The sequence below is a fragment of the Streptomyces sp. NPDC002602 genome, assembly GCF_042889445.1.
GTDB lineage: Bacteria > Actinomycetota > Actinomycetes > Streptomycetales > Streptomycetaceae > Streptomyces.
In genome coordinates this window covers 341,007-393,939 of the sequence record NZ_JBIAQX010000006.1, presented here as the reverse complement: position 1 = coordinate 393,939, position 52,933 = coordinate 341,007, and the positions used below count along the sequence as shown (strand labels likewise).

The window sequence follows — 52,933 nt, the reverse complement described above, 5'->3', positions numbered from 1 at the left end:
AAGGAACCTCATCCACCGAAATGGACGGGGTATCAACTTTTGGCGTTGATTTTTGGCACGCTGTTGAGTTCTCAAGGAACGGACGCTTCCTTTGTACTCACCCTCTCGGGCTTTCCTCCGGGCGCTTCCTTCGTTCTTGCGTTTCCGACTCTATCAGAGTCAGTCTCGCTTGTTTTCCGCCTTCCAGGTTCTTCGCTTTCGCGTTTTCCCTTTCCGGCGAGTCCGACTCTATCAGAACCTTTCGGGCCTGACTCCCAGTCAGCGGGGTTTGTCTTCCGGGCTGTTGGGCCCTTCCGACTCCCAGAACTCTAGTTGACGTCCCAGGCGATTCATAATCGGCCTTCGGAAATTCATTCGGGCATGCCGAATTCGTTCCCGGTGGGAGATCGTGCTGAGTTGGGTGCCGCAACGAGGCGGCGGGAGTTGTTGTCGCCAAAACCAGTTGACTCTGGGACAACTCGAAGAACCTTACGGATCCGCTGGGGGTGTGTCAACCCCTGGCTTGGAGGTCTTCGACCCGGTCCAGGAGGCGGGTCAGCATGTCGCCCAGCACGCCGCGCTCCGCGGTGGAGAGGTCCTGGAGAAGGTCCTCCTCGAAGACCGTGGCCGCGCGCATCGCGTCGAGCCACTTGCTGCGGCCCTCGTCCGTGAGCTCCACGATCACGCGGACCCGGTTGGACTCGTCGCGTTCACGGGTGACCAGGCCCTCCGACGTCATCCGGTCGATCCGGTGGGTCATCGCCGCCGGCGTGAGGCCCAACTGCTTGGCGAGCTCGCTCGGGCCCATGCGGTACGGGGACCCGGAGATGACGAGGGCCTTGAGGACCTCCCACTCCGCGTTGCTGATGCCCAGGGCCGCGGTCTGTCGTCCGTACGCGACGTTCATGCGGCGGTTCAGCCGGCTCAGCGCCGAGACCACCTTCTCGACCTGGGGATCGAGGTCCTGGAACTCGCGCTGATAGACGGCGATCTGCTCGTCGAGGCTCGGTTCGTGGACAGGCGTAGTGCCGTCGGTGTCACCCATGGCCCGAAGTATGGCACGAGCTCGTTGGCGTCTAACTCCTTCGATGTGTAGAGTTAAGGTTCGAACTTTAGGGATGAAGTCTTCAGGCTTCAGTTATCAAGGTGGTGAAAGTGACCAAGGTGATGGGCGCTGCGATGCGGCGGATCCAGGCCGGGAACGCGTTGACCGCGTTCGGCATCGGCTTCACGGTTCCGTTCCTCTACATCTACGTGGCGCAGGTGCGGAATCTGGGCTCCATGGCCGCCACGAGCGCGTTCGTGGCCTTCGCCTTGGGCGCTCTCGTCGCGCTGCCCTTCACCGGTCGGATCATCGACCGACGTGGTCCCGTCCCGGTCGTCATGGGTGCGGCGGTGGCCGCGTCCCTCGGGGCGCTGTCCCTGGGGCTGTCGACCGGTCTCGTGCCGATCCTGCTGTCGGCCCTGGCGCTGGGTGCCGGGCAGGCCGTGATGCAGCCGGCGCTGGCCACGATGATCGTGTGGTGCTCGACCCCGAGTACTCGTACGCGTGCCTTCGCGCTCCAGTTCTTCATGCAGAACCTCGGTCTCGGCATCGGTGGGCTCATCGGCGGTCAGATCGTGGACGTCGCGCACCCGGGCAGCTTCACCCTGCTGTTCGGCATCGAGGCCGTGATGTTCCTGGTGCTGGCGGGCGTGATCGTCACTGTTCGGATGCCGCACGCGCCGAGCATCAAGGACGCCGTGCCGAGGGACCCCTCGCAGGCGGGTGGCGGCTGGAAGCGGATGCTGCGGCACCAGGCCATGGTGAAGCTCCTCGTGCTGGGCTTCGTGGTCTTCTTCGCCTGCTACGGACAGTTCGAGTCGGGTCTGGCCGCCTTCGGTACCGAGGCCGCCGGGATCTCGCCTTCCACGCTCGGGTTCGCGCTCGCCGCCAACACCGGTGCGATCGTCGTGGCGCAGTTCGTCGTACTGAGGCTCGTCGAGAAGCGGCGGCGGTCGCGGGTGATCGCGCTGGTGGGTCTGATCTGGACCGGTGCCTGGCTCATCGCCGGGTTCTCGGGGCTGGGGCACGGGAGCGCCGTGATGGCCGCGGCCGCGTTCGTCACCACGTACGCGCTCTTCGGGATCGGCGAGGCGATGCTGTCGCCGACGCTCGCGCCGCTCGTCGCGGATCTGGCGCCGGAGGGTTCCGTGGGGCAGTACAACTCCGCGTTCGCGCTGGTCAAGCAGATGGCGTTGGCGCTGGGGCCGCTGGGCGTGCCGCTCGGTGCGGGCGTGCCGACGCTCTACATCGGGGTGTTCGTGGTCGTCTCGCTGGGGATCGCCTGGCTGGCGCTGCGGCTCGGCAGGCAGTTGACGCCGGCGCAGGACAACCCGTCGCTGCTGAAGGGCGCTCCGTCGGCGCCGGCGGCTCCGGTCGCCGTGGCGAAGACCGCGGAGCCCGCTTCCGTGTAGGTCACTTCATGACGATGCCCCCGGTCCGCGCTCGGACCGGGGGCATCGTCATGTCGTCCTACTGCTTGTCGGGCTGTTTGTCGGGGAGTGCGAACTCGCACCAGACGGCCTTGCCGCCGCCCGGGGTGCGGCGGGATCCCCAGTTGGAGGCGATGGTGGCGACGATGGAGATGCCGCGGCCGGTCTCGTCGGCCGGTTCGGCGCGGCGGCGGCGCGGGAGGTGGTCGTCCCCGTCGGTGACCTCGATGATCAGGCGGCGGTCGGTGCGGCGCAGCCGGAGGTGCATGGGTGGGGTGCCGTGCTGGAGGGAGTTCGCGACGAGTTCGCTGGCGGCCAGTACACCGAGGTCGCACAGCTCGACCGGGAAACGCCAGGAGGCGAGGACGCCTTGGGCGAAGGCGCGGGCGCGCGGTGCGGCCTCGATGCCTCCGAGGAGTTCCAGGGCGGCGTTGTGGAAGAGCTCGGCGTCCGCGCCGGTGCGGGCGGGCTGCTGGAGGACCATCACGGCGACGTCGTCGTCGTGATCGGCGTCCACGCCGAGTGCGCGCATCAGGCGGTCGCAGATGACGGACGGGGTGCCCTGGGCTCCGGCGAGGGCGCGTTCGAGGGCGGCGACGCCCTCGTCGATGTCCTCGCCGCGTCGTTCGACGAGGCCGTCGGTATAGAGGACGGCGGTGGAGCCGGGGCCCAGGGCGATGGTGCCGGAGGTGTGCAGCCAGCCGCCGGTGCCGAGCGGCGGGCCGGTGGGGTCGGCGGCGCGGCGTACGGTGCCGTGCTCGTCGCGGACCAGGATCGGGAGGTGGCCGGCGGAGGCGTACGCGAGCAGGCCCTCGTTGGGGTCGTGGACGGCGTAGACGCAGGTGGCGATCTGGCTGGCGTCGATCTCGGCGGCGAGGCCGTCGAGGAGTTGGAGGACCTCGTGGGGCGGGAGGTCGAGGCGGGCGTACGCGCGGACGGCGGTGCGCAACTGTCCCATGACGGCGGCGGCGCGGACGCCGCGGCCCATGACGTCGCCGATGACGAGGGCGGTGCGGCCGGCGCCGAGGGTGATGACGTCGTACCAGTCGCCGCCGACGGCCGCCTCGGTGCCGCCTGGCTGGTAGGTGGCGGCGACGCGGAGGTCGTCGGGCTGTTCCAGTTCCTGGGGCAGGAGGGAGCGCTGGAGGGTGACGGCCGCCTCGCGCTGGCGGCGCTCGCTGGCGCGCAGCCGCTCCGCGGCCTCGGCGTGGTCGGTGACGTCGGCGAGGTGGACCAGTACGCCGGTGTGGGGCTCCCGCGCGGACTCGGTGTCGGTCTTGGGGAACTCGACCGGGGTGCAGGTGACCGTGTACGAGTTGCCGCCGCCGGGCGCGGTGCGGTTCTTGGCGGTACGGGGCTTGCCGCTGCGCTGGACCTGGTCGAGGAGCGGGAGCAGGCCGAGGTCGCCGAGTTCGGGGAGGGCCTCGTGGGCGGGGGCGCCGGGGGTGCGGGGGCCGAAGCCGGCGACGTAGGCGTCGTTGACGTACGCGACGCGGTGGTCGGGGCCGTGGACGAAGGCGACGAGTGCCGGGAGCAGGCCGAGGACCTCCCGTACGGAGAGTTCGTCCAGGGTGGGCGCGGCCGGGAGGGGGCCCGTGCCCGTTCCGGAGACGGTGGGTTCCGCGGGGGTGCCGTCGCTCGGGGGCGCCGGGGCGTGGTTGGCGGCGCCGCGGGCTGCGGGGACCGAGCCTTCACCCCGTTTGGCCTGGGCGGCGGCGTGTTCGGTCCGGGCGGCGGCGCGGCGCTGCGTTCCGGGGAACCGGGCGCTCCAGCGGGTGAAGTTCACTGCGTTCAAGCCTCGTGGTGTCGCAAGTGGTCGCTGTGTCTCCCCCAGCTGCCGCTGGGCGGTGCCCCCCAGGAGTCGATCGCGGACGGTGTCACTCTGTGCAGGTGTGAGCCCACCTATGGTCACACGTCCAGTGTGGCCGACCGGACTGACAACGTCAGCTCTGGCCGTCCTTCGGCGGTTGGGGCGCGGGTGGGGGTGACGGGTGCTTGGGGCCGCCTCCTGCCGCGAGTTCGAATTCTGCCCTGGGGTGTTCGAGGGAGCCTAGGGAGACGATCTCCCGTTTGAACAGACCTGAGAGGGTCCATTCCGCAAGAACGCGCATCTTGCGGTTGAAGGTGGGGACGCGGCTGAGGTGGTAGGTGCGGTGCATCAGCCAGGCCGGGTAGCCCTTGAGCTTGCGGCCGTAGATGTACGCGACGCCCTTGTGGAGGCCGAGGGAGGCGACGGAACCGGCGTACTTGTGGGCGTACTCGGTGAGGACCTCGTCGCGCAGGGCGGCGAGGAGGTTGTCGGCGAGGGACCGGGCCTGGCGGACGGCGTGCTGCGCGTTGGGGGCGCATTCGCGGCCCGGTTCGGCGGCGGTGATGTCGGGGACGGCTGCCGCGTCTCCGGCCGCCCAGGCGTGTTCGACGCCCTCGACGGTGAGGAAGGCTGTGCAGGCGAGCCGGCCGCGTTCGTTCTTGGGCAGGTCGCAGGCGGCGAGGATCGGGTGGGGTTTGACGCCGGCGGTCCAGACGACGGTGCGGGTGGGGAAGCGGGCGCCGTCGCTGAGGACGGCGACGCGGTTCTCGCAGGATTCGAGGCGGGTTTCCAGGCGTACGTCGATGTTGCGTCGGCGCAGTTCACGCACGGTGTAGACGCCCATTTCGGGGCCGACTTCGGGGAGGATGCGGTCGCTGGCCTCGACCAGCACCCATTTCATGTCCTCGGGCTTGATGTTGTGGTAGTACCGGGCTGCGAATCGCGCCATGTCCTCCAGTTCGCCGAGGGCTTCGACTCCCGCGTATCCGCCGCCCACGAAGACGAAGGTGAGGGCGGCGTCGCGGATGGCGGGGTCGCGGGTGGAGGAGGCGATGTCCATCTGTTCGATGACGTGGTTGCGCAGGCCGATGGCCTCTTCGACCGTCTTGAATCCGATGCCGTAGTCGGCGAGCCCCGGGACGGGGAGGGTGCGCGAGACGGAGCCGGGCGCGAGGACGAGTTCGTCGTAGGCGATCTCGATGTCGCCGGCGCCTTCCTCGGCGGTGGCGAGGGTGGTGACGGTCGCGACGCGCTTGGCGTGGTCGATGCGCTGGGCCTGACCGATGACGATGCGGCACTTGGCCAGGACGCGGCGCAGGGGTACGACGACGTGGCGTGGGGAGATCAGTCCGGCGGCCGCCTCGGGGAGGAAGGGCTGGTACGTCATGTAGGGCTCGGGAGTGATCACCGTGACCTCGGCTTCGCCGGATCTCAGCTTTCGCTGGAGCCGGAGCGCCGTGTACATGCCGACGTATCCGCCGCCCACGATGAGGATGCGCGTTCGGGGCGGGGTACCGGGGGCCGTGCCCCGCGAGTTAGCAGCCTTCACCATCCCATGACGCAACGTGGCCGGGAGTTTGTCCACAGGCCCGGCAGATTGTGTGACCGGAGAGAGTGGTGGGGCGGGACTGCCAGGGGGTCTGAATCCGGGTGCAGGAGCGCAGGTCAGCAGGTGCGGAGGGAGTGATTCCGGAGGCTTGCGGCGGAAAAGTGGGGGTGAATGCTCCGATCGGGCGGTGCTCCGTCCGGGGCTGCCCCTTCTGAATTGACTCTGGCTCAACTATGTTCGTAACTCGTCGAGGAGTAGGACCAGGGCCCCGTGACCGTGGCCCCCCTCGGCGTGAAGGCGGGGAGTGTCTCCGGGGGGAGACAGATGATTACCGGGGGAAACATATGCACATTTCCGATTTTCATGGCTCTGCGACCGCTCTGTCTGCTGACAGCGGCCGCGTGATGACAGGTGCCACCACGCACGGAATGGGTCGCTCCACGCCGCTGCGTGTCGACGCCCAGCGCAACCTCGAACACGTCCTGCGCGCGGCCCGCGAGGTGTTCGGCGAGCTGGGCTACGGGGCTCCCATGGAGGACGTGGCGCGGCGCGCCCGCGTCGGTGTCGGCACGGTGTACCGGCGCTTCCCGAGCAAGGACGTACTGGTCCGGCGAATAGCCGAGGAAGAGACCGCCCGGCTGACCGACCAGGCCACGTCCGCTCTGGGCCAGGAGGAGGAGCCGTGGCAGGCGCTGTCGCGCTTCCTGCGCACCTCCGTGGCCTCCGGCGCCGGCCGGCTGCTCCCGCCGCAGGTGCTGCGGGTCGGCTCGGCCGCCGAGGACGGGATCGAGGAGGCCGAGGCCGCCAGGGTTCCGCACCAGCGTCAGGCCGGCGGGACCGGCGGGCCGGACCTTCGGGTCGTGGGCGCGCGGACGGCCGTCGAGGACGAACTCTCGGACGACTCCGGCGCGGGTGCCCTGCTGGAGGTGGTCGGCCGGCTGGTGGACCGCGCCCGGGAGGCGGGTGAGTTGCGTGCCGACGTCACCGTGGCCGATGTGCTGCTGGTGATAGCGACCGCCGCGCCCGCGCTTCCGGACCCGGCGCAGCAGGCCGCGGCTTCGGCCCGACTGCTGGAGATCCTGCTGGAGGGTCTGCGGTCGCGCACTGTCTGAGTCGTGGCGCGGAGACCCGGTGCTGCGGCGCGGAGACCCGGTGCTGCGGCGCGGAGACCCGGCGCGGCGCGGAGACCCGGCGCGGCGCGGGGACCCGGCGCGGTGACGGCGGCGGGTCGTGATCGGCTCGGCGCGGTGACGGCGGCGGGTCGTGATCGGCTCGGGTGCGGTGATCGGCGGGTCGTGATCGGCTCGGGTGCGGTGATCGGCTCGGCGTCGTGACCGGCGTGCGTTGACCGGCCTGCGCTGACCGGAGTGCTGTGGCCGGCTGGCGTGGTCATCGACGTGCGGTGGCCGGCTCGGTGCGGTGACCGGCGTGGGGTGGCCGGCTGGCGTGGTCATCGGCGTGCGGTGGGCGGCTCGGTGCGGTGATCGGCGTGGGGTGACCGGCTCGGTGCGGGCTGTCGGTGCGGGGCTCGGCGTGTGGCGGTGCCATGCGGTGGGAGCCGTGTCGGGCGCTTCGTATCGGGTGGCGTTCACGGAAGCGGTCAATCGGTTCCCTCGAACGGCCACTCGCTCGAACGGGTGAGGATCAGCACGGCGATTCGCCGGATGCTCCCCGGATGAGTGGATGGCGGTGAGAGGGGGCCGGCGCGGCCGCGCCGTGTGCCACGCTGAATCGGTGTACCGGTTGAGTGTGCCGTGCGGGGGCTTCCGCAATGAACGTTGACGGGCGAGACGAGTCACTCGGTGGCGCCGGCGGCGAGGTCGAGGCGGGCAGCCTGCCCGCCCGGCAGGTACCCGCGCAGCGCGAGCCGGGTGGCCGGCACCTCGGTTCGGGAGTCGACGACGGCGAACTGCCGCCATCCGACGCGGACTTGATTGCCCGGATGCGTGGGGGCGACGATGGATCGTACGAGGAGTTGTTCCGTCGGCACGCCGATTCCGTACGGCGCTACGCGCGCACCTGCTGCCGGGACGCGCACACCGCCGACGACCTGACCGGCGAGGTGTTCGCACGGACCCTCCAGGCGGTGCGGGGCGGGGCGGGGCCGGACCATTCGGTGCGGGCCTACCTGCTCACCACCGTGCGGCGGGTCGCGGCCTCGTGGGCGAAGACCGCCAAACGGGAGCAGTTGGTCGAGGACTTCGCGGTGTTCGCGGAGCAGGCGGCCACTGGTGCGGAGGGCGGCGCCGGGCTGGCCGGGCTCTCCGGGGACGACACCTTGCAGTGGGGCGCGGACGTTCGGGCGATGCACGAGGCCGAGCAGTCCCTGGCGATGCGCGCCTTCCGGAGCCTGCCCGAGCGGTGGCAGGCCGTGCTGTGGCACACGACCGTCGAGGAGGCTTCGCCGAGTGCGATCGCCCCGTTGTTCGGGCTGAGCCCCAACGCGACCGCGGTGCTGGCCAGTCGGGCCCGTGAAGGGCTCAAGCAGGCCTACTTGCAGGCGCACGTGAGCTCGGCGTTGGTCGAGGGCGGGGACTGCGCGCGGTACGCGGACCGGCTGGGCGCTTATGCGCGGGGCGGGTTGCGGGTGCGGGCGGAGCGGGGGCTGCGCAAGCACTTGGAGGAGTGCGTCAAGTGCAGGCTCGCCGCCGGGGAGCTCAAGGACGTCAACGCGGGGATTCCCGCGCTGTTGCCGGTGGCGGTCATCGGGTGGTTCGCCGCCGGGTACGCGTTGAAGGCGGCCGGGGTGGTGGCCGGTGGGGCCGTGGCCGCCGGTGGTGCGGGGGCTGCCGCCGCCGCGGTCGGTGGCTCCTCGGCGGGGGCGGGTGCCGGGGCGGGGGCCGCGGGTGCGGGTGCTGGTGCGGGTGGCGGTGCTTCGGCCGGGGCCGGGGGTGCGGTGGTTTCCGAGGGGCTGGGCTTGCCGGCCAAGGCCGCCATCGCCGCCGGGATCGCCGTCGCGGCGGCCGCCGGGGTGGTGTTCGCGCTGGCCGGGGACGATTCCGCGCCGCAGCCCCGGGCGAAGGCCGCGCCCGCGGTGGCGGCGCCGGAGCCGAGCCCACCGGAGACGAGGGCCCCGGTGGTGAAGGCGCCGGTGGCGCGGGTTGCCGTACCGCCTCGGCGCAGTGCCCCGCCGGCGGCGCCGAGTCGGGCGCCTTCGGCCAGGCCGTCGGCGTCGAAGGCGGCCGTCGTGCGCCCGGCGCCGAAGCCCTCGCCCACCCGGACGCCACCGAAGTCGCCGGCTCCGGCGGTGCCCGCGCCGGCGCAGGGGTTCGCGTTGGCGCGGCTCGGATACTCCGGGTACGGGAAGCACACCGGACCGGAGCTGCGGACCTGGGGCGGTAGCTGGGTGTGGCAGCGCTGGGGGCTGGAGGTCGGGGGGCGGCGGTTCTCGCAGGGCATCACCGTCGACGCCCGTTCCTCGGTGGAGATCAGCCTCAACCGGCAGTGCGCGAGCTTCTCCGCGCGGGCCGGGGTGGACGGTCTGGCGCTGCTGACGGACGCCGAGGTCCGGTTCTCGGTGTACGGCGACGGGCGGCGACTGTGGCGGTCCGGCGCCCTGGGGTACGGCGACGCGCCGGCCCGCGTCGAGGTGTCGCCGGCCGGGTACAAGTCGTTGCGTCTGGTGGTGGAGCGGGTCGGGCCTGGCCGTCTGCCGGCGTTGGCGAGCTGGGCCGACGCGGTGATCAGCTGCTCCTGAGCGTGGTGATCAGTTGCTTCGAGCGCGGTGATCAGCTGCTCTTGAGCGCGGTGATCAGTTGTTCCTGAGCGCGGTGATCAGCTGCTCTTGAGCAGGGCTGCGACCTCGGGCGGGGTCAGTGCGGCGCCCGCGGCTTCCTCCGCCGCGGAGCGGGCGGGGCCGAGAAGGGCGCGGGCCCGTTCGGGGAACCCGGCGAGGAACGCCTCCTCGGGGACCGAGCGGGGGTGCCCCGAGCGCCATGCGGTGGCCGCCCCGAGGACCCGCAGGGCTTCGCCGGGCCGGTCGGTGGCGGCCAGCAGCCCGGCCGCGGTCTCGGCGAGGGCTGCCAGGACCCGTTCCGCGCAGTGCGTGGAGATCGCGTCGGCGAAAGCGGGCACGGCGCCGGCGAGAGCGGCGCGCGGACCCTGGTCGTGTGCGACGAGGAGGGCTTCGATGTTGTCGAGCCCCGCGATGAACTGCGGGGGGACGCCGGCCCCCTTGGATTCGGCGCGGGCCACGACGTACTCGGCACGGGCCTTGGCGTGGTCGCCCCGGTAGAGGGCGATCATCGAGGCGAGCAGGCGTGCGAAGGCCCGTACGTCGTACACCCCTCCGTACTTGCGGGACTCGCGGTCCGACTCGGCGAGGAGACGTTCGGCGCCTTCCATGTCCCCGGAGCAGTAGGCGGTCTCCGCGATCCGGGCGATGGCGAAGGGCGCCTCGATGTGGGCGCCGACCTCGCGGGCGAGGCGCAGGCACTCCTCGTACTCGATGCGGGCCCAGTCGTACTGACCACGGGAGAGGGCCACCTCGCCGGCGGCGCTCGACACCTGCGCCCGCGTCCAGCGGTCGCCGACACGGGCGGCGATCTCGTGGAGTTCGACGAGGTCGGCGTCGACGGTGTGCAGCCCTCCGGTCATGTCGATGGCGACATGGGTGCGGAGCATGAGGACGATGCCGAGTTCCCAATCCCCGCCGTGCCGGCGGCAGTTCTCGACGGCTTCGTCGAGGTCGGTGTGGAAGTCGAGGAGATCGCCGGTGAGGAGGGCGGTCGTGGGCCACAGGATGCCGGGGAAGGCGCTGGTCTCCGGGGAGCCGTGGCGGAAGGTTTCCTTCATGCGGCGGGCGAGCGCCCGGTACTCGGGGGTGCGGAACTCCTCGGCCTCGCTGGATTCCGAACGCAGGAACATGCTGAGCACCTGGAGGCGCTGGTGAGCCAGGTACTCGGGTGAGTCCTCGGGCGGTTCGGTCGGGGTGAGGGCGAGGACCCGGGCGGTCCACTCGGCGCCCTCGATTCGGTAGTTGCGCAACCACCAGAACCAGCCCAGGGCGAAGACCAGGCGTTGGGCCGTGTCGGCGTCGCCGTCCCGCACGGCCAGGTCGAGGGCGGCCCGGAGGTTGTCCAACTCGATCTCGACGCGCCGGATCCAGGGCAGTTGGGCGGCCGTGCGCAGCAGGGGTTCGGCTTCCTCCGTGAGGGCGAGGAAGTGCGCGGCGTGGCGCAGGGCGGTCGTGCGGGCCTGCGCCGGCTCGTCGGCGGCGCGGGAGATGGCGTACTCGTGGATGGTTTCGAGCATCCGGTACCGCATGCCGTCGGAAGTGGGCTCGGCCAGGACGAGGGACTTGTCGACGAGGGAGCCGAGGACGTCGGCCACGTCGAGGGCGGGTTCCGCGCAGACGGCCTCGGCGGCGGTCAGGTCGCAGCCGCCGGTGAAGACGGCGAGGCGGCGCAGAACGACGCGTTCGGATTCGGTGAGGAGGTCCCAGGACCAGTCCACGACGGCCCGCAGGGTCTGTTGGCGGGGCAGGAGCGTGCGGGATCCGCCGGTCAGGAGCCGGAACCGGTCGTCGAGCCGGTCGGCGATCTGGCGCGGGGTGAGCAGCCGCAGCCGGGCGGCGGCGAGTTCGATGGCGAGCGGAAGGCCGTCGAGGCGGGCGCAGATCTCGGCGACGGCGGCCGGGTCGTCGTCCGGGGTGAACCCGGGCTGGGCGGCCGCCGCCCGGTCGGCGAACAGTCGGTGCGCGGGGTCGGGCGGCAGGGGTTCCACGGGGCGCAGCGCCTCGCCGGGGACGCCGAGGGGTTCGCGGCTGGTGGCGAGGACGCGGAGGCCGGGGCAGTGGGCGAGGAGCCGGTCGGCGAGGTCGGCGGCCGCGCCGATGACGTGCTCGCAGTTGTCGAGGACGAGCAGCAGGGCGCGGTGGGCGCAGTGGTCGATGAGCAGGGTGGTGGGGTCCTCGGCCGGTGTCTTCTCGCGGGCGACCAGGCCGTTCTCGCGCAGGCCGAGGGCGCTGAGCACGGCGCCGGGGACGGCCGCCGGGTGGTCGAGACGGGCGAGTTCGACGAGCCAGCCCGGTTCGGGGTGGGCGGCGGCCGCGTGCTCGGCGAGGCGGGTCTTCCCGGAGCCGCCGGGGCCGATGAGGGTGACGAGGCGGTGTCGGGCCAGGTCGCCGTGGAGGGCCTCCAGGTCGGGCTCGCGGCCCACGAAGGAGGTGAGGCGGGGGCGGAGGTTGCCACGCGGGGCCTCCGGCGGTTCGGGGGGTGCGGGGGGTTCCGGGCGTGCGGTGGGTGCGGGCGGTGCGGTGGGTGCGGGGGATGCGGTGGGTTCGGGGGGCGGGCGCAAGAGTTCCGCGTGGAAGGCGCGCAGGGCGGGGCCGGGGTCGGTGCCCAGGCTCTCGGCGAGGGTGCGACGGGTGCGCTCGTACGCGGCGAGGGCGTCGGCGGGGCGGCCGGCGGCGCGCAGGGCGCGGAGCTGGAGCACGTGGAGGGGTTCGTCGTACGGGTGCTCGTGGATCAGCGCGTCCAGCTCGGGCAGCAGGGACGCCGGGTCCGTGGCGCCGGCCCGGAGTTCGGCCTCGACCCGGCCGCGCCGCGCGGCCGTACGGAGGGCCTCCGGGACGGCGGCGAGCGCGGAGCGGGCCGGCTCGGGCAGGTCGGCGAGGGCGGGGCCGCGCCAGAGGGCGAGCGCGGAGCGGAGGGTCGCGGCGGCGGAGGCGGGGGGCGTCGCGGAGTCGTCGAGCAGGCGGGCGCCTTCGCGGGCGAGCCGGGTGAAGCGGTGGAGGTCCACGTCCTCGCGGGCCGCGGCGAGGCGGTAGCCGCCGGTCGGGTCGTGCAGGACGCGATCACGGTCGCCGAGGGCGCGGCGCAGCCGGGACACGAGCGCCTGGAGGGCGGCGGGCGCGTCCTTGGGCGGGGTGTCGCCCCACACCTCGTCGACCAGGTCCGCCACGGTGACGGCGAGCGGGGAGCCGGCGCGGAGCGCGAGGGAGGCGAGGAGGGCGCGGAGGCGGGCGCCGCCCATGGGGAGGGGGGCGTGGGAGTCGTCGCGGGCCTCGGTGGGACCGAGGATGAGGTACTGCACCGGGCAATTCTGCCCTTCCCCTGGCCGGGGTGGGTGGGGATTTGTGGCGGGGGCATGCCCTTCCCCTGGCCGGGGGTGGGGGGTCCCGGGCAGGGGTGGGGGTGTCCCGGGCCGGGGTCCGGGCCCCTGGGCGGGGTGGGTGTCCCGGGCCCGGGGCCCGAGCCCCTGGGTACGTGCCGTGGGTCGTGGGTCGTGGGTCGCTGTGTCGTGTGCCGCCGTGTCGCTGCCGCCGTGTCGCTGCCGGCCCGGCTGCGCCGGGCGCCTCAAACGCCGGCGAGGCTGGATTGGGCGCGGTGCGGGTGCGGCTCCAAGGCGCAGCGGGACTGGATTCGGGCACGGTCCCGGGACACCACGGATCGGCGGAACCGGATTCGGGCGGCGGTACCCGGGGGATCGGCGTTCGGGGAACGGTTGCCTGCCGCGTGCCCGTGCCGCCGTGTCGCTGCCGGCCCCGGCTGCGCCGGGCGCCTCAAACGCCGGCGAGGCTGGATTGGGCGCGGTGCGGGTGCGGCGCCAGGGCGCAGCGGAGCCGGATTCGGGCGCCGCCCCGGAACACCACGCATCGGCAGAACCGGATTCGGGCGGCGGTACCCGGGGGATCACCGATCGGCGGGGCCGGATGGGTGGTGGGAGCGGTCGTGGGGCGCCGGGGGGTGGCGGGGCTGGATTCGGGCGGCGGTAACCGGGGGATCGGCGGGGGTCAGGACAGGGCTGGGCGGCGGTGGGGGATGCCTGTGGGGACGGCGCGGCGGCGGGGGGCGGTGGTGCCCGTCCAGCAGGTGCCGCGGCGGGCGAGGAGGCGGTGCAGCCACAGTTCCATGGAGACGAGTTCGGCGAGTCCGTCCAGCGGGACCGGCCGGCCGTCGGCCGCGTCGAGCAGGGCCTGTCGCACGACGCGGGCCTCGATCAGGCCCGCGTCCGCCAGCAGGGGGGCGGCGAAGAGGGCGAGCAGGTCGGGGAGGGCGGCGCGCAGGCCGAGTCGGGTCGCGGTCTCGTTGGGGGTGTGGGCGGTGACGCCCCAGCCGGGCGGGAGTTCGCGTACTCCGGCGGAGGACAGGACGCTGCGCAGGATCGTCGCGCGGGCGCCGGGTTGGACGCGCAGGGACTCGGGGAGGGCGCGGGCGGCCCGTACGACCTGGTTGTCGAGGAAGGGGGCGTGCAGGCGTTGGCTGCGTACCTCGACGGCCTGCTCGAAGACCCGGTGGTCGGCGGCGTGTCGGGCGAGGACGGCGCGGGCGCGGGCCTCGCCGGGGCGCAGGGACAGGGGTGGGCGTCCCGCGGCGGCGGTGAGTCGGATCGCGACCTCGGCGAGGGCTTCACCGGTCAGCCAGCCCGCGGCGGGGCCGGGTCGGGACCAGGTCAGGGCGGCGAGGGAGGCGTCGACGGGGGTGAGCGCGCCGGCCGAGGGGGCTCCGTCGCGCAGTCGGGCGGCGGCGGCTTCCATGCCCGCGCGGTACGGGGTGCGGGCGAGGCGGCGGGCGGCGGAGTAGACGGTGAGCGGGACGAACAGGGACTCGCCGGCGGCGGAGCGGGCGAGGGCGGCGACGGGGCGCAGGAGGTGGCGTCTGCGGCGGTCCATCAGGAGGTCGGCGAGTCGGGCGGGATGGGCGTCGAGGACCTGGCGGGCTCCGTGGCCGGTGAAGTGGTCGGCGGAGCCGGCGGCGAGTCTGCGTCGTTCGCGGGCGGCGAAGACGAGGGAGGGGCCGGGTTCGTCGGTGAGCGGGCCGTCGAGTTCGGCGTACGGGAGGGCTTCCTCGGCGGCGGCCACGACGACGTGGTGGAGGCGGGGGTCGGCGGCGATGGCGTGGGCGCGTTCGAGTTCGCCCTCGCGGCCCTGGGGGGTGGCGAGGTCGTTGAAGGTGACGGCGAGGAGGCGTTCGCCGGATTGCCGCAGGACGGTGCCCGGGGAGCCGGGGAGGCCGGCGGCGAGGAGGGCCAGGGTCGCGGAGGCGCTGCCGCCGGAGAGGTCGGCGCCGACGCCCGGTGCGGGGGCTCCGCGGGCGGCGCGGCGGTCGGCGGGTCCCATTCCGGGCACGGGGCCGGGGTCGGGGAGCAGGGTGTCGGGGGCATGGCGGGGCGCCGTGAGCCGGGCGCGCACCGCGTCGACCAATGCTTCGCGCACGCCCTCCACGGCACGCTCGGGGTCGGCCTCGGGGGCGGCCACGGCGAGGGAGGCCACGGATTCGTAGCCGGTGATCTCGCGGGAGCCCTCGCGCAGGATCAGGGTGTGGCCGGGCGGGATGCGTCGAACGCCGACGTACGGTGTGCCGTCGCCCAGTGCCTCGGGGCTGTCGGGGCAGGCCAGGAGGGCGGCGAGGTGGCCGATGTCGAGCTGTGCCTCGATGAGGTCGGCGAGCGGGAGCGCGGCGGTGGCGTACGCGGTGCCGCCCGCCCAGGGCGTGTAGAAGACGGGGCGGGCGCCGGCGAGGTCGCCGAGGACGGTGATGCGGCGGCCGGCCTGGACGACGGCGGTGTAGCTGCCGGACCACTGTGTGAGGTGGCGCAGGGCGCCGCCGCGGGCGGCGTACAGGGCGCGGCGCAGTTCGGCGTCGGTGGCTCCGCAGCAGCCGAGGACGGCGAGCCGGGTGAACGGGTCGGCGGGGTCGGCGGTGACGGTGCGGATCTCGTCGGGGCGCCAGTCGCCGACGGCCCAGAGGGGGTCGGGGTCGCCCCACAGGAGTTGGGCGCCGACGGGTTGGACGGTGCGTTCGGCGTCCCGGGCGGCGGGATCGTCGGGGTGGGCGGCGTCGGCGATGCCTCCGTGCGGGGGGTCCGCGTAGGCGGTCGCGTACGAGGGGCCGTCGGCGCCGGGTCGGTGCGAGGACCCGTACGCGGAACCGGAAACGCCCTGGCCGGAGACGCGTCCGGCCGTGCCGAAGCTCGCGGCGATACTGCTCCACCCGACCAACCAGCGCACGCCGCCGCCTCCCCAGCCCGTGGGCACATGACCGGGGCACGTACAGCGTGGTCGGCGTGCGGGCGCGACCGTACGGGCCCCGGGTGGCTCGGGGTCCATGCTGCCACGAGACAGGCGTGCGAGAGGGGTTAAGGGGGGCGCACATGCAAACGAACACGCCCCCGCCACGCGGTATTTGGCGTTCCGTGCCCGGCGTCCCATAGGTCGGTTTCGGCCATTCTTCGGCCGTGCTGATTTCCCGCGCGGCCCGGCTTCCCGGGGCGCGGCCCGGGAGGCGGGATCCACCCCCCGAACCGTTCCGCCACCCGCGGGGATTGGGGCAGCGGCGTCCCCCGGCCCACCCGATCCACGCGGCGGGCCGACCCACGCACCGCACATCGAATCGTCGGGCCCGGGGGGCAACCAGAGCGCACGGCCGGGCGCACGGCCACACGGACGGAGCACGCGCTGACACGGGCGCCCCGGGTGTGGGCCCCACCCGACTGTGCGTACGGACAACAATCCCGCCATACGGAAGTGGAGGCCTTAACGCTTGGGAGGCGGGGAACTACGCTGGGTTTACGAAATGCCGGGCGCCTATGCCCCGGCGGCGTCTGCGTTCCGCGTGTGACGAGGGGTGGCGCATGTCCAGGGAGCTCCGCGAGCCCAATGAGAAGCTCGGCGCCGTCCTCGCCCTCGCGGGCATCAGCAACGCGGGGCTGGCCCGGCGGGTGAACGACCTCGGCGCACAGCGCGGCCTGACGCTTCGGTACGACAAGACGTCGGTGGCGCGTTGGGTGTCCAAGGGGATGGTGCCGCAGGGCGCCGCCCCGCATCTGATCGCCGCCGCGATCGGGGCGAAGCTGGGGCGGCCGGTGCCGCTGCACGAGATCGGGCTGGCGGACGCCGACCCCGCGCCGGAGGTCGGCCTGGCCTTCCCCCGCGACGTGGGGGCGGCGGTGCGGTCGGCCACGGACCTGTACCGGCTCGACCTCGCGGGCCGGCGGGGCGGTGGCGGGATCTGGCAGTCGTTGGCCGGCTCCTTCGCCGTGTCCGCGTACGCGACACCCGCTTCGCGCTGGCTGATATCCCCCGCCGACAGCTCCGTCGCGCGTGAGCCGGGGGCCGGTTCGGGCGAGTCGCCGGCGCGGGAACTCCCGACGGAAGCGCGGTCCACCGTGCCCCCGCTGTCCGTCCCGTCCCCGCTCTCCGCCCCGTCCGCGCCCTCCGACGTGATCCCGCGGATCCCGGAGACCCCGCGCGTCGCCTCCACCCCGCGTACCGCGCACGCCCCGCGCGAACCGGGTGGTGCGACGAAGGGTGCCTCGGCGCTGTCGGAGGCGCTCCCGCAGCGCGTGGGCCACAGCGACGTCACCAAACTGCGCGAGGCCGCCGAGGACGCGCGCCGCTGGGACTCCAAGTACGGCGGCGGGGACTGGCGTTCCTCGATGGTCCCGGAGTGCCTGCGGGTGGACGCGGCGCCCCTGCTGCTCGGCGCGTACACCGACGAGGTGGGGCGCGCGCTGTTCGGTGCCACCGCCGAACTGACTCGGCTGGCCGGGTGGATGGCCTTCGACACCGGTCAGCAGGAAGCGGCCCAGCGCTACTACATCCAGGCACTGAGGCTCGCCCGGGCCGCCGCGGACGTGCCGCTCGGCGGGTACGTGCTGGCCTCGATGTCCCTCCAGGCGACCTACCGCGACTTCCCGGACGAGGGCGTGGACCTGGCCCAGGCCGCCGTCGAGCGCAACCGCGGCCTCGCCACCGCCCGCACCATGAGCTTCTTCCGCCTCGTCGAGGCCCGGGCGCACGCGAAGGCCGGCGACCCGGTGGCCGCCGGGGCGGCGCTGCGGGCGTCCGAGGGCTGGCTCGAACGGGCCCGGGAGGGCGACGCGGATCCGACCTGGCTGGGTTTCTACTCGTACGACCGGTTCGCGGCTGATGCGGCGGAATGTTACCGAGACCTCAAACTCCCCCGGCAGGTACGCCGCTTCACCGAGCAGGCGCTGTCACGCCCGACCGAGGAGTACGTGCGCTCGCACGGCCTGCGCCTGGTGGTGAGCGCGGTCGCGGAACTGGAGTCGGGCAACCTCGACGCGGCGTGCGCGGCCGGTACCCGGGCAGTAGAGGTCGCGGGGCGGATCTCTTCCGCGCGGACGAACGAGTACGTACGGGACCTGCTGCACCGGCTGGAACCGTACGGGGACGAACCGCGTGTCGTGGAGCTGCGCGAACGGGCCCGGCCGCTGCTGGTCGCCCCCGCGTAGCCACGTTGTCGGTGGCGGGGTGCAGTATGCAGGGGTGGGAGGTGTCAGCGTGGGCGGCGGCGTGGACTGCGACGTACTGGTGATCGGTGGCGGAATCGTCGGCCTGTCGACAGCGCATGCCCTGTCGCGGCTGGCCCCGGGGACCCGGGTGGTCGTCCTGGAGAAGGAGCCCGGCCCGGCCCGGCACCAGACCGGACGCAACAGCGGGGTGATCCACAGCGGCATCTACTACCGGCCGGGCTCGCTGAAGGCGCGGTTCGCGGTCGGCGGGGCCGCCGAGATGGTCAAGTTCTGCGCGGAGCACGGGATCGCGCACGAGGTGACGGGCAAGCTGATCGTCGCCACGGAGCGGTCCGAGCTGCCGCGGTTGCACGCACTGGTCCAGCGGGGCCGGGAGAACGGCATCCCCGTGCGGGAGCTGGGCCCGGCCCAGATCTCCGAGTACGAGCCGGAGGTGCGCGGGCTGGCCGCGATCCATGTCGGCACGACCGGGATCGTGGACTACGGACAGGTCGCGGCCCAGCTGGCGGAGTCCTCCGGGGCGGAGATCGTCTACGGCGGCGCGGTCGACCTGATCTCGCGACGCTCCGGCGGGGTCGCGGTGCGCACCACGTCGGGCACGGTGGTGCGGGCACGGGCGCTGGTGAACTGCGCCGGGCTGCAGTGCGACCGGATCGCGCGGCTGGCCGGCGACGACCCGGGGATGCGGATCGTGCCGTTCCGGGGCGAGTACTACGACCTGGCGCGGCCGTCGCTGGTCCGGGGGCTGGTCTACCCGGTGCCGGACCCGGCGTTCCCCTTCCTCGGGGTGCACCTGACCCGGGGCATCGGCGGCGGGGTCCACGTCGGCCCGAACGCGGTGCCGGCGCTCGCGCGGGAGGGGTACGGGTGGGGCGTGGTCCGGCCGCGGGACCTCGCCGACGAGCTCGCCTGGCCGGGGTCCTGGCGGATGGCCGCCCGGCACTGGCGGTACGGCGCGGGCGAGATCCGGCGGTCGCTGTCGAAACGGGCGTTCACCGAGGCCGTGCGGCGGCTGCTGCCGGCGGTTGAATCCTCGGACCTGGTCCCGGCCTCGGCCGGGGTGCGGGCGCAGGCCGTCCTGCGCGACGGGACGCTCGTGGACGACTTCCTGATCCGGGAGGCGCCGCGCACGGTGCACGTCCTCAACGCCCCGTCGCCGGCCGCGACCGCGTCGCTCCCGATCGGGCGCGAGGTGGCCCGGCGCGCCCTGGCCACCCTGCACACGGCCTGACCGACCCGACGACCCTCCGCGGCGCGCAAGACCGACCGGACCCGGCGGACCGACCCGACGACCTCGTCCGACGCGACGACCCGGTCCGACCCGGCGACCTGGTCCGGCGGCCTCGGCCCGATGACCCGGCGGGCCGGGGACGGGCGGCGGGGTGGGCCGGGTCGTAGAATCGGCGCATTGTGTCTGAGCCCATGAATCCCCAGTCGCCGAGCGCCCCCGAGGGCGGCGCCACGTACACGCCTCCCAAGTGGCGCACCGAGCCCCGCTTCCCGGACGGGCCCGCGCCCGACCCGGCGGGCTCGCACCACGAGCGTCGGATCCGCAGCTTCCAGCCGCGCCGCAGCCGGGTGACCACCGGGCAGGGCGAGGCCCTGAAACGGCTCTGGGGCACCTGGGGGTTGGACATCGACGGGCACGAGGTCCTCGACCTCAAGGCGATGTTCGACGGGCTTCCGGTGGTCCTGGAGATCGGCTTCGGAATGGGCGAGGCGACCGCGCAGATGGCCGCCGCCGACCCCGACACCGGGATCCTCGCCGCCGACGTGCACACCCCCGGCCAGGGCAATCTGCTCGCGCTCGCCGAGCGGGGCGGCATGACCAACGTCCGCGTCGCCAACGGCGACGCGATCATCCTGCTCCGCGAGATGCTGCCGCCGGACTCCCTCGCCGGGCTGCGCGTGTACTTCCCGGACCCCTGGCCCAAGGCCCGCCACCACAAGCGGCGCCTGATCCAGCCCGAGTTCCTCGATCTGGCGGCCACCCGTCTGGCGCCCGGCGCGGTGCTGCACTGCGCGACCGACTGGGAACCGTACGCCGAGCAGATGCTGGAAGTCCTCACCGCGCACCCGCGGTTCGAGAACACCCAGGCGGACGGCGGCTACGCGCCCCGCCCCGACTTCCGTCCGCTCACCCGCTTCGAGGGCCAGGGCCTCGACAAGGGGCATGTCGTACACGACTTGCTCTTCCGTCGCTCGGAGAACTGACAAGGTCACTCCGTGTGTCAGAGCCGCTCGCTAGGGTGATGGCGTGTATCGAGCGCTCGCGGGTGTGCTCGCACGTCCGTCGGGCCGGGCCCGTACGTGCGTGCTCGTCGTGCTGCTCGCCGTGCCCGGGGCCGCGATCCTCGAACTGGTGCGGGAGCAGACCGGCACACCCGGTTTCTTCGTGGGGCTCGGTCTCGCCCTGCTGCCGGTCCCACCGCTCATGGCGGCGTTCCGGTGGTCGGGGCGGGCCGCGCCCGGCCCTTGGCGGCAGTCGCTGTTCTGCTTCGGCTGGGGGGCCTGTACCGCGGCACTGATCGCCATACTGGCCAACAGCTTCGCCACCCAGTGGATCGCCGCGGCCACCGCCGATCCCGGCGATGCCGATCAGCTCGGCTCGATGGCCATCGCCCCGGTCGTCGAGGAGAGCGCCAAGGCGGCCGCGCTGGTGCTGGTGCTCGTCTTCCGAAGACGCCGACTCGCCGGGCCGGCCGACGGCTTCGTGCTCGCCGGGTTCACCGCCACCGGCTTCGCCTTCACCGAGAACATCCTGTACCTGGGCAACGCCTTCGACGAGGACCTGTCCAGTGAGGCCGGCGTGCTCGACTCCCTCACGGTGGCGACCTTCTTCGTACGGATCGTCCTGTCGCCGTTCGCGCACCCGCTGTTCACGGTGCTCACCGGTCTCGGCCTCGGCGCCGGCCTGCTGCGCTCGCGCCGGTCGGCGCGGATCGGGCTGCCGCTGCTCGGGCTGGCCTGTGCGATGGCCCTGCACGCGCTGTGGAACAGCTCGTCGGAGTTCGGGGAGTACGGGTTCTACGTGGTCTACGGCTGCGTGATGGTCCCGGCGTTCGGGCTGCTGCTGTGGCTCACCGTGCGGACCCGGCGTCGACTGTTGCGGGCCGTCGCCGCCGAACTCGCGGTGTACGCCGCCGCCGGCTGGCTCGGCCGGGCGGAGGTACCGGCCCTGGCGTCGATGCCGGCCCGGTCGTTGGCCCGCGCCCTGGCCCGGCGCACCGGTGGCCGCGCGGCCGGCCGGACCGTCGCCCGGTACCAGTCGGACGCCGCCGCGCTCGCCCTGCTGCGCCACCGCGCCCGCCGCGGCGGACCGGGCAGGGAACCGGATTTCGCTCAGCGGGAGCGGGAGTTGCTCGGGAGGATGTGGTTGCGTCGGGCCACGGCGGCGCCCGCCCTCGCGCGGGCGGCCGTGATGGAGGACTTGCTTCCGCCGTGGTTCGACCCCGTCCCGGCCTCGGGCCGGGCGACGCTGACTGCGGTACCGGCACCGAGGCGCGCGGACGAGAGACGGCCCGCGGCCGACGTCAGGCGCTGAGACTCACGGAGCCGCGGGGCCCTTCGGCCGTGCCGTGGTCCTGGGCCAGGGGGCGGGTCAGACGTTGAGGCCCTTGGAGTTCAGCCACGCGAGCGGGTCCGTCGTGGAGCCGCCCTGGCGGACTTCCAGGTGGAGGTGGGCTCCGGTGACGTTGCCGGTGGCGCCGACGCGGCCGATGGTGTCGCCCGCGCCCACGGACCCGGAGGTCACCGACATCGAGGACAGGTGGCAGTACCAGATCTCGGTGCCGTCATCGAGCTGGAGCACGATCCGGTAGCCGTAGGCCCCGGAGTAGCCGGCCGAGGTGATCTTCCCGCTGCCCACGGCCTTGACCGGGGTGCCGGTCGGGGCGGCGAAGTCGAGGCCGGTGTGGTGGCCGGAGGACCACATGGAGCCGGAGTCGCCGTAGTGCGAGGTGAGCGTGTAGGCGGAGGTCGGCAGGACGAAGTCGCCGGATGCCTGCGCGGGGCGTTCCGCCTCGGCCTTGGCCGCCGCGGCGGCTTCGGCGGCCGCCTTCTCGGCCGCCACCCGGACCTTCTCGGCCTTCTCGGCCTGCGCCGCCTTCTCAACCTGCGCCGCCTTCTCGGCGGCGGCCTTCTCGGCCGCCTCCCGCTTGGCCTTGGCCTCCTGGGCGGCGGCTTCCTGCGCGGCGCGCTCGGCGTCCGCCCTGAGGCGGGCGTCGTCGTCGTGCGCCCGGGTCTCGGCCTGCTGGAGGATGCGGTTCAGCAGGGCCGCGCCGGCGTCGGCCTGGCCCTGGGTCCGGTCCCCGCCGCCGACCTGCTGCGGGATGCTCGCGGCCCGTGCGGCCCGCACGGTCTCGTCCGCGGCGCCGGAGGCGTGGTCGTCGTCACCCAGCAGGTCGGGGAACGAGGGCATGGTGATGGCCACTTGGGGGCGGTCCTGCGCGGTGGCCATGCCGCCCGCGCCGACGGCGGCTATGACGCCGACACCGAGCACGGTCGAGCTGCGGGCCAGTCCGCCGCGCGGCTTGAGGACGCGGTGCTTGCCGCGGAGCGGCCGGGCCGAGTCCTCGGTCGGGTTCCACTCGCCCCAGGCGCCCGCCGTGGGCGACTCCTGGATGTCGACGCCGTCTTGGGCAGGCGAGTTGGAGGCCACGGGGGCACACTCCTCAAAGCAGGGGAACGCGCGCGGCGCCGTCTCTTGCGACGGCTGGGACGACCGCGCTGCGTTATCGAACGGTAATAGACGCGGGGGAGTGATTCCAAGCTGTTGCGATTGATCGTTAACACCAATCAGCCACTGCCCGAATAGCCTTGGCCTGGACATTGAGCCCGATAGCGCTCAACTCGGGCAAAAATCAACGCACACCCTCACCACTTCAGCCACAGTGGCGAAGTGACGACCCGTCAGAGACTTAACGGAGTGCGCCACTTCACACACTCACCGTGACCGCGAGGTCCTCACCTCGAATCCTCACGACTGACCACCGGAACCGTCCGACGACGCTCCGGCTGCCCCCGCGCCGGGCGGCCCACCGCCAGCAGCGCCATGTCGTCGATCGCCCCGCCGCCCGTGTGTCGGCGCACATCACCGTTGAGCGCGTCGAGCAGTTCGTCCGGTCCGGGGAAGACCCTCCCCCGCAACCGGCCCGCCGGGTCGTAGAACCTGCCCTCCGCGTCCCGGGCCTCCGTCAACCCGTCCGTGTACAGCAACAGCGTGCCGCCCTCGGGGAACGGCCACTCCTCGGCCCGGTCGGGCGAGGGCGCCTTCAGGCCCATGCCCAGCGGCAGCGCGCGCACGGCCGGCGCGAGCACCACCAGCCCCCCGTCGGGATGCAGCAGCAACGGCTCGGGGTGGCCCCGGTTGACGAGCCGCAGCACCGCCGAACCCTTCGGGACCTCGCCGAGCACGCACGTGGTGAACCCCTCCACCGCGTCCAGGCTGTCGCGCCGGGTCCCCTCCCGGGCCAACGCGCGCTCCAGCCGCCGCGCGAGCGCCTCCAGCGACGGTTCGTACTCCGCCGCCTCCCGGAAGGCGCCCAGCACCACCGCGACGGCCTCCACCGCGCTCAGCCCCTTGCCGCGCACGTCACCCACCACCAGCCGCACCCCGTACGGGGTCTCCTGGACGGCGTACAGGTCCCCGCCGATGAAGGCGTCCGCCTGCGCCGCCTCGTACGAGGCGGCGACGTGCAGTCCCCCGATCCGATCGGCGGGCGTCGGAAGCACGGCCCGCTGCGCGGCCTCGGCGATCCCGCGCGCCGAGGCGAGTTCCTTGCCGCCGCGCCGTACGACGCGGTTGATCAGGAGCGCCAGCCCGGAGACGGTGACCACCGTCGCCAGCTCGGTCACCGACTCGGCCCGCCCACTGGTGCCGTTGTGGACGTGCAGCGCGACGACCGCGAGGGAGGCGGCCAGACCCGTCAGGAACGTCGTGCGCAGGGAGAACAACGGCGCCGCGATCAGTGGGGCCGCCGAGAAGAAGGGAGAACCCGTGAAACTCGGCGGGGTCACCAGGTCGAAGACGAACCCCAGGGCGATCAGGATCGCGGGCAACACGCGGACCACCAGCCGGGACACGCCTCCCCCGGCACCGGTCGCGCCCGCTTCCTCGCCCTGCCGGCCCAGCCCCGCCACGCTGTCTCCTGCCGCCCGGTCCCTCGCACGGGTGCGGGCCACCGCCGCATCGCCCCTCAAGGGTGGCGTCGGGAAGGTCCGCGGGCGACCGGGCCGGGGCCGTACGGGTGACGCGGGCGCGCACACCGGGTGGGAACGACCAGGGCACGGACGGAGTGCGGGAACGACGAAGGCCCGGCCCCCCTGAGGGGACCGGGCCTTCGTACTGAGTAGCGGGGGCAGGATTTGAACCTACGACCTCTGGGTTATGAGCCCAGCGAGCTACCGAGCTGCTCCACCCCGCGTCGGTAAACACAACTCTACGTCATGTGGGGGACGGCCCCCGCCAATTAACCCCCCGGGGACCCCACAGAACACCATCACCGCAGGTCAGAGGCCTTGAGAATGGATACGGGCCGACCCTCCGAGGGCCTCGCGCGGCCCCGCCCCGCCGGTGTGGGACCCGCGCCACGCCGACCGGACGGGCCCTCACCAGGGCTCGGGGGCCGGTGGATCCGCGGCGTGCGCGCGGGTGAAGGGCGCCGACCACCGGTGGCGGGAAACCGCCGGGCCGCTCCGGTCGATACCCGATCGGCCTCGCGCCCCTCTGCGGCTATGCTCTGGGGTGAGCACGCCGAGGGCCATTAGCTCAATTGGCAGAGCAGCGGACTTTTAATCCGTTGGTTGTCGGTTCGAGTCCGACATGGCCTACTGCTCGCAGGCGGTGGTCAACCCCTCTGGCCTGCTACTGAGCGCCCCACCCGGTTTCGGCCAGGTGGGGCGCTCAGTCGTTTCCGGACCCGTGCGTGAGCGGACGGCCCCGGACGGAGCGCCATCGAGCGCCACGGCGTGGGCTCTCCGGGGACGGGCGTCGTCTCCAGCGCCTCTTCGACGGCCACTACGGCGCCCGCAAGGCGGCGGGAAGGGGACCGCGGATCTGAGGAAACGATACTTCTGGAGCAATCGCGTGAATGCGCCGAGAAGTGGCCATGGCGGTCCCGGAATGCTTGGCAGAATCGGTTCCGGCCTGCCGCCGGCGGGCCCCAAGACGCCGGGTATCCGTACCTCCCGTACGTGACACCACGGCCGCAGTGATCACCCAGACCCCGTGATCGCCCCTGCCCCGACGCCGCAACCGCAAGAAGCCCCTGACGATGGCTCGCCCGTCTGACGCGACCATCCCGCGGGCCGCCGTCATGCCTCAGGGAAGCCTGACTTCCGGTACGCGGCGGTCGAGTTGGCACACCTCACAGAAGGAACCCGCCCTCCCACCGCCCAGGCCCTGCCCCACTGCCTCTTCTGCCTGGTGTCAGGCCGCCTGAAAGGAAATCCATGACGCGTACGAGGTCCGCAGTGCTGTCCGCCACGCTCCTGGCCGGCCTGCTGGGCGTGGGAAGCACGCCCGCCGCGGGAGCCGTCGGCGGCTACGACGGGCAGCCGGAGCACGATGTCGCACTGTCCGCCATCGCAGCCGCGGGAAGCGCCGCCGCCCAGGAGTTCCGGACCGGGGACGGACGGCTGTCGCGGGTGAGCCTCTACCTGAAGAGCGCTGCCGCGGCCGGACGGATCACCGTCGAGGTCCGCACGGTCCGTGAGGATCCCGGTACGGCGGTCGCCTCCCGGACCGTCGACCTCGCGCAGTCGGGCGGAGCCGGGGCGGGCTGGCTCGAGATCCCCTTCGACGACACCCGCCTCCAGCCGGAGACCACCTATCACCTGGTCGCCCAGGCCACCACGGCCGGCGGCGAGCCGGTCACCTGGTACGGCACCCGCCACACCGTCAAAGATGCTCCGGTGAGCTGGGACCGGAATGCGAGCGGCGGCTGGCGGGAAGGAGAGGGACGCCTCGCGTTCTTCGTGAATCCCGCCGGGAGCGAACGCTGCGGTGACGTGGAGGTGTGTTACGTGCCTGCCGATCAGCCCGAGCGCACCTCGGGCCTGCTCTTCAACGGGACGGCGACCGAGGCCGTACAGCCGGCGCTCGCGGTCGGCGCGTCCTATGTGGAGGGCAGCAACGTGCTGCGCCTGCCGTCGGGCAAGTGGCGGTACCTTCCCGCGGGCGCGACCGCTTCCGTGGTCGTCGACGCCGATGACCCCGGCGCACTGGCACAGATCACCGCGTCCCGGCAGTGGGTCGCCTCCGGCCGGATTCCCGGCACCCCCGGCATCCGGCGGCAGAGCGCGGAGCGCGCCCTGCTGTCCATGAGGGCCCTGCTGCAGCCGAACGGCTCCTTCGCCGCGGCCTGGTACCCCTTCTGGGACTTCTCCTGGCCCCGCGACTCCAGCTTCGCCTCGGCCGCGTTCGCACACACCGGCCACGACGAGGAGGCCTACCGGATCCTCACCTACAACGCCCGGACCCAGCGCGCCGACGGGACCTGGGAGGCCCGCACCCGCCTCGACGGCTCCGGCCCCCCGGACTCCCGGCCCTGGCAGCTCGACGCCAACGGCTGGGTGCCCTGGGCCGCCTGGCAGTGGTACCAGAGCGCACCGACCGCGAGCCGTTCCGGCCGCCTCGAAGCCCTCTACCCCATGCTCGGCAAGGCCGCCGACCACACGGCCGGCTCCCTCGACGCCGAGGGGCTGCCGCCCGCCTCACCCGACTACTGGGAACTCCCCACCAGCACCGTCAACATCGGCACGGCGGCCCCCCTGCTGGCCGGTCTCAATGCCTCCGCGGACCTCGCCCGCTGCCTGGGACACACCGAGGACGCCGCACGCTGGGCCGACGCCGCCCGGCGGCTTTCCGCGGGGATCGCGAAGCGGTTCGCGCCGATCGGCTACCAGCGCACCATCGACGGCCTCCACGGCCGCGACAGCGCCGCCGCCTTCATGGCACCGCCCTTCAACACCGCCCCCGCCGGCCTCCCCACCGCCCTCGACGACACCTACCGGGCGCTGCTGCGGCCCAACGGCGGCGTGATCCCCGGCGACGACCCCCAGACCCGGTGGGGCGACATCACCTGGACGGCCAGCACCTCCTTCTTCGCACTCGCCTGGTCCGGGCTGGGCGAACAGAAGAAGGCGGGCGACGTCGTCGACTGGGTCCTGTCCAAGCGCAACGCGCTCGGCGAACTCCCCGAGACCGTCACCGCCGACGGCCGCCCCAAAGCGGTGGTCCCCCTCGGATGGACCGACGCGATCATCCTCGCCTCCCTCCTCGGAACCGACGGCACACCACTGCCCACGCCACCCACCGCCTGGAACTGACCCGAGGGGGGCTCAGGCGTTCGCGGGTGCTCTCGGACGCAGTTGGCGCGAACGGCAGCAGGGACGCGGCGGCGGGCACACAGCGGCAGGGACGGGAAAGGGCTCGGCCCCCACCGCACCGGAGTGCCGTGGGGGCCGAGCCCGTGTCAGATGACGCTCAGACGTCAGCCGTTGCGCTTCCAGCGCGGCTTGTCGTCACGACGGCCGCCGAAGGAACCGGTGGAGCCGGTCGAACCGGAGCCGGAGGGACGGTTGTCGTCACGACGGCCGTAGGGGCGGTCGCCGGCGCCGCCGGAGCGGAAGCCACCGGACGGACGGTCGCCACCGGAGCGGAAGCCACCGGAGGGACGGTCGTCGCGACGGAAGCCGCCACGGTCGCCACCGCGGTCGTCACGGTTGAAGCCGCCCGAGGGACGGTCGTCGCGACGGAAGCCGCCACGGTCGCCACCGCGGTCGTCACGGTTGAAGCCACCGGAGGGACGGTCGTCGCGACGGAAGCCGCCACCACGGTTGTCGTCACGACGGTCGCCACCGGAACGGAAGCCACCGGACGGACGGTCGTCGCGACGGAAGCCGCCACGGTCGCCACCGCGGTCGTCACGGTTGAAGCCGCCCGAGGGACGGTCGTCGCGACGGAAGCCGCCACCACGGTTGTCATCGCGACGGTCGCCACCGGAACGGAAGCCACCGGACGGACGGTCGCCGCCGGAGCGGAAGCCGCCACCGCGGTTGTCGTCACGACGGTCGCCACCGGAACGGAAACCGCCACGGTCGCCACCGCGGTCGCCGCGGTCGTCGCGACGGTTGTCACGGCGCTCGAAGTTGCCGCGGTCCTCGCGACGCTCGAAGGTGCGCTCCTGGACGACGGGCTCGGCCACGGCGGCCGCGACCTCGGCCTCGGCGGCCTCGACCACCTCGGCGACAGCGGCGTCCGGGTCCTCGCCACGCTCGCGGGCGGAGCGGGCGACGAGGCGGTCGGCCTCCTCGCGCAGCTCGCCGGCGCGGCGGGTCAGGCGCTCCAACTGCTTGGTGAGGTCGGCGACCTCGCGCTCGGCCTGCTTGGCCGCGTTGTTCGCGGAGTCGGCCTGGACCTGCGTCAGCGAACGCGCACCGGTGATCTCGGCGACCTCGGGGTCGAAGGCGCCGACGCCCTGGACGATGTGGCGCGAGGCGTCGACGCCCGCGTCCTCCATCAGGCGGAAGATCTGGCGACGCTGGTGCGGGAGCGCCAGCGACACGACGACACCGGACTTGCCGGCACGGGCGGTACGGCCCGAGCGGTGCAGGTAGTCCTTGTGGTCGCCGGCCGGGTCCACGTTCAGGACCAGGTCGATGCCGTCGACGTGGATGCCGCGGGCGGCGACGTCGGTGGCGACGAGCGCGTTGACGTAGCCGTCCTTGAAGTCGGCGAGGACGCGGGTACGGGCGCCCTGCGTCATGCCGCCGTGCAGCGCGTCGGCCTTCACGCCGGCCTCGATGAGCTGCTCGGCGATGCGGTCGGCGCCCAACTGGGTGCGGACGAAGATGATCGTGCGGCCCTTGCGGGCGGCGATCGCGGCCGTGACGGGCGCCTTGTCCTTCGGCTTCACGACGAGGACGTGGTGGGTCATGGTCGTGACGTTGCCCTGCGCGCTGTCGACCTCGTGCGTGACGGGGTTCGTCAGGTAGCGCTTGACCAGGGTGCCGATCTCGTTCTCCATGGTGGCGGAGAAGAGCATGCGCTGACCGCCGCCGGGGATCTGGTCGAGCAGCTCGGTGACCTCGGGCAGGAAGCCCAGGTCGGCCATCTGGTCGGCCTCGTCGAGGACCGCGACCTGGACGTTCGCCAGGGAGCAGGCACCGCGGTTGATGATGTCGCGCAGACGGCCGGGGGTGGCGACGAGGACGTCGACACCGCGCTCCAGAGCGAAGATCTGGTTGCTCATGGAGGTACCGCCGCAGACGACCTTCATCTTGAGGCCGAGCACGTCGCCGTAGGGCTGGAGGGCGTCCGCGACCTGCATCGCGAGCTCACGCGTCGGCGTGAGGATGATCGCGCGGGGCTTCTTCTTCTCGGTGTGACCGCCGGCCAGGGAGGCCAGGGTCGGCAGACCGAAGGAGAGGGTCTTGCCGGAGCCGGTGCGGCCACGGCCGAGGATGTCCTTGCCGGCCAGGGCGTCCGGGATGGTCGCGGCCTGGATCGGGAAGGGGCTCGTGACGCCGTTCTGGGCGAGCTTGCGCACGATGCCGTCCGGCAGACCGAGGTCGCCGAAGGTGATGGTGGGTTCGGCGTCGGCCTCGTCGGCCTCGTCGATGGACTGGTCGGTCACGTCGGCCTCAAGAGCCTCAATGATCTCGTTCGCCTCAGCGGCCTCGATGGCCTCGGTGACCGCGAGGGTCTCGGCGGTGACGATCTCGTTCGAGTCGTTCTCGGGCATGACGGTGCGGTCAGAACTGGAAATGGACATGCGAAATGCGAAACCTTCCGGAGTCTCGGCACGCGCCCAAACTCCGTGAATCGCAAATCGACCGCCTCAATGCGGTCAGCCACGGCTAGGGAGTACGCGCCACACGGCGCTCTTCGGATTCGGCGCCGGGCAATGGGATCAAACGATCTATAACCATACGCACCCTCCTGGGGGTCTGGCAAGTCGCTCCCCCCAGAGGCGCCTGACCTGCGACGATCCCCGGAGGACAGGGCCGGACAACCGCCGGCGAACCCTCCGGTACGACTACCCGACGACCGGCGGGCTGGGCTCCGGCTGAGGCGGCGTGGGCTCCGGGGTGGGCTGTGTCACAGGCGGTTCGGGAGTGGGTTCCACCACAGGCGGAGTGGGATTCGACCCTCCGGACCCACCGGCGGCCGCGCCACCGCCGGAACCCGATCCCGACCCCGATCCCGTACCGGCGGAACCCGAGCCGCCTGAACCGGCGGCACCACCGGCGGCGGAGCCCCCGCCCGTCGGCTGCTGGGGCCCCTGGCCACCCGCCCCGCCACCCGGCCCGGCCGACGGCGAGGGAGCACCCGGCTTGGCGGGCGCGCCCGGACTGGGCGAGGCCCCGGTCGCGCCGGAGGCCTTGCCCGGCTCGACGGTCTTGCCGTCCGGGGTGGTCCCCGTACCGTCCTTCGCGCCGCGGCCGTTGCCGTGGACGCCGGAGCCCCGCCCGGAGACGGTGCCGCCCGCCGAGCCGGCGGCGTCCTTGGCGCCCACCGAGGCGGAGGGGCCGGGTTTCGCGGCGTTCTCGCCGACGCTCATGCAGCCTGCCGACGCCGCCACCGCGAGCGCGGTGACGGCCAATCGGAGGGAAGCGGACAACTGGCGCACGGGTGGCACCTCCGGGACGGGGAGCAGCGGAGCGTTCCGCATGAGCGGGTCAATGTGCCCAACTCCCCGTACCCCGTAAGAGACACGCCCTCAACCGAAGAGCCGGCCGGCCACCTGCGAGCCCAGGTGCACGGCGCCCAGCCCCACCAGCACCGACGCCAGGACGTTCGCCGCGGCGAGGAAGCGGTCGCCGCGCTCGACCAGTCGCAGGGTCTCGTACGAGAACGTCGAGTACGTGCTGAGCGCCCCGCACAGTCCGGTGCCGAGGAGCAGGCCGAGCCGCGAGGAGGCGGCACCGGCCAGCGTCGCCCCGGCCAGGGTTCCCAACACCAGGCAGGCGGCGGCGTTCACGACGAACGTGCCCCAGGGGAAGACCGAGTCGTGGCGCCCGCGCACCGCGCGGTCCGTGAGGTACCGCAGCGGCGCCCCGATCACCGCGCCGGCCACCACCAACAGCCAGTTCACGCCCGCCCCCGTTCCCGCAGCGCCGCCCGGGTCACCGCCGCGCCGGCCCAGACCGCGGCCAGCGCGGCCACCACCGTCAGACCGGCGTACGTCAGCGCGGTCCCCACGAGCCCTCCGTCGAGCAGCCCGGAGAACTCCAGGGCGTAGGTGGAGAAGGTGGTGAAGCCGCCGAGCACCCCGACACCGAGGAAGGGCCGCAGGAGCGGGTGCGGCGAGGTGCGGCCGTCCTCGGCGATCGCCGCCATGAGCACGCCGATCAGCGCGCAGCCCACGACGTTGACCCAGAAGGTGTCCCAGGGAAAGGCGCCGGGGGCCGCCGGCCACAGCAGGGCCGCCCCGTGGCGCGCCGAGGCGCCGATCGCCCCGCCGACCGCGACGGCCGCGAGGACGCGTACCTGCGGTTCGGTGCTCCCGGGTGGATCGGCGTCGGGGTCGATCGACGCGGCGTCCTCCTCGTCGGCGCCGGTCACCGGCTCACCCGTAGCCCAGGGCGTGCAGTCGCTCGTCGTCGATCCCGAAGTGGTGGGCGATCTCGTGGACCACGGTGACCTCCGTCTCCGCGACCACGCTCTCCCGGTCCTCGCACATCCGCAACGTGGGGTTGCGGTAGATCGTGATCCTGTCGGGCAGCACCCCGGCGTACCACTCGCCGCGGTCGGTGAGCGGGGTCCCCTCGTAGAGCCCGAGGAGCTCCGGATCGTCCGCGGGCGGCTCGTCCTCGACGAAGACCGCCACGTTGTCCATCAGCCGCGTGAGCTCCGGCGGAATCCGGTCCAAGGCCTCTGCGACGAGCTCTTCGAACTCCTCGCGCGTCATCTCCAGCACCCCGTCATTGTCGCTCCGGGGGAAACCGTTTTGGCGATAGCTCCCCGGATCCCATATGCTTCTCACGTCCCCGACGCGCTGCAAAGTGCCCGGCGGGCCTTTAGCCCTCATCGTCTAGTGGCCCAGGACGCCGCCCTTTCAAGGCGGTAGCACGGGTTCGAATCCCGTTGGGGGTACGCAAAACCGTGTGCGAGACTTGTCTCGCACATTGCAAGGACCTGTGGAGCAGTTGGTTAGCTCGCCACCCTGTCAAGGTGGAGGTCGCGGGTTCAAGTCCCGTCAGGTTCGCTGAAGCTCGTAAGAGTTTCGTGGCTGGGTAGCTCAGTTGGTACGAGCGATCGCCTGAAAAGCGATAGGTCGCCGGTTCGACCCCGGCCCCAGCCACAAGAAAGAAGGCCCCGTCCTCGGACGGGGCCTTCTTGCGTCACTCCTCCGCCACGTCCGTCCCCTCCGTCACGCCCTTCGCGCTGCGGACCGTGCGGCGCCACCGCGTCAGGGCGATCGCCCCCGCGGCGACGGCGACCAGCCCGAGCAGCGCCCCGTCCGGTACCGCGTCGGCGATCGAGCGGACGCGCTGCTCCACCGCGAACGAGTCGTCCACGTCCAGCAGTCCGGGCAGCGCGCTCGCCCCGTCGTAGATCAGGAACAGCGCGCCCAGGGTGATGAAGAACAGCCCCGACAGCACCGAGGTGGTGTGCAGCCCGAACCGGCCCACCCGGATGGTCCGGCCGCGGAGCCAGCGCCTGCGGCCCAGCTCGAAGCGGTCCCACAGCAGGGCCAGCAGGAACAGCGGCGCGGCCATCCCGAGGGCGTAGACGGCCAGCAGCAGGCCGCCGTAGACCGGGCTGCCGCTGACGGCAGCCACGGTCAGCACGCTGCCGAGGATCGGGCCGGCGCAGAAACCGGCCAGGCCGTAGACGGCGCCGAGCGCGTACACCGACAGGGCGGTGGTCGGCCGGATCCGTCCGGAGAGCTCCGCGATCCGCCGGGAGGCGAAGCCCAGGCCGAGGATCTGCGCGATCCCGAGCGCGATGATCAGCCAGCCGCCGACGAGGACGAGGGTCTCGCGGTTGCCGTGGAAGAACCGGCCCGCGTACGAGCCGGCCGCGCCCAGCGGTACGAGGGTGCTCGCGAGGCCCGCGTAGAAGATCCCGGTGCGGGCCAGCAGCCGTGACGTGGAGTCGATCGAGTACGCGAAGAAGGCGGGCAGCAGCAGGGCGCTGCACGGGCTGAGCAGCGCGAGGAGGCCGCCCAGCAGGGCGGCCAGGTATCCGATGTCGGTCACTGCTTGGCCGCCGCCTCGGCGCGGGCGATGGCGCCCTCGAAGGCGTCGAGGGGCTGCGCGCCGGCGAGGGGCTGCCCGTTGATCAGGAAGGAGGGGGTGGAGGTGACGCCGATGCGGTAGCCCTCCTCCTGGTCGGCGCGCACCGCCGCGGCGGCCTCCTCGCCGGCCATGTCGCGCTTGAAGCGCTCCAGGTCGGGCACCCCGGCCTCGGCGGCCAGCTCGGCCAGTCGGGCCTCTCCGAAGCCCTTCTCCTTGGCCCCCTCCGCGTAGGCGGCCGCGTGGAACCGCTCGAAGCGGTCCTGCCGGCCCGCCGCCCAGGCGGCCTTGGCGGCGGCCTCGGATTCCGCGCCGAAGATCGGGAAGTTGCGCCACTCGATGCGCAGGGTGCCGGCCTCCACGTACTTCTTCACCAGTTCGGGTTCGGTGTCCCGGGCGAACTTGCCGCAGTAGCCGCACTTGAAGTCGGAGTACTCGATCAGGACGACGGGCGCGTCGGCGCGGCCGACGGCGAGCTTGTCGGCCGCGTCGCGGCGGGCGAGCTTCAGCAGTTCGGGGTTGGCCTGCGGTGCGGGGCGGGCGGAGGCGGAGGCGGTGTCGCCCGCGTCACTCCGCTCCCCGGGGGCGGTGGCCTGCCAGGAGACCAGGCCGAGGGTGACGGCGGCGATGGCGACCCCGGCCGCGATCAGCAGGGGCCGGTGCGGGGAGGGCTTGCGGGAGGAGAAAGGGGAGGGGGAAGGGGACATGCGGGTGCTCCGAGGCTGCGGGGTGCGGGTGGAAGGACGGACCGGCGGAAACGACCGGTCCTCCTAGACCCGCAACACCGACAGCTCCACGGGGCCCGGCGTCGTTCGGTCGGGCCCGCGGACGAGGACCCGTACGGGTGTCGTCCGCCAGGCCGCCGGCTGCTCCGCCGCGATCCGGGCGGCCGGGGCGGCGTGCTGCGGGTCGCCGCAGCGGGGCGGCACCGCCGGGACCCGGCCGTGGTCCCCGCCGGGAGAGCAGGAGGGGCCCTGCCCGGAGCCCACCGAGGCGGCGGGCGGCGGTGTCGTGGCGGGGCGCGGAGAGGCGGCCGGTACGCGAGGGGTCGGTACGGGAGCGGTCGCCCGCGCGAAGGTCGTCGTCGCGCCGGCGGCCTTCGGGGCGCCGCCCCCGGCCGCCGTCGCCGGGATCCCGGCGAGCAGCACCGCGAGGAGGGCGCCCAGCAGACACCACACTCCCCGGGCGCGGAACATGGCGGGCCTCTCACTCGTACGGCAGGCGGGTTCAGGTGATCTCGTCCCGAAATGGTACGGGGAGGGGGCACAAATGCGTTCGCCACCCGGCACTCCCGGGTGAGATCCTCGACCAGGTATGTCTACTTCCTTCGCCGCCCTGCAGACGCTTCTCGGTGAGATCTCCCTCCGCGACGCGCACCGCCTCGGCCGCCGCCTCGAGGGCGCCCGCCGCATCCGCAAGCCCGAGGCCAAGCAGGCCGTGCTCGACGAGATCGCCGCGGAGGCCGAGAAGGCCGCCGCGCGTCTGGCCGGCCGTGCCTCGCGCAAGCCGGAGATCACGTATCCCGAAAACCTTCCCGTCAGCCAGAAGAAGGACGAGATCGCCGAGGCGATACGCGACCACCAGGTCGTGATCGTCGCCGGCGAGACCGGTTCCGGCAAGACCACGCAGATCCCCAAGATCTGCATGGAGCTGGGCCGCGGCGTCCGGGGCATGATCGGGCACACCCAGCCCCGCCGGATCGCCGCCCGCACGGTCGCGGAGCGGATCGCGGAGGAGCTGAGGTCCGAGATCGGGCAGACGGTCGGCTGGAAGGTCCGCTTCACCGACCAGGTGGACCAGGACGCCACCTTCGTCAAGCTGATGACGGACGGCATCCTCCTCGCGGAGATCCAGACGGACCGCGAGCTGCGCGCCTACGACACGATCATCATCGACGAGGCCCACGAGCGGTCGCTGAACATCGACTTCCTGCTCGGTTACCTGGCCACGCTGCTGCCCAAGCGCCCCGACCTCAAGGTCGTCATCACCTCGGCCACCATCGACCCGGAGCGGTTCTCCCGGCACTTCGGGGACGCGCCGATCGTCGAGGTCAGCGGACGCACGTACCCGGTGGAGGTCCGCTACCGCCCGCTCCTGGAGGAGGAGGGCGACGACTCCGACCGGGACCAGATCACGGCGATCTGCGAGGCCGTGGACGAGCTGCAGTCCGAGGGGCCGGGCGACGTCCTGGTCTTCCTCTCCGGCGAACGGGAGATCCGCGACACGGCGGACGCCCTGAACAAGCGCAACCTGCGGTTCACGGAAGTGCTGCCGCTCTACGCCCGCCTCTCGCACGCCGAGCAACACCGGGTCTTCCAGCAGCACACGGGCCGCCGGATCGTCCTCGCGACGAACGTCGCCGAGACCTCGCTGACCGTCCCGGGCATCAAGTACGTGATCGACCCGGGCAACGCCCGCATCTCCCGCTACAGCCACCGCACCAAGGTGCAGCGGCTGCCCATCGAGCGGATCTCGCAGGCCAGCGCCAACCAGCGCAAGGGCCGCTGCGGTCGTACGAGCGACGGCATCTGCATCCGGCTGTACTCCGAGGACGACTTCCTCTCCCGCCCCGAGTTCACGGACGCGGAGATCCTGCGCACCAACCTGGCCTCGGTCATCCTCCAGATGACCGCCGCCGGTCTCGGCGAGATCGAGAAGTTCCCCTTCATCGACCCGCCGGACCACCGCAACATCCGCGACGGCGTCCAGCTCCTCCAAGAGCTCGGCGCCCTCGACCCGGCCGAGAAGGACCACAGCAAGCGGCTCACGCCGATGGGCCGGCAGCTCTCCCAGCTCCCGGTGGACCCGCGGCTGGCGCGCATGGTGGTGGAGGCGGACAAGAACAACTGCGTCCGCGAGGTCATGGTCATCGCGGCGGCGCTGTCCATCCAGGACCCGCGCGAGCGGCCCTCGGACAAGCAGACGCAGGCGGACCAGAACCACGCCCGCTTCAAGGACGAGACCAGCGACTTCCTCTCGTTCCTGAACATGTGGCGCTACGTGCGCGAGCAGCAGAAGGAGCGCGGCTCGTCCTCGTTCCGCCGGATGTGCAAGCAGGAGTACCTGAACTTCCTGCGGATCCGCGAGTGGCAGGACATCTACTCGCAGTTGCGCACGGTGGCGAAGTCGATGGGGATCCACGTCAACGAGGCGGACGCCCCCGAGCAGCACGTGCACATCTCGCTGCTGGCGGGTCTGCTGTCGCACATCGGTCTGAAGGACACCGACAAGAACGAGTACCTCGGCGCGCGGTCGGCCAAGTTCGCGATCTTCCCCGGGTCCTCGCTGTTCAAGAAGCAGCCCAAGTTCCTGATGTCGGCGGAACTGGTGGAGACCTCGCGGCTGTGGGCGCGGGTGAACGCCAAGGTGGAGCCCGAGTGGGTGGAGCCGCTGGCGCAGCACCTGATCAAGCGCACCTACAGCGAGCCGCACTGGGAGAAGGACCAGGCGGCCGTGATGGCGTACGAGAAGGTCACGCTGTACGGCGTGCCGATCGTCGCCCAGCGGAAGATCAACTACGGCCGGATCGACGCCGAGGTCTCGCGCGAGCTGTTCATCCGCAACGCCCTGGTCGAGGGCGACTGGCGCACGCACCACAAGTTCTACGCCGACAACCGCAAGCTCCTCACCGAGGTGGAGGAGCTGGAGAACCGGGCACGGCGCCGCGACATCGTGGTGGACGACGAGACGCTCTTCGACTTCTACGACCAGCGGATCCCCGAGCACGTGGTCTCCGGGGCGCACTTCGACTCCTGGTGGAAGCACAAGAAGCGGGACGAGCCCGAACTGCTCGACTTCGAGCGGGAGATGCTCCTGACGGAGAAGGCGGCCGGGGTCACCAAGGCCGACTATCCGGACTCCTGGCTCCAGGGGCCGCTGAAGTTCCGGGTGACCTACCAGTTCGAGCCGGGCGCGGACGCGGACGGCGTGACCGTCCACATCCCGCTCCAGGTGCTGAACCAGGTCACCGAGGAGGGCTTCGACTGGCAGATCCCGGGCCTGCGGGAGGAGGTCGTCACGGAGCTGATCCGTTCCCTCCCGAAGCCGATCCGCCGGCACTACGTGCCCGCGCCGAACTTCGCCACGCGCTTCCTGGCCACGGCGCACCCCATGCAGGAGCCCCTGCACGTGACGCTGGCCCGGGAACTGCACCGGATGGTCGGAGTGCCGGTGTCCGCAGACGACTTCGACCCGGGCCGGATCCCGGACCATCTGAAGATCACCTTCCGGATCGTCGACGAGCGCCGCAAGAACCTCGCGGAGGACAAGGACCTGGAGGCGCTGCGGCTGAGGCTCAAGCCGAAGGCCCGCCAGGCCCTGTCCAAGGCCGCCGCGGCGACCGCCGAGCGGGCGGGCGGGGAGTCGGTCGAACGCTCCGGGCTGAGCGACTGGACCATCGGGACGCTGAGCAAGGTCTTCGAGACCCGGCGGGCGGGTCAGCCGGTCAAGGCGTACCCGGCGCTGGTGGACGCGGGCGCGAGCGTCTCCGTGCGGCTCTTCGACACGGAGGCCGAACAGCGCCAGGCGATGTGGCTCGGCACCCGGCGGCTGATCCTGCTCAACATCCCGGTGAACCCGGCGAAGTTCGCCTCGGACAAGCTCACCAACCAGCAGAAGCTGGCCCTCTCGCGCAATCCGCACGGTTCCATCCAGGCGCTGTTCGACGACTGCGCCACGGCGGCCACCGACCGGCTGATCGCCGCCCACGGCGGCCCGGCCTGGGACGAGGCGGGCTTCCGCAAGCTCTTCGACGCGGTGCGGGCCGACCTGGTGGACACGACCGTGCGGACGGTGGACCAGGTGCAGCAGGTGCTGGCCGCCTGGCAGGCCTGCGAGCGGCGTCTGAAGGCGACCAACAGCCTGGCCCTGATGGCGAACGTCCAGGACGCGAAGACGCAGCTGGCGGCGCTGATGCCGGCCGGCTTCGTGACGCTGACCGGTCTCAAGCGGCTGCCGGACCTCATGCGCTACCTGGTGGCGATCGACCGGCGGCTCCAGCAGATGCCGACGGGCGTCCAGCGCGACACCACGCGCATGGAGAAGGTCCACGAGATGCGGGACGAGTACCTGTGGCTGCTGGAGCAACTGCCGAAGGGTCGGCCCGTGCCCGAGGCGGTCACCGAGATCCGGTGGATGATCGAGGAACTGCGCGTCAGCTACTTCGCGCACGCGCTCGGGACGGCGTATCCGATCTCCGACAAGCGCATCGTGAAGGCGGTGGACGCGGCCGCCCCCTGATCGGGTTCGACTGCACCCCCTGAGCTGTTGTACAGTCTGATTCGTAACCGCCCAGCGGCTACAAATCAAGGACCTGTGGAGCAGTTGGTTAGCTCGCCACCCTGTCAAGGTGGAGGTCGCGGGTTCAAGTCCCGTCAGGTTCGCAGAAACGTCAGGGCCCGTATCCCTCAGGGGATACGGGCCCTGACGCGTTGACGGGTCCGCTCACCGCCGGTCCGCTCACCGACCGGTCCGCTCACGGCCGGTCCGTTCACCGCCGGTCCGCTTGCAGGTGTGCGGGCCGTGCGGGCTCCGAGTCGGGGGCGGTTCGCCCACCGAACGCCTGAGGGGCGCGGGGCGGCCCGGAGGCCCGTGGATCACATCCGCGACCCGCAAGGCGCGCAGAGGGGCCCTGGAGGCCTTTCCGGGGCCATCGATCGCCCCATCCGGCCCATCGGCCCCCACGGGTCACGTTCCCGTTTCATCGCGTCCGCGCCCCTTGCCTCGTCCGGCCGCATTCTCGTGCCCGAGTCGGCGGCCGGCGACCGCGCCGGGCGAAATCCCTCGTCCGTATGACGCGCCCTGTCGCTCACGTCCCCTTACGGGGTGCATTGCCGGGTGTACAAGAGTGATCAGCTGTGACGGGTGTCACCACATGAGTTTTTGAGACTCGCACATTTATGGCGGTCATACGCCGACTCGATTTTATATGTGCAATGGCACCCACCCCCGCGGGGCTGCCGGGAGTCCCGCGCTTTCGCCGCCCTCCGGGCATAAAAAAGATCGCGCTGGACCCGGCGGAGTCCAGCGCGATCGAACAGCGGAACCTGTTGGGGCAGGCCCTGCCGTTTGAAGCTTTTGGGTTTCATCGGATTGGGGGACCCGATTCAGACCCGTCAAAAAGGTCCTGCTTGCGAGCCTCAGGCCTCGCTGCGCTGCTGCGGAATTCCCGCGAGCAGTGCGCGAACCTCAGCCTCGCGGTAACGGCGGTGTCCACCCAGGGTGCGGATGGACGTGAGCTTGCCAGCCTTGGCCCAGCGGGTGACCGTCTTCGGGTCCACGCGGAACATCGTGGCGACCTCAGCCGGGGTCAGCAGCGGCTCGGCATCAGGGGTGCGAGCGGTCATGAGCGGCCTCCTCGGGAGAACCGAACCATCTCGGTTCTTTCCTCTAAATTCTGCACCTTGGCCCACGTTGCCCGAAATGGACATACGCAGGCCGAGTCGGTTATAGGACGAACGGCTTGTCCTCGGCACTACAACTACACCATCCGTCCAGCCTCGACGGCCAAACCGATGGAATTGCCCTCCGAGGTGTTCATCAGCGGCGGAAGCCGATGGACCGTCCCATAACGGACAGTCACCCCACTGTGACGATCAGTCACAGAGCGATCAGGAGTCGTCAGACCCCCCATAGAGTGCAATACCGAGCATTCCGCCCTTACTTGGACGGAAGGAACCCTCCCCGGACTCCTTGTCCTATTTTGGCACGAGGGTAGGGGAAGGGCGCAAGGGTGTAGATAGTGCGGTCCGTCACGCTTGGGCCAATGGCCCGTATCGGGACGTAGGTCCCGGCACTAAGACCCCAATACCGTGATCAAGGCTCTGATCTGCGACTTATGGCCGATCGGACGATACGGGCGACACGGCGGGCGCGCCAGGGGTCTCCGGTACCTAATTGGCGAACAGTCTCTCCCGGACGGCCTGCCAGCGCTCCGCCAGCTCCCCGTACGTCCGGGCCGCGCCCTCCCGGTCCCCGGCCCGCAGCTCCGCGATCCCCCGCGCCAGATCCCGCGCGGAGCGGTCGCCGGCCAGCCCGGCCTCCGGCAGGGTGTGCGTCAGTCCTCCGTAGTCCAGTTCGACCATGGAGCGCGGGTGGAACTCCTCCAGCCAGCCGCCGACCTCCGCCAGACCCTCCGTGAGCATGCCGTACCCCTCCGCCTCGCGCAGGGTCCGCAGCCCCCGGGCGAGCCGGCGCCTCGCCTGCACCATCGGGGTGCGGTAGCGCAGCCGCTCGCCCGGGAGGTACTCCCGCTCCTCGTCGGCCACCAGCACGAACCACCGCAGCGGGACCTGCCAGACCCCGGTCCGGATCCACGGGCGGCCGTCCGGGTTCCGCTCGCGCCACGCCTCGTACTCCTCGGTCGCCCGACGGCGGGCGGCCGGGGGCAGTGCCGCGTCCAGCAGCGGGCGCGGGAACCACTCCACGAGTTCCTCCAGCGCCAGCCAGCCGCGCAGCCTGGTCCGCCACGGGCAGACCAGCAACGTCCCGTCCCACTCGGCGGTGAAGGCGTCGGCGCTCTCGTGCCGGGGGACCGCGACCAGGGGCACCCGCACCAAGTCCGCCAGCGACCGGCGCAGTTCGTCCTGGGCGGTCGGGGTGTCGCCGCGCCGGGCGTAGTCGGCCCAGTGCGTGCGCTCCGGCTCGGGGAAGGCCGCCAGTGGCTCGTAGACACGCAGGTAGGAGGCGTAGGGAACGGTCGGCGCGGATCGCGCGGAAGGCGGCCGGGGGTCGGGGGATTCGCTCACGCTCTCGTACTCCCCCGCGCCGGCCGGCGGTACTCCGGCGGGCGCCCACGAGGTCGTCGGGACCCCGCCCGGGACCCGGGAGTGTTTCGATCCCCGGACAGGACGCCTGCGCGGGCCCCTCAGGTCTTACGCTGCTCCCAGCGCGCCCTCCCCCACCCGCAGGGGGGCGTCTTCCCGCCGCATCTCTTCCATGGGAGTCACCACCGTGACCGAAATGACCGACGGCGTCCTGCACACCCTGTTCCGCACGGAACAGGGCGGCCACGAGCAAGTCGTGCTGTGCCAGGACCGAGCCACCGGCCTCAAGGCTGTCATCGCCATCCACTCCACCGCCCTGGGCCCGGCCCTCGGTGGTACCCGCTTCCACGCGTACGCCTCGGACGGGGAGGCCGTGCTCGACGCGCTGAACCTCGCGCGCGGCATGTCGTACAAGAACGCCCTCGCCGGCCTCGACCACGGCGGCGGCAAGGCCGTGATCATCGGCGACCCGGACATCCTCAAGAACGAGGAACTGCTGCTGGCCTACGGCCGGTTCGTGGAGTCCCTCGGCGGTCGCTACGTGACGGCCTGCGACGTCGGCACCTACGTCGCGGACATGGACGTGGTGGCCCGCGAGACCCGCTGGGCGACCGGTCGTTCCCCCGAGAACGGCGGCGCCGGCGACTCCTCGGTCCTCACCTCGTACGGCGTCTTCCAGGGCATGCGCGCGAGCGCCCAGCACCTGTGGGGCGACCCGACCCTGCGCGGCCGCAAGGTCGGCGTCGCGGGCGTCGGCAAGGTCGGCCGGCACCTGGTGGAGCACCTGTTGGAGGACGGCGCGGAGGTCGTCATCACCGACGTCCGGCGCGAGTCGGTGCAGGAGATCCTCGACCGGCACCCGGGTCGGGTGACCGCCGCCTTCGACACGGACTCGCTGATCCGCACCGAGGGCCTGGACATCTACGCCCCGTGCGCGCTGGGCGGCGCCCTCAACGACGCGTCGGTGCCGGTGCTGACCGCCAAGGTCGTCTGCGGCGCGGCGAACAACCAGCTCGCCCACCCGGGTGTGGAGAAGGACCTCGCGGACCGCGGGATCCTCTACGCCCCCGACTACGTGGTCAACGCGGGCGGGGTCATCCAGGTCGCCGACGAGCTCCACGGCTTCGACTTCGACCGGTGCAAGGCCAAGGCGTCGAAGATCTTCGACACCACACTGGCCATATTCACACGTGCGAAGGAAGACGGGATTCCGCCGGCCGCGGCGGCCGACCGGATCGCCGAGCAGCGGATGGCCGACGCGCGCGGCGTCGTCGCGGTCTGACCCTTCCGGGGCTCTCGGGACCCGCCGGAGGCGCAGGGAGACGGAACTCACTGCCCTTCGGCGGGTCGCCCGCCAGGAAAGGGTTAAAATCGCAGCTGACCAGCGAGTACGGGGTGTCTCGTTGGTACTGCATCGGCGCGCGTGATGCGGGCGGCGTACCGTATGGCCGCTGAAGCAGGTACCGTTGAACCCCTACGGACGGTCTCTCCACGGAGAGTCCGCTCCGAACCATGAACGCGTGTCAGACTCTGGGGCCGTCGAGCCCCGTCACCGAGGGGGTCGAGCCATGGGGCGCGGCCGGGCCAAGGCCAAGCAGACAAAGGTCGCCCGCCAGCTGAAGTACAACAGCGGCGGGACTGACCTCTCGCGTCTGGCCAATGAGCTGGGCGCATCGCCGACAGAGCCGCTGCCCGTCAGCGCGCCGGTCGAGGTCGATGACGATCTGGATGACGAAGACGACCCGTACGCCAAGTACGCGGCCCTCTACAACGGCGATGACGACGAGGACGAGGACGATGAGTCCGGTCCTTCGGCTCAGCGCCGCGGCGCTTGACGCTCTCGGCGTCGGCGTCTGCAAAAAGTCTCAAAAGTACTGAAACCCGGTCCAGGGCATCGCCCCGGACCGGGTTTCAGTGCTGCTCAGCTCGCGTAGGAACCGGTCAGGGTCGCGCCTTCGGTGTGGTCGCCCCGGTCCAGGATCTCGCCGGCGACCCAGGCGTCCACGCCTCGGTCGGCCAGTGCGGTCAGGGCCACGTCCACCGACTCCTGCGGGAGCACGGCCATCATGCCGACGCCCATGTTGAGCGTCTTCTCCAGCTCCAGGCGCTCCACCTGTCCGGCCTTGCCGACCAGGTCGAAGATCGCACCGGGGGCCCAGGTCGCACGGTCGACCGTGGCGTGCAGGTGGTCCGGGATCACCCGCGCCAGGTTCGCGGCGAGGCCGCCGCCCGTGATGTGCGAGTACGCGTGGACCTCGGCCGTGCGGGTGAGGGCGAGACAGTCCAGCGAGTAGATCTTGGTCGGCTCCAGCAGCTCCTCGCCGAGGGTCCGGCCGAGCTCCTCGACGTGACCTTCCAGGGGCATCCCGGCGCGGTCCAGGAGGACGTGCCTCACCAGCGAGTACCCGTTCGAGTGAAGACCGGAGGAGGCCATCGCGATGACGGCGTCCCCCGTACGGATGCGATCCGCGCCCAGCAGCCGGTCGTACTCGACGACTCCGGTGCCGGCGCCCGCCACATCGAAGTCGTCGGGGCCGAGGAGACCCGGGTGCTCGGCGGTCTCGCCGCCCACGAGGGCGCAGCCGGCGAGGACGCAACCCTCCGCGATGCCCTTCACGATGGCCGCGACACGCTCGGGGTGGACCTTGCCGACGCAGATGTAGTCCGTCATGAAGAGCGGCTCGGCGCCACAGACGACGATGTCGTCCATGACCATCGCGACCAGGTCGTGGCCGATGGTGTCGTAGACGCCGAGGCGGCGGGCGATGTCCACCTTGGTGCCGACGCCGTCGGTGGCGGAGGCGAGCAGGGGGCGCTCGTAGCGCTTGAGGGCGGAGGCGTCGAAGAGGCCGGCGAAACCGCCGAGGCCGCCGAGGACCTCGGGGCGCTGCGTCTTCTTCACCCACTCCTTCATGAGTTCGACGGCGCGGTCGCCCGCTTCGATGTCGACACCTGCTGCTGCGTAGCTGGCACCGGTGGTCTTCTCTGTCATGACAGGAGAGAGCTTTCGTGTCGTTACTGCGGGTGGTGCACAGCCCTGGGAGAAGCTTGAAAGACAGGGCCGGGCGCAGGTCGAGCTGGGGCCGAGCCGGTCCGACCCGACCTGGTGGGGTCGGGTCGGACGAGGGCTACGGGCGCCGGAGCGCGTCGGCGGCGTCGGTACCGCCGGCGAGTTCGGTCTCCAGGAGCTGCTTGCCGAGGAGCTGCGGGTCGGGCAGTTCCATCGGGTACTCGCCGTCGAAGCAGGCACGGCAGAGGTTCGGCTTCTGGATGGTGGTCGCCTCGACCATCGCGTCGAGCGAGATGTACGAGAGCGAGTCGGCACCCATCGACGTGGCGATCTCGTCGACCGTCATGCCGTTCGCGATGAGCTCGGCCCGGGTGGCGAAGTCGATGCCGAAGAAGCACGGCCACTTCACCGGCGGCGAGGAGATCCGGATGTGGACCTCCGCCGCGCCGGCCTCGCGGAGCATCTTGACCAGGGCGCGCTGGGTGTTGCCGCGGACGATCGAGTCGTCCACGACCACCAGGCGCTTGCCTCGGATGACTTCCTTGAGCGGGTTGAGCTTGAGGCGGATGCCGAGCTGGCGGATCGTCTGCGAGGGCTGGATGAAGGTCCGGCCCACGTAGGCGTTCTTGACCAGTCCGACGCCGTACGGGATTCCGCTGGCCTCGGCGTAGCCGACGGCGGCGGGCGTGCCGGACTCCGGCGTCGCTATCACCAGGTCGGCGTCGACCGGGGCTTCCTTGGCGAGGCGCCGCCCCATCTCGACACGCGAGAGGTAGACGTTCCGGCCGGCGATGTCGGTGTCCGGGCGCGCCAGGTAGACGTACTCGAACACGCAGCCCTTGGGCTTCGCTTCCGCGAATCGGGAGCTGCGCAGGCCGTTCTCGTCGATCGCGATGAGCTCGCCCGGCTCGACCTCGCGGACGAAGCTGGCGCCGCAGATGTCGAGGGCGGCGGTCTCGCTGGCGACCACCCAGCCGCGGTCCAGGCGACCGAGGACCAGCGGGCGGATGCCCTGCGGGTCACGGGCGGTGTAGAGGGTTCCCTCGTCCATGAACACGAGCGAGAACGCGCCCTTGACCTGAGGGAGGACCTTGGTGGCCGACTCCTCGATGGTCAGGGGCTTGCCCTCGTCGTCGACCTGGCCGGCCAACAGGGCGGTGACCAGGTCGGTGTCATTGGTGGCCGCCACCTGGGTGGCACGGCCGTCCTGACGGGGGAGGTCGGCGACCATCTCGGCGAGCTCGGCGGTGTTCACCAGGTTGCCGTTGTGACCCAGGGCAATGGAGCCGTGGGCGGTCGCGCGGAAAGTGGGCTGCGCGTTCTCCCAGACGGAGGCTCCGGTGGTCGAGTAGCGGGCGTGACCGACCGCGATGTGACCTTGGAGCGAGCCGAGAGAGGTTTCGTCGAAGACTTGGGAAACGAGGCCCATGTCCTTGAAGACGAGGATCTGGGAACCGTTGCTCACAGCGATTCCCGCGGACTCCTGTCCACGGTGCTGCAGCGCATACAGTCCGAAATAGGTGAGCTTGGCGACCTCTTCACCCGGAGCCCAGACACCGAAGACGCCGCAAGCGTCCTGGGGGCCCTTTTCGCCGGGGAGCAGGTCGTGGTTGAGTCGTCCATCACCACGAGGCACGCTCCCGAGTGTAGGCGAGATCGACCACTGGTCCGAATTGGGGACGACCCGTAAAAGTCACAGTGCGGACAGTCGGGTAACCCGTGCGGAGGGTGACTGTCTCGATATCCGGAATGCCCTGGTTGACAGCCTGTCGTCGATTCGTACAAGCTTCCGGCTCATGCAGCCTCTCGGTGACCGCACCGTCACCCTCGTCGAGCGCCGGCACGTGGACCTCGTCCGTGTCGCGAGCGCCATCTGTTGTTGCCGGGCGTAGTTCCGCCCCGCGCTCCGGCGCGCCTTTTCTGATTTTCCCGGCGCCTCTCGCCGATTTCCCCCGCAGTGCCTTTTCGCTCGCCCCAGCCCGTTCCGCCGTGCCGTGCGCCGTCCCGCGCCGCCGCGGGGCAGGCCGGCGGGCCATGCCCTGGAGCACCTGTGACCTCGTCCGAATCCCACCTGTCCCGACGTACCTTCGGCGGGGCCGTCGGCGCCGCCGCCGCGGCCGTCGGGCTGGGGGCCGCCGCGCCGGCCGCCGCCGCACCCGCCTCCGCACCCGCCGACGCCCGGCACGCGGGCTCCGAGGAAAGGGAGTTCAAGGCCGCCCGGGGGCGTCACTCCCGGCGGCCGAACATCCTGTTCATCCTCGGCGACGACCTCGGCTGGGCGGACCTGTCCTCCTACGGGTCCCCGCACATCAAGACCCCGAACCTGGACCGGCTCGCCCGCCAGGGAGTCCGGTTCACCGACGCGTACTCCGGCTCCGCGACCTGCTCGCCGACCCGCTTCAGCCTGTACACCGGGCGGTACCCGGGCCGTACCAAGGGCGGGTTGGCCGAGCCGATCGCCGACAAGTCCGTCGGCCTGGAGCCCACGCACCCGACGCTGGCCTCGCTGCTGAAGGAGTCCGGCTACGCGACCGCGTTGATCGGCAAGTGGCACGCGGGGTACCTGCCGGACTACAGCCCGACCCGGTCCGGCTGGGACGAGTTCTTCGGCAACTTCGGCGGGGCCCTGGAGTACTACTCCAAGCTGGGGCTCGGCGGGGAGTACGACCTTTACGAGGGGGACGCCGAGTACAAGGACCTGCGGTACTACACGCGGATCATCACCGAGCGGGCGAGCGAGTACGTGTCCCGCGACCACCACGGCAAGCCGTGGCTGCTGAACCTCAACTTCACGACCCCGCACTGGCCTTGGATCGCCGACGGCGACACGAAGGAGAGCGCCGAGATCGTCCGCCGGATCAAGGCGGGCGACGGCCGGGCCCTGTGGCACCAGGACGGCGGCTCGGTGGAGAAGTACAAGGAGATGGTCGAGGACCTCGACCGTTCGATCGGCGAGGTGTTGAAGGCGCTGAAGCGCTCCGGCCAGGAGCAGGACACCCTGGTCGTCTTCTCCAGCGACAACGGGGGCGAGCGCTTCTCGTACAACTGGCCGCTCTCCGGCAACAAGGCCTCGCTCCAGGAGGGCGGGATCCGGGTGCCGAACATCGTGCGCTGGCCGGCGCGCCTGGACGGCGGGCAGGTCAGCCACGTCCCGGTGTTCAGCCCGGACTGGACGGCGACGCTGCTGGAGCTGGCCGGTGCCCGGGCGAACCGCGCGTACCCGCTCGACGGGGTGAGTCTGGCCGGATACCTGCTGCGGGGCGAGCGGGTCGCGGAGCGGAACCTGTTCTGGCGGGTGCGGGGCGAGCGGGCGCTGCGTCGCGGGGACTGGAAGTACTACCGGGGCAAGGCCGGCAAGGACCAGTTGTTCAACCTGGCCGGGGACGTCCGCGAGCAGGCCGACAAGGCGGCCGTGGAGCCGGCCAGGCTGGCCGAACTGCGGGCGGCCTGGGAGAAGACGGACGCGACGCTGCTTCCGTACCCGGCCTGATCCGGCCCTCTGAGCTGCCTGGTCCCGGTCCTGGTCCTGGTCTTGGTCCTGGTCTTGGTCCTGGTCCGGCTGATCCGTCGGGGTGCGGAGGCGCCGGCGGGCCCGGCCCGGCCGGTGTCCACAGGCTGTGGACACCGGCCGGGCCGGGGGGCGGGGATCATTCGACGGCGGAGGCCGCCTTGGCTCCCAGACCCTTGCCGCTGCCGTCGGTGGCGGTGAAGGTCAGGGTGTCTCCCTGAACGCGGTGTTCGAGGGGGCCACTGGCGAACAGCGCGGTCAGCGTCCGTTCGACGTCACCGGCCGGGCCCGTGCAGGCCATCCGCGTCGAGGTCAGCGGCCCGAAGGTGATCCGGGACCCGTCGACGACGGCCCGGGCGGAGAACCGGTTGCAGCCGAGGTTGCCGCTCGCGGCGCCGTCGGCGGCGATGGTGAACCGGGCCTTGCCCGCCGCCCCGGCGGGCAGCGAGGACACGGTGGTGCCCTGGATCAGGGAATCCGCGCTCCAGTCGGTGGCGGTGAGCGGTGCGTCCGGGGTCCGGGGCTTCGTGGTCAGGGAGATGGTGTTCCCGTCCGCGGCCTTCAGGGTGAGGTGCTCCGGCCGGCTCTCGATCGTGAGCGCGCCCTTGAAGAGTTTGGCGAAGGCGGTTTCGAACTTGATGTCCGGGCAGGCCATCGCGGTCCTGGAGCCCGGTTGGACGTTCATGGTCGAGCCCTTGATCTCCACCTTGGCCGACAGGCCGTTGCAGCCGTAGTTGCCCGTGGCCTCGTAGGGGGCCTCGGCGCCGATGGCCAGTCGGGCCGCCGCGGGCGCGGTCAGGGTCTTCCCGTCCACGGTCACGCTTTCCACGGACCAACTCGTCCCCGGGAGCGCCGGTGATGGATCCGGGCCGGAGGGGGTCGTCTGGTCCGCGCAGGCGGTCACCGCGGTGGTGACGGTGACGGCGAGCGTGAGGGCGGCGAGGACGTGCCGTTGCTGACGCATGCACCTGGGACGGGCGAGGTGCCCGGACGGTTCCCTTCCGCCTGCCGTCGGCCCGCTGTCCGACCCTTGGGGGAGGGTTTCCCTCAGCCCATCAGCGGGAGCAGCGGTCCCAGATCGGCGCGTTCGCCGCTCGCGCTGAGCCGAGCCTCGTCCAGCGCCTCTTCCCAGGTCGTACGGCCCGTGGCGAGGCGGATCCAGGTCAGCGGGTCGGTCTCCACCACGTTGGGCGGGGTGCCCCGGGTGTGCCGGGGTCCCTCCAGGCACTGGACCACGGCGAAGGGCGGGATCCGCAGCTCCACCGAACCCCCGGGGGCCTTGTCCGCGAGGGCGTCGGCGAGCAGCCGGGTACAGGCGGCGAGGGCCTGCCGGTCGATCGGGACGTCCAGGCCGGCCGCCCGGTTGAGGTCGTCGGTGTGGACGACCAGCTCCACGGTGCGGGTGACCATGAACGGCCCGAAGGCCATCGCGCCGACCCGCAGCCCGAGCAGCCGGTCGTCCGGGACCACCCGGAGCAGTTCGGCGAGCCGGGTCGCCGACTCCTCGTACAGCGGGCCGAGTTCCTCGCCGGCGGCGGTCTCCCGGGCCAGTTCGTCGATCCGTCCGGCGATCCCGGCGGTGGCGAAGGGCCAGTTCCGTACGGTCAGCTCGGCTTCGGCCGGTTCGGGCCGCGCCGCCGCCTCGGGGATGGACCGGATGATCCAGCCGATGTGCGCGGCGAGGTCCCGTACGGTCCAGGTGCCGAGGTGCGTGGGGCGGGCCAGTTGCTCGGGGGTCAACGTCGCCACGGCCGCGGCGACGTGGTCGAACTGCGCGGTGACGGCCGCGCGGATCTTGGCGGAGTCGTAGGTACGCGGCTTCTTCCGGGCGGTCGGCATGGGGCCGACCCTATCCGGCGCGCTCAGCCCGGGAATCGGCCCCGGACCGCGGCCCGGTCGGTGTCGGCGGCGAGGGTCGACGCGGCGGTGCCGAAGGGGGCGTCGACGGCGGCCTCGGCCGGGGCGTCGACCGTGGCCTCGGCCGGGGCGTCGACTGCGGCTTCGAAGGTGGCCTCGACCGTGGCCTCGGCCGGGGCTTCGACCGTGGCCTCGAAGGTGGCGCCGTTCGCGGGGAGGCCCACCCCGCGCCAGGTGAAGGGCAGGCCCCGGGCGGTCTCCGGGTGCGGCCCGTCCATCAGGTGGAAGTGGACGTGCGGCTCGGTGGAGTTGCCCGAGTTGCCGCAGGCCGCGAGGACCTGCCCGGCGGACACGCGCTCGCCGGCGCGGACCGTAAGAGAACCCCGGCGCAGGTGTCCGTACACGGCGTACGCGCCGTCGCCGAGGTCGAGCACCAGGTGGTTGCCCAGGATCGCGCCGGGTCCGGCGAACTGCCGGGCCTCCGCCTCGATCACCATCAGGTAGAGCATGCCGGGCAGGGAGGTGCGCGTCAGGTGGTCGCGGCGCCCGTCGCTCGCCCGGACCACCACCGCGTCGGCGACCGCGTACACCGGTGCGCCGAAGGCCGGGTAGGAGCGCGGGCCTCGCGCGGGCGGCCAGCACCACGCCGCCGCGGGGCGCGGCCGGTCCCCCGGTGCGGCCACGACGTCGATGGCGAAGGCCTGCCCCATGAGGTGGGTGCCGTGGCTGGGGACCTTGTCCGCCGGGCTGTTGTGGGCGAGCCAGCGTCCCGCGACGGGCGGCCCGACCTCCCGGACGGGGGCGTCGACGTGCGGTGACCGGGCCGCGAGCCGGTTGGCGCAGAACAGGAGCACCCCGCCGGCGGGCGCCGGGGCGAGGACGAGCAGGAGCGGGAAGGGGAAGCCGAGGGCGAAGTCGGTGAGCATCAGGGCGACGAAGCCGATCAGGCAGGCGCGGTAGAGGCTCATCAGCACGCCGACCCTGTTCACGGCGTGGCCGCCGCGAACAGGACGAGCAGCGGCACGACGTGGGAGGCCGGCACCTCGTGGCGGCCCCGGCCGGTGGTGTGCAGCCAGCCGGTGGCGGTGAGTTGCCGCAGGTGGTGGTAGACCTGCCCGCTGGTGCCGACCCCGTCGAGGTCGGTCAGTTCGCCGGCGGTGCGCCGGCCGGCGAGGATCTCGCGGAGCAGCCGGACGCGTACGGGGCTGCCGAGCGCGGCCAGGGCCTCGGCGGTGCGCTGCGGGTCGATCTCGTCGCCGAGGAGGCCCCGCGTGGTGTGGGCCTGTTGCCACTGGTAGTGCTCGCCGGTGGGCAGTGTCGCGGCGCCGGTGAACAGCACGCCGTCGACGCCCCGGTCCTTCCAGCCCTCCAGGGCCCAGAAGGTTCCTTCCGCCGGCGGTGGTTCGGTCGCGGGGGTGTCGCGTCCTTCGAGCGCGGACAGTCGGCGTTCCAGCTCGGCGACGCGTTCTTCGAGGCTCATGGACCCGAGATTACGAGACTACGTAATCACGTAAAAGCGTGAATCCGGCCAGGCGGGAGGGGAGAGCGGCCGAACACGCGCGAGCCCCCGCCCGGAGGACTCCGGACAGGGGCTCGACGACGCGGCGGGCGGGATCAGGCGAGCAGCGCCGGGATCGTCGCCTCGTGGGCGGTCCGCAGTTCCGCGAGCGGAATCGTGAACTCGCCCTGGATCTCGATCTCCTCGCCGTCCACCACGCCGATGCGGGCGGCCGGCAGGCCCCGCGCACCGCACATGTCGGTGAAGCGGAGCTCCTCGCTGCGCGGGACGGCCACGACGGCCCGGCCCGCGGACTCGGAGAACAGGAAGGTGAAGGCGTCCAGGCCCTCGGGCACCACGATCCGCGCACCGTTGCCACCGCGCAGGCAGGACTCGGTGAGCGCCTGGATCACGCCGCCGTCGGACAGGTCGTGCGCGGCGTCGATCATGCCGTCGCGCGAGGCCGAGATCAGGATCTCGCCGAGCAGCTTCTCGCGGCCCAGGTCCACCTTCGGCGGCATGCCGCCGAGGTGCTGGTGCACGACCTCGGACCAGGCCGAGCCGCCGAACTCCTCGGCGGTGTCGCCGAGCAGGTACAGCAGTTGGCCGGCCTCCGCGAACGCCATCGGCGTGCGGCGGTTGACGTCGTCGATCACACCGAGGACCGCCACGACCGGGGTCGGGTGGATCGCGGTCTCGCCGGTCTGGTTGTACAGCGAGACGTTGCCGCCGGTCACCGGGGTGCCCAGCTCCAGGCAGCCGTCCGCGAGACCCCGGGTGGCCTCGGCGAACTGCCACATGACGCCCGGGTCCTCGGGGGAGCCGAAGTTGAGGCAGTCGGAGATGGCGAGCGGCTTGGCGCCGGTCGCGGCGACGTTGCGGTACGCCTCGGCCAGCGCGAGCTGCGCGCCCGTGTACGGGTCGAGCTTCGCGAAGCGGCCGTTGCCGTCGGTGGCCATGGCGACGCCGAGGTTGGTGTCCTCGTCGATGCGGACCATGCCGGCGTCCTCGGGCTGCGAGAGCACCGTGTTGCCCTGGACGAAGCGGTCGTACTGGTCGGTGATCCAGGACTTGGAGGCCTGGTTCGGGGAGGACACCAGTGCCAGGACCTGCGCGCGGAGCTCCTCGGAGGTCTCTGGGCGGGGCAGCTTGCCCGCGTCGTCGGCCTGGAGGGCGTCCTGCCACGCGGGACGGGCGAACGGGCGGTTGTAGACCGGGCCCTCGTGGGCGACGGTGCCCGGGGGCACGTCCACGATCTGCTCACCGTGCCAGAAGATCTCCAGGCGCTCGCCCTCGGTGACCTCACCGATGACGGTGGCGATGACGTCCCACTTCTCGCAGATCTCCATGAAGCGGTCCACGTGCTGCGGCTCGACGATCGCGCACATGCGCTCCTGCGACTCGCTCATGAGGATTTCCTCGGGCGAGAGCGTCGCGTCGCGCAGCGGGACGGTGTCGAGTTCGACGCGCATGCCGCCGGAACCCGCGGAGGCCAGCTCGCTCGTGGCGCAGGAGAGCCCGGCGCCGCCGAGGTCCTGGATGCCCGCGACGAGCTTCTCCTTGAAGATCTCCAGGGTGCACTCGATGAGGAGCTTCTCCTGGAACGGGTCGCCGACCTGCACGGCCGGCCGCTTGGTCGGCTTGGTGTCGTCGAACGTCTCCGAGGCCAGCACGGACACGCCGCCGATGCCGTCGCCGCCGGTGCGGGCACCGTAGAGGATGACCTTGTTGCCGGGGCCGGAAGCCTGGGCCAGGTGGATGTCCTCGTGCTTCATCACGCCGATGCAACCGGCGTTGACCAGCGGGTTGCCCTGGTAGCAGGCGTCGAAGACGACCTCGCCGCCGATGTTCGGCAGGCCCAGACAGTTGCCGTAGCCGCCGATGCCGGCGACGACGCCCGGCAGGACGCGCTTGGTGTCGGGGTGGTCGGCCGCGCCGAAGCGCAGCGGGTCCACGACCGCGACCGGGCGGGCGCCCATCGCGAGGATGTCGCGGACGATGCCGCCGATGCCGGTGGCC

The 52,933-nt window shown here is 72.2% G+C and carries 38 protein-coding genes and 6 tRNA genes (1 of these 44 running past the window's edge); 18 read left to right on the top strand and 26 right to left on the bottom strand.

Annotated features, from left to right (window positions below):
* Positions 1–490: 490 nt before the first annotated feature.
* The gene (locus ACFYW3_RS20150) at positions 491–1,024 is read right to left on the bottom strand and encodes a MarR family winged helix-turn-helix transcriptional regulator (protein WP_053676179.1); all 534 of its coding nucleotides are present in this window, start codon (positions 1,022–1,024) and stop codon (positions 491–493) included.
* A 122-nt stretch (positions 1,025–1,146) separates the two neighbouring features.
* Here ACFYW3_RS20150 and ACFYW3_RS20145 point away from each other — a divergent pair, with 122 nt between their 5' ends.
* Positions 1,147–2,436: an MFS transporter gene (locus tag ACFYW3_RS20145; RefSeq protein WP_389386918.1), complete on the top strand. Its 1,290-nt coding sequence runs from the start codon at positions 1,147–1,149 to the stop codon at positions 2,434–2,436.
* 58 nt (positions 2,437–2,494) lie between these two features.
* Here ACFYW3_RS20145 and ACFYW3_RS20140 read toward each other — a convergent pair whose 3' ends face one another.
* Positions 2,495–4,240: a SpoIIE family protein phosphatase gene (locus tag ACFYW3_RS20140; protein ID WP_389386917.1), complete on the bottom strand. Its 1,746-nt coding sequence runs from the start codon at positions 4,238–4,240 to the stop codon at positions 2,495–2,497.
* A gap of 157 nt (positions 4,241–4,397) precedes the next feature.
* Complete coding sequence (locus ACFYW3_RS20135) at positions 4,398–5,816, bottom strand: NAD(P)/FAD-dependent oxidoreductase (protein WP_351756961.1); 1,419 nt, start codon at positions 5,814–5,816, stop codon at positions 4,398–4,400.
* Positions 5,817–6,157: 341 nt separating this feature from the next.
* Here ACFYW3_RS20135 and ACFYW3_RS20130 point away from each other — a divergent pair, with 341 nt between their 5' ends.
* Positions 6,158–6,925, top strand: a complete 768-nt coding sequence (locus ACFYW3_RS20130) for a TetR/AcrR family transcriptional regulator (RefSeq protein ID WP_053676183.1) — start codon at positions 6,158–6,160, stop codon at positions 6,923–6,925.
* A gap of 683 nt (positions 6,926–7,608) precedes the next feature.
* On the opposite strand, the gene ACFYW3_RS20125 is transcribed toward ACFYW3_RS20130, so the two are convergent.
* Complete coding sequence (locus ACFYW3_RS20125; RefSeq protein WP_389386919.1) at positions 7,609–7,803, bottom strand: hypothetical protein; 195 nt, start codon at positions 7,801–7,803, stop codon at positions 7,609–7,611.
* On the opposite strand from ACFYW3_RS20125, the gene ACFYW3_RS20120 reads away from it, so the two are divergent.
* Positions 7,756–9,510, top strand: a complete 1,755-nt coding sequence (locus tag ACFYW3_RS20120) for a sigma-70 family RNA polymerase sigma factor (RefSeq protein ID WP_389386916.1) — start codon at positions 7,756–7,758, stop codon at positions 9,508–9,510. The genes ACFYW3_RS20125 and ACFYW3_RS20120 overlap by 48 nt on opposite strands.
* Before the next feature lie 77 nt (positions 9,511–9,587).
* On the opposite strand, the gene ACFYW3_RS20115 is transcribed toward ACFYW3_RS20120, so the two are convergent.
* The gene (locus tag ACFYW3_RS20115; protein ID WP_389386907.1) at positions 9,588–12,848 is read right to left on the bottom strand and encodes a BTAD domain-containing putative transcriptional regulator; all 3,261 of its coding nucleotides are present in this window, start codon (positions 12,846–12,848) and stop codon (positions 9,588–9,590) included.
* 700 nt (positions 12,849–13,548) lie between these two features.
* Complete coding sequence (locus ACFYW3_RS20110) at positions 13,549–15,765, bottom strand: asparagine synthase-related protein (protein ID WP_351756968.1); 2,217 nt, start codon at positions 15,763–15,765, stop codon at positions 13,549–13,551.
* Between the two features lie 623 nt (positions 15,766–16,388).
* On the opposite strand from ACFYW3_RS20110, the gene ACFYW3_RS20105 reads away from it, so the two are divergent.
* The 4 genes from ACFYW3_RS20105 to ACFYW3_RS20090 all read left to right on the top strand — a co-directional run bounded on the left by ACFYW3_RS20105 (position 16,389) and on the right by ACFYW3_RS20090 (position 21,576).
* Positions 16,389–18,011, top strand: coding sequence for a sporulation protein (locus ACFYW3_RS20105; RefSeq protein ID WP_389386906.1), 1,623 nt, complete (start codon positions 16,389–16,391; stop codon positions 18,009–18,011).
* A gap of 19 nt (positions 18,012–18,030) precedes the next feature.
* The gene (gene lhgO, locus ACFYW3_RS20100) at positions 18,031–19,263 is read left to right on the top strand and encodes an L-2-hydroxyglutarate oxidase (RefSeq protein WP_351756974.1); all 1,233 of its coding nucleotides are present in this window, start codon (positions 18,031–18,033) and stop codon (positions 19,261–19,263) included.
* 191 nt (positions 19,264–19,454) lie between these two features.
* Positions 19,455–20,246, top strand: coding sequence for a tRNA (guanosine(46)-N7)-methyltransferase TrmB (gene trmB, locus ACFYW3_RS20095; RefSeq protein ID WP_389386915.1), 792 nt, complete (start codon positions 19,455–19,457; stop codon positions 20,244–20,246).
* A gap of 43 nt (positions 20,247–20,289) precedes the next feature.
* Positions 20,290–21,576, top strand: a complete 1,287-nt coding sequence (locus ACFYW3_RS20090) for a PrsW family intramembrane metalloprotease (RefSeq protein ID WP_389386905.1) — start codon at positions 20,290–20,292, stop codon at positions 21,574–21,576.
* A 57-nt stretch (positions 21,577–21,633) separates the two neighbouring features.
* Here ACFYW3_RS20090 and ACFYW3_RS20085 read toward each other — a convergent pair whose 3' ends face one another.
* The 3 genes from ACFYW3_RS20085 to ACFYW3_RS20075 form a co-directional block, all read right to left on the bottom strand.
* Complete coding sequence (locus tag ACFYW3_RS20085; protein ID WP_389386904.1) at positions 21,634–22,692, bottom strand: M23 family metallopeptidase; 1,059 nt, start codon at positions 22,690–22,692, stop codon at positions 21,634–21,636.
* Between the two features lie 305 nt (positions 22,693–22,997).
* On the bottom strand, positions 22,998–24,173 hold the full coding sequence (locus tag ACFYW3_RS20080) for a PP2C family protein-serine/threonine phosphatase (protein WP_389386903.1): 1,176 nt from the start codon (positions 24,171–24,173) through the stop codon (positions 22,998–23,000).
* A gap of 210 nt (positions 24,174–24,383) precedes the next feature.
* A tRNA-Met gene (locus tag ACFYW3_RS20075) sits at positions 24,384–24,457 on the bottom strand.
* 333 nt (positions 24,458–24,790) lie between these two features.
* Here ACFYW3_RS20075 and ACFYW3_RS20070 point away from each other — a divergent pair.
* Positions 24,791–24,863, top strand: a tRNA-Lys gene (locus ACFYW3_RS20070).
* A 621-nt stretch (positions 24,864–25,484) separates the two neighbouring features.
* Positions 25,485–27,362, top strand: a complete 1,878-nt coding sequence (locus tag ACFYW3_RS20065) for a choice-of-anchor R domain-containing protein (protein WP_351756982.1) — start codon at positions 25,485–25,487, stop codon at positions 27,360–27,362.
* A gap of 164 nt (positions 27,363–27,526) precedes the next feature.
* Here the strand turns inward: ACFYW3_RS20065 and ACFYW3_RS20060 are convergent, their stop codons facing one another.
* From ACFYW3_RS20060 to ACFYW3_RS20040, 5 genes are all read right to left on the bottom strand, one after another.
* A complete protein-coding gene (locus ACFYW3_RS20060) occupies positions 27,527–29,809 on the bottom strand; it encodes a DEAD/DEAH box helicase (RefSeq protein ID WP_389386902.1) in 2,283 nt (760 codons plus the stop codon).
* Between the two features lie 264 nt (positions 29,810–30,073).
* On the bottom strand, positions 30,074–30,709 hold the full coding sequence (locus ACFYW3_RS20055; RefSeq protein ID WP_389386901.1) for a hypothetical protein: 636 nt from the start codon (positions 30,707–30,709) through the stop codon (positions 30,074–30,076).
* Between the two features lie 48 nt (positions 30,710–30,757).
* Positions 30,758–31,132 (bottom strand): fluoride efflux transporter CrcB, encoded by a 375-nt coding sequence (gene crcB, locus ACFYW3_RS20050; RefSeq protein WP_389386900.1) that lies wholly within the window; start codon positions 31,130–31,132, stop codon positions 30,758–30,760.
* Positions 31,129–31,602: a CrcB family protein gene (locus ACFYW3_RS20045; RefSeq protein ID WP_389386899.1), complete on the bottom strand. Its 474-nt coding sequence runs from the start codon at positions 31,600–31,602 to the stop codon at positions 31,129–31,131. Before ACFYW3_RS20045 ends, crcB begins: the two co-directional genes overlap by 4 nt.
* Positions 31,603–31,606: 4 nt before the next feature.
* A complete protein-coding gene (locus ACFYW3_RS20040; protein WP_030012899.1) occupies positions 31,607–31,957 on the bottom strand; it encodes a metallopeptidase family protein in 351 nt (116 codons plus the stop codon).
* A gap of 103 nt (positions 31,958–32,060) precedes the next feature.
* Between ACFYW3_RS20040 and ACFYW3_RS20035 the strand changes: the two genes are divergently transcribed.
* The 3 genes from ACFYW3_RS20035 to ACFYW3_RS20025 all read left to right on the top strand — a co-directional run bounded on the left by ACFYW3_RS20035 (position 32,061) and on the right by ACFYW3_RS20025 (position 32,341).
* Positions 32,061–32,133: transfer RNA gene (locus ACFYW3_RS20035), tRNA-Glu, on the top strand.
* Positions 32,134–32,171: 38 nt separating this feature from the next.
* A tRNA-Asp gene (locus ACFYW3_RS20030) sits at positions 32,172–32,245 on the top strand.
* A gap of 22 nt (positions 32,246–32,267) precedes the next feature.
* Positions 32,268–32,341, top strand: a tRNA-Phe gene (locus ACFYW3_RS20025).
* A 40-nt stretch (positions 32,342–32,381) separates the two neighbouring features.
* Here ACFYW3_RS20025 and ACFYW3_RS20020 read toward each other — a convergent pair.
* The 3 genes from ACFYW3_RS20020 to ACFYW3_RS20010 form a co-directional block, all read right to left on the bottom strand.
* Positions 32,382–33,242, bottom strand: coding sequence for a cytochrome c biogenesis CcdA family protein (locus ACFYW3_RS20020; RefSeq protein WP_389386898.1), 861 nt, complete (start codon positions 33,240–33,242; stop codon positions 32,382–32,384).
* On the bottom strand, positions 33,239–33,985 hold the full coding sequence (locus tag ACFYW3_RS20015; RefSeq protein ID WP_389386897.1) for a DsbA family protein: 747 nt from the start codon (positions 33,983–33,985) through the stop codon (positions 33,239–33,241). The genes ACFYW3_RS20020 and ACFYW3_RS20015 overlap by 4 nt, the downstream gene beginning before the upstream one ends.
* Before the next feature lie 63 nt (positions 33,986–34,048).
* Positions 34,049–34,474, bottom strand: coding sequence for a hypothetical protein (locus tag ACFYW3_RS20010; RefSeq protein ID WP_351756996.1), 426 nt, complete (start codon positions 34,472–34,474; stop codon positions 34,049–34,051).
* 118 nt (positions 34,475–34,592) lie between these two features.
* Here ACFYW3_RS20010 and hrpA point away from each other — a divergent pair, with 118 nt between their 5' ends.
* Together hrpA and ACFYW3_RS20000 are read left to right on the top strand one after the other, a co-directional pair.
* The gene (gene hrpA / locus ACFYW3_RS20005) at positions 34,593–38,516 is read left to right on the top strand and encodes an ATP-dependent RNA helicase HrpA (protein WP_389386896.1); all 3,924 of its coding nucleotides are present in this window, start codon (positions 34,593–34,595) and stop codon (positions 38,514–38,516) included.
* A 69-nt stretch (positions 38,517–38,585) separates the two neighbouring features.
* A tRNA-Asp gene (locus tag ACFYW3_RS20000) sits at positions 38,586–38,659 on the top strand.
* 756 nt (positions 38,660–39,415) lie between these two features.
* On the opposite strand, the gene bldC is transcribed toward ACFYW3_RS20000, so the two are convergent.
* Together bldC and ACFYW3_RS19990 are read right to left on the bottom strand one after the other, a co-directional pair.
* The gene (gene bldC / locus ACFYW3_RS19995; RefSeq protein WP_003949541.1) at positions 39,416–39,622 is read right to left on the bottom strand and encodes a developmental transcriptional regulator BldC; all 207 of its coding nucleotides are present in this window, start codon (positions 39,620–39,622) and stop codon (positions 39,416–39,418) included.
* A gap of 546 nt (positions 39,623–40,168) precedes the next feature.
* Entirely contained in the window at positions 40,169–41,023 is an 855-nt protein-coding gene (locus ACFYW3_RS19990) for a hypothetical protein (RefSeq protein ID WP_389386895.1), read from the bottom strand.
* A 205-nt stretch (positions 41,024–41,228) separates the two neighbouring features.
* Here ACFYW3_RS19990 and ACFYW3_RS19985 point away from each other — a divergent pair, with 205 nt between their 5' ends.
* Positions 41,229–42,323: a Glu/Leu/Phe/Val dehydrogenase dimerization domain-containing protein gene (locus ACFYW3_RS19985; RefSeq protein ID WP_351757003.1), complete on the top strand. Its 1,095-nt coding sequence runs from the start codon at positions 41,229–41,231 to the stop codon at positions 42,321–42,323.
* A 286-nt stretch (positions 42,324–42,609) separates the two neighbouring features.
* Positions 42,610–42,876, top strand: a complete 267-nt coding sequence (locus tag ACFYW3_RS19980) for a DUF3073 domain-containing protein (protein WP_053680255.1) — start codon at positions 42,610–42,612, stop codon at positions 42,874–42,876.
* A gap of 86 nt (positions 42,877–42,962) precedes the next feature.
* On the opposite strand, the gene purM is transcribed toward ACFYW3_RS19980, so the two are convergent.
* Positions 42,963–44,033, bottom strand: coding sequence for a phosphoribosylformylglycinamidine cyclo-ligase (gene purM / locus ACFYW3_RS19975; RefSeq protein ID WP_351757006.1), 1,071 nt, complete (start codon positions 44,031–44,033; stop codon positions 42,963–42,965).
* 136 nt (positions 44,034–44,169) lie between these two features.
* Entirely contained in the window at positions 44,170–45,687 is a 1,518-nt protein-coding gene (gene purF / locus ACFYW3_RS19970; protein WP_267803332.1) for an amidophosphoribosyltransferase, read from the bottom strand.
* Between the two features lie 160 nt (positions 45,688–45,847).
* On the opposite strand from purF, the gene ACFYW3_RS19965 reads away from it, so the two are divergent.
* Together ACFYW3_RS19965 and ACFYW3_RS19960 are read left to right on the top strand one after the other, a co-directional pair.
* Positions 45,848–45,943, top strand: coding sequence for a putative leader peptide (locus tag ACFYW3_RS19965; RefSeq protein WP_323178891.1), 96 nt, complete (start codon positions 45,848–45,850; stop codon positions 45,941–45,943).
* A 158-nt stretch (positions 45,944–46,101) separates the two neighbouring features.
* The gene (locus ACFYW3_RS19960) at positions 46,102–47,541 is read left to right on the top strand and encodes a sulfatase-like hydrolase/transferase (protein ID WP_389386894.1); all 1,440 of its coding nucleotides are present in this window, start codon (positions 46,102–46,104) and stop codon (positions 47,539–47,541) included.
* Positions 47,542–47,698: 157 nt separating this feature from the next.
* Here ACFYW3_RS19960 and ACFYW3_RS19955 read toward each other — a convergent pair whose 3' ends face one another.
* From ACFYW3_RS19955 to purL, 5 genes are all read right to left on the bottom strand, one after another.
* Positions 47,699–48,523 (bottom strand): META domain-containing protein, encoded by an 825-nt coding sequence (locus tag ACFYW3_RS19955; protein WP_389386893.1) that lies wholly within the window; start codon positions 48,521–48,523, stop codon positions 47,699–47,701.
* 83 nt (positions 48,524–48,606) lie between these two features.
* Positions 48,607–49,398, bottom strand: a complete 792-nt coding sequence (locus ACFYW3_RS19950) for a sterol carrier family protein (protein ID WP_389386892.1) — start codon at positions 49,396–49,398, stop codon at positions 48,607–48,609.
* A 23-nt stretch (positions 49,399–49,421) separates the two neighbouring features.
* Complete coding sequence (locus ACFYW3_RS19945) at positions 49,422–50,384, bottom strand: M23 family metallopeptidase (RefSeq protein WP_389386891.1); 963 nt, start codon at positions 50,382–50,384, stop codon at positions 49,422–49,424.
* Between the two features lie 17 nt (positions 50,385–50,401).
* A complete protein-coding gene (locus ACFYW3_RS19940) occupies positions 50,402–50,896 on the bottom strand; it encodes an ArsR/SmtB family transcription factor (RefSeq protein ID WP_389386890.1) in 495 nt (164 codons plus the stop codon).
* 134 nt (positions 50,897–51,030) lie between these two features.
* Positions 51,031–52,933: the 3' portion of a phosphoribosylformylglycinamidine synthase subunit PurL gene (gene purL / locus ACFYW3_RS19935; RefSeq protein WP_351757024.1), read on the bottom strand. 347 nt of this gene lie beyond the right edge of the window; the window shows 1,903 of its 2,250 coding nt (coding positions 348–2,250); its start codon lies beyond the right edge, outside the window — the gene reads right to left on this strand; the stop codon is at positions 51,031–51,033.

Coding starts and splice junctions, on each gene's coding strand:
- ACFYW3_RS20065 (WP_351756982.1), top strand. CDS start 25,485: ATGACGCGTACGAGGTCCGCAGTGCTGTCCGCCACGCTCCTGGCCGGC.
- trmB (WP_389386915.1), top strand. CDS start 19,455: ATGAATCCCCAGTCGCCGAGCGCCCCCGAGGGCGGCGCCACGTACACG.
- ACFYW3_RS20120 (WP_389386916.1), top strand. CDS start 7,756: ATGCGTGGGGGCGACGATGGATCGTACGAGGAGTTGTTCCGTCGGCAC.
- ACFYW3_RS19955 (WP_389386893.1), bottom strand. CDS start 48,523: ATGCGTCAGCAACGGCACGTCCTCGCCGCCCTCACGCTCGCCGTCACC.
- ACFYW3_RS19965 (WP_323178891.1), top strand. CDS start 45,848: ATGCAGCCTCTCGGTGACCGCACCGTCACCCTCGTCGAGCGCCGGCAC.
- ACFYW3_RS20145 (WP_389386918.1), top strand. CDS start 1,147: ATGGGCGCTGCGATGCGGCGGATCCAGGCCGGGAACGCGTTGACCGCG.
- ACFYW3_RS19940 (WP_389386890.1), bottom strand. CDS start 50,896: ATGAGCCTCGAAGAACGCGTCGCCGAGCTGGAACGCCGACTGTCCGCG.
- ACFYW3_RS20105 (WP_389386906.1), top strand. CDS start 16,389: ATGTCCAGGGAGCTCCGCGAGCCCAATGAGAAGCTCGGCGCCGTCCTC.
- ACFYW3_RS20055 (WP_389386901.1), bottom strand. CDS start 30,709: ATGCGGAACGCTCCGCTGCTCCCCGTCCCGGAGGTGCCACCCGTGCGC.
- ACFYW3_RS20135 (WP_351756961.1), bottom strand. CDS start 5,816: ATGGTGAAGGCTGCTAACTCGCGGGGCACGGCCCCCGGTACCCCGCCC.
- hrpA (WP_389386896.1), top strand. CDS start 34,593: ATGTCTACTTCCTTCGCCGCCCTGCAGACGCTTCTCGGTGAGATCTCC.
- ACFYW3_RS19950 (WP_389386892.1), bottom strand. CDS start 49,398: ATGCCGACCGCCCGGAAGAAGCCGCGTACCTACGACTCCGCCAAGATC.
- ACFYW3_RS20060 (WP_389386902.1), bottom strand. CDS start 29,809: ATGTCCATTTCCAGTTCTGACCGCACCGTCATGCCCGAGAACGACTCG.
- bldC (WP_003949541.1), bottom strand. CDS start 39,622: ATGACCGCTCGCACCCCTGATGCCGAGCCGCTGCTGACCCCGGCTGAG.
- ACFYW3_RS20150 (WP_053676179.1), bottom strand. CDS start 1,024: ATGGGTGACACCGACGGCACTACGCCTGTCCACGAACCGAGCCTCGAC.
- ACFYW3_RS20130 (WP_053676183.1), top strand. CDS start 6,158: ATGCACATTTCCGATTTTCATGGCTCTGCGACCGCTCTGTCTGCTGAC.
- ACFYW3_RS20010 (WP_351756996.1), bottom strand. CDS start 34,474: ATGTTCCGCGCCCGGGGAGTGTGGTGTCTGCTGGGCGCCCTCCTCGCG.
- ACFYW3_RS19980 (WP_053680255.1), top strand. CDS start 42,610: ATGGGGCGCGGCCGGGCCAAGGCCAAGCAGACAAAGGTCGCCCGCCAG.
- ACFYW3_RS19945 (WP_389386891.1), bottom strand. CDS start 50,384: ATGAGCCTCTACCGCGCCTGCCTGATCGGCTTCGTCGCCCTGATGCTC.
- purM (WP_351757006.1), bottom strand. CDS start 44,033: ATGACAGAGAAGACCACCGGTGCCAGCTACGCAGCAGCAGGTGTCGAC.
- ACFYW3_RS20015 (WP_389386897.1), bottom strand. CDS start 33,985: ATGTCCCCTTCCCCCTCCCCTTTCTCCTCCCGCAAGCCCTCCCCGCAC.